The sequence below is a fragment of the Streptomyces sp. NPDC058985 genome (genome assembly GCF_042740985.1).
Taxonomy (GTDB): domain Bacteria; phylum Actinomycetota; class Actinomycetes; order Streptomycetales; family Streptomycetaceae; genus Streptomyces.
The window spans coordinates 1-56708 of sequence record NZ_JBHYJX010000049.1 but is presented as its reverse complement, the minus strand read 5'-3'; the positions used below and the strand labels follow the sequence as shown (position 1 = coordinate 56708).

The following is a 56708-nucleotide window of genomic DNA, read 5'->3' as shown; positions in this document are numbered from 1 at the left end:
CGGTGCGGCACCCGGTGGCGTCCTCTGCATGATGGCGGGTCAGTTGATCGATTCGCAGCCGCTGCGATCGCCGTTGATGTTTCGGTACCGCGGGAACTTCAGGTACCGGGAGCTCTGAGTGCCGTACTGGCCGTCGGCAGAAATGTTCTCCCGTCCCTGGGCGGTCGCGAGGGCATCACGCGTGGCCGGCCCGAAGTCGCCGTCGGTCGCGAGGTTGAATCCGTAGCAGGAATTGAGGGTGAACTGGAGCCAGCTGACGCCGGATCCTGTGCTGCCGTAGTCCATCCAGCAGTTGGCGGTTCTGCCGGTGCCGGTTTGATATGCCGGCCGGGTGATGGAGTACCCGGGGGTGACCCCTGATGATGTGACCTGGTTGCTGTTGCACTGCCCGGCGTATGCTGCCGTCGCGGAGGGTGCGACCGCCATGGCCCCGCTGAGTAAGCCAGCTGTGAGGGCACCGATCGCCACCACGCGTGGGGCTCGTGAAGTCGGACGTGTGATCATGAAAGCGTCTCCCGGAGTCTTGGCGGTGAGGAACTCGTCCCTGACCTGCTGAGCCACTCTAGGATCCTCGCGGCCTCAAGGCTTTGCCGTGTGTGCACGGAACCTGGTCAGTCGTGCACCGGTTCGAGGTGACGCCGCCGGGCTCGGTAAGGCTTCGATGCCTGATGGCGGTGCCTTCAGGATGCACACCGTTGCAGTACTGGCTAGCTCTGCGGCCTCTCGTCGCGCCGCGCTCGCTCCCGCGCGTGGTGGCCGAGGGCCGCGCTGCGGCTCGTCGACAGGTGGTGCAGGACCAGTTCCTGGACGCGCTCCACGTCGCGTTCCGCGATGGCCTGATAGAGAGCCTCGTGTTCCAGGGCGACGGCCATCAGGTCGTCGTGCTGGCCCATGAGCCAGCGCAGGCGGCTGCGCAGGACCCGTTCGAGTTCGTTGAGCAACTCGTTGGCGGCCAGCGAGATCACCGTCTGGTGGAAGTCGGCGGCGGCCCGGCGGGCTCCCACCGCGTCGTCGGCGCGGGCCGCGTCGAGTTCGGCGTCCACCGTCGCACGGAGCCGTTCGAGACCCTCGCGGGTGTGCCGACCGGCGGCGAGCCGGAAGGCCAGGGTCTCCAGACCCGAGCGGACCTCGTCGAGGTCGGCGATGTCGCTCGTGGTGAACTCCCGCACCACCGCCCAGGACCGCGGCCGCGGTGTCACCAGCCCTTCCGACACCAGCGTCCTCAGGGCCTCCCTGACGGGCAGCCGGCTCACGCCCAGCGCCTCGGCCAGCTCCCGCTCCACCAGGCGGCTCCCCGGTCGCCGCACGCCGTCCACGATCTCGTCGCGCAGCTGTCGCGTGACCCGCTCGGACTCGGGCGTGAAGCCCTCTGACGCAGCCATCGCCGTCCTTCGTCCCTCTTCCCGTTCCGAGCCGCACGAACGCGCCGTGCGGAGCGGCGGCCGGGCGGCCCGTCAGAATACCCCGGAGCCGGCCGCCGGCCGGGGCGCGGGAGGAGTCGGCGACGGGTCAGCCCACCCGCGGGGGCCAGTTGACGATCCGCTTGGCGCGCGGAGGCGCGTAGGTGCGCACCTTGGACGTGGACAGGCCGAGGCGGACCAGGGACTCGGCGACCGTCACGGCGGCCGTGACGCCGTCGACCACGGGGACCCCGGTCCGTTCCACCACGCGTTCGGCGAGCCCGGCCATGCCTCCGCAGCCCAGGCAGATCACCTCGGCCCGGTCGTCCTCGACCGCGCGGGCGGCCTGTTCGGTGATGGCGTCCACGGCGGCCTGTTCGTCCCGCTCCAGCTCGAGCACCTGCAGCCCGCTGGCGCGCACCGAGGCGCACCTCGCGCTCAGTCCCGCCACCTCCAGCCGCTCCTCGATCAGCGGGACCGTACGGTCCAGGGTGGTGACGACGGAGTAGCGGCGGCCCAGGAACTGGGCGGTGCTCGCCGCGGCCTCGGTGATGTCGACGACGGGTACGTCGAGCAGTTCCTGGAGCCCCTCGCGGCCGTGCTCCCCGTAGCCCGCCTGGATCACCGCGTCGAACGGCTCCGGGTGGGCCCGGACGGTCTCCATGACGGCGACGGCGGCGAGGTAGCTCTCGTAGTTGCCCTCGACGGACTCCGCGCCGAAGGCCGGGGTCAGCGGCACGATCTCGGTGCCCTCGGACGCCGCGGCGGCGGCCTGCTTGCCGATCGCGTCGGTGATGGACTGCGTGGTGTTGACGTTGACCACGAGGATGCGCATGGGTGGGGCCTTCTGCTCGGATGGACGGTTCCCGGCTGGCGGGAGGACGTGCGCGGCGGCGACGGAGTGTCCGTGCGGGGGTGGTGTGCGGTGGTGAGGGGGCCTGATCCGTCCCTTAGGCGGAGCTGTTGTCCGGGGCGGGGCCGGTGGGGAGGGCCGGGTGCGTCGTCGTCTCGGCGGAATGTCGGGTGCCTGCGGCGAACGTGCCCTGTGCCCGGGGCGGCGTCCGCGCGGTCGGAGGGCCTGATCCGTCGCGCGGCGGAGCAGGCCCGTCCTGCGGCGAGTTGCCCCGCCCGCTGGGGAACTCGCCCCGCCCCGCCCCGCAGTGCCCCGTGCCCGCGGTGGACGTGGTCCGCGACGGTCGGGGGCCCGGTCCGCGGCGGGGGAGGCAGGCCCGGTCCGTGGCGGGGGAGCAGGCCCGGTCCGCCACGCCGGCGACCGGACCCGCCACACCTGCGGAGCTACTCCGCCGCCACGGCGATGGCCTCGCCGTCCACGTCGCGGATCGGTGAGGCGCGGTCCGCGATGACCGCGTACAGCGCGGCGGCGACGATCGCTCCGACGAACCAGGAGAACCCGGCCGCGGCGTGGAAGAAGGGGACCAGGGCGACCACGACGGCGACGGCGGCGCTGGGAACGAACGCGGCGACGGCGCGCGGGTTGTAGCCGCGGCGGTAGTGGTACTCGGCGCCCGCCTCCTCCGTGTAGAGGGCCGGCACGTTCACCCGGGACTTCCGCAGCAGCCAGTAGTCCGCCATGATCACGCCGAACAGCGGGCCGAGCAGCGCGCCGAGCCCGCCGAGGAAGTAGTTGACGACGACCGGGCTGTTGTAGAGGTTCCAGGGCGTGATCACCAGGCCCAGTACCGCGCTGACCAGACCGGCGCGGCGGAAGTCGAGCCGGTGCGGGAAGAGGTCGACCAGCGCGTAGATCGGCGCGACGAAGTTGGCGAGCAGGTTGACCGCCACCGTGAGGGCGATCAGGCAGAGCGAGGCGACGGCCAGCAGGAACATGTTGGGGATGGTCCGCACGATGTCCGTCGGACTGGTGATGACGTGCCCGTCGAGGCTGAACTGGGCGCCGCTGAGCACCGCCACGATCACGGCGAAGAAGAGCATGTTCACCGGGATGCCGATCACGTTCCCGCGGACGATCGAGCCCCGGCTGCGCGCGGAGCGGGTGAAGTCGCAGAAGTTCAGCACGAACGTCCCGTAGATCACCACCCACAGCGCGGCGGCCTGCAGCACCTGGAGCCACATCGCGCCGCCGGTGAGCGGATCGTCGACGGACAGGGAGATCGAGCCGTCCGCCCGGACGAACATCCACACCGCGAGGGCGCACATGGTGAGCAGCGTGGTGGGCGCGGCGAAGGCCATGTACCGGCGGATCATCTGCATGCCGTAGCTCACGATGAGCACCTGGAGGGCCCACAGGACCAGGAAGGTGATCCAGCCGAGCGTCGACTGCCCGAGCAGGGAGTTCGTGTCCAGGCGGGCCAGCCCGGGGAACATGGCCACCAGGAGCGCGCTCAGCACCGCGGCCGCGAGGTAGGTCTGGATACCAAACCAGGCGATCGCCACGACACCCCGGACGGCCGCCGGAATCTTCGCCCCCTTGATGCCGAACGCGATCCGGCTCATCACCGGGAACGGTACGCCCGTCTTGTGCCCCATGAAGCCGGACAGGGTGAGCAGGAGGAAGAGCAGGACCGAGGCGAGCGCGAAGGCGGCGAGGATGCCCCACACGTTGAGCCCGAGGGCGAACAGTCCGATGGCGAAGGCGTAATTGCCCAGGCTGTGCACGTCGTTGGCCCAGAGGGTGAAGACGTTGTACGCGCCCCAGCGGCGCCCTTCACGCTTGGTCGGGGCCAGGTCGTACGTGTAGAGGCCGGAGCTGGTGGCGGTGTCACTGGACTCCGCGGACGAGCGGCGGTCTTCCAGGGCAGTCATACGGGACTCCTGGGATCAGGATGCGGGGAGTTGGAGAGTTCCACAAAGCGGAAGCGGCTTTCCGATGAACAGAACGTAGTTTTCGCCAAACCGCACCGTCAAGAGGTCCACGGCAAATGGAATACCATTTCTCGCCCTGTTGACAGCCCTGCGGCGCCTCCCTAACCTGACGCCCCGCCATTACATCGATGTAAAGCTGCGGAAAGGGACCCCACCGTGCCCCCCAGCCCCTCACGCCATCCCCGCACGCACAGCACGCACGCCGGCCTGCTCGTCGCCGTCCTCCTCGGGCTGCTCGTCGGCCTGCTCCCCGGGCTCACCGCCCAGGCCGGCGCCGCGCCGCCCGCGCCCGAACCCCGAGCCGGTGCCTTCCGCAACCCGCTCAACAGCGGGCCCGACCCCTTCATGACCAACTGGAAGGGCAACTACTACCTGACCACCACCCAGGGCGGCAGCATCAAGATGTGGCGCTCGCCGTCCCTGGGCACCCTGGCCGCGGCCGACCCCGTCACCGTCTGGACGGACACCGACCCCTCGCGCAACCGCAACATCTGGGCCCCGGAGTTCTACCGCTTCGGAGACCGCTGGTACCTGTACTACACCGCCGACGACGGCGTCGACGACCACCACCGGCTGTACGTCCTGGAGTCGGAGCGCGACGACCCGACCGGCCCGTACCACTTCAAGGCCAAGCTCGCCCCGCCCAACCACGCGAACGACTTCGCCATCGACGCCGGCATCCTCCAGCTCGGCGGGCGCCTCTACCTCGCCTACAGCGGCATCAACCAGTACCAGCACAACGGGCTGAACATCGCGCCCATGTCCAACCCGTACACCGTCTCCGGCGACGCCGTCGCGATCAACGCGGCCGGCGGCTGCCCCGAGGTGCGGGAGGGGCCGGAGTTCCTCTACCGCAACGGGCGGGTGTGGATGACGTACTCGGCCTGTGACACGGGCAAGCCGGACTACCAGGTCTGGATGATGTCGATGCCGCTGACCTCCGACCCGCTGGTGCCGGGCAACTGGCGGCAGCACCAGGGCGCGGTCTTCTCCCGGGCCGACGACCGGGGTGTGTTCGGGCCGGGCCACCACGCCTTCTTCCAGTCCCCGGACGGGACCGAGGACTGGATCGTCTACCACGCCAAGACGACGTCGGTGAACACCTACAGCAACCGCACCACCCGGGCCCAGAAGTTCACCTGGCGGGCCGACGGCAGCCCCGACTTCGGCCGTCCGCTCGCCATGGGCGCCACCCAGAACCTGCCCTCCGGCGACCCCGGCTCGGGCAACTACTGGATCAACGACGACGGCCGCTCCAGCGGTGCCGGGAGCGTCACCTACACCGGCGCCTGGAACTCCGGTTCGGGCTGCGCCACGCAGTGCTTCTGGAGCGACGACCACTGGAGCGACCGGGCCGGCGCCACGGCCACCTTCTCCTTCACCGGCACCCGCATCGCCCTGCTCTCGGTCAAGGACACCGGCAACGGCTACGCGGCCATCAGCATCGACGGCGGTCCCGAACAGCGGGTGGACTTCCACAACCCGATCCGCGTCGGTGAGGCGGTGCAGTACACCAGCCCACGGCTCGCGAACGGCAGGCACACCTTGCGCGTCCGGGTCACGGGGGAGCACAACTCCCAGTCCGGGGCGTCCTTCGTGAGCGTCGACCGCGCCGAGGTCTACACGGACTGACCCGCCGAGGGCCGGCCGCCCGTCAGCGCCGCTCGTGGCCCTCCGTGCTCTCCCTCAGGACGAGCCGGTGGGCCACGATGCGGTCCTGGGGCGACTGAACCCCCGACTCCGCGTCGGCCCGCACGCCGTCCGGGCCGGTCGCGTCCTCGATGCGGCGCTGCAGCAACTCCACGGCGACCTTCGCCACCGCCGCCTTGTCCGGCGCCACCGTGCTCAGCGTCGGCACGCTGAACCGCCCGCCCTCCACGTCGTCAAAACCGATGACGGCGACCTCCCCGGGCACGTCCACCCCGTGCTCGTGCAGCGCGCGCAACGCGCCCAGCGCCAACTGGTCGTTGAGGCAGAGCAGCGCGTCGGGCCGGATCCCGTCGTGCAGCAGCCGCGATACGGCCCGCGCCCCGGCGGGCATCCGGAAGGAGTCGACCGGGATCACCAGGGACGGGTCGTAGGCGATGCCCGCTTCCGCCAGGGCGGCGCGGTACCCGCGGGTGCGGGCCTCCGCCGTGCCCAGGCCCGGTGCGTCGACCCCGCCGACGGCCAGGACGGTGCGGCGGCCGAGGCCGATCAGATGGCGGGTCGCCTCGCGCGCGGCACTCTCGTTGTCGATGGCCACGTGGTCGGCGCCCTCCTCCAGCAGCTCCCCGAGCAGGACGGTCGGCGGGAAGCCCGAGCGGTCGCGCAGGTCGTCGGCGGTCAGGGCGAGCGGGCTGAGGATGATGCCGTCCACGAAGGTCGAGCCGAACCCGGCCAGCGCCGCCAGCTCGTGGGCGCGGTCCGCCCCGGACTGGTGGATCAGGACGGTCAGGGAGCGCTCCTCGGCCTCGCGGATCACATGCCGGGCCAGTTCGGCGAAGTATGGTATGTCCAGTTCCGGGACGACGAGCGCGATGATGCCGGTTCGGCCCTTGCGCAAGTGGCGGCCCGCCAGGTTCACCCGGTATCCGAGCTGTTCGATGGAGTCCCGCACGACCCGCCTCGTCCGGTCCGAGACGTGGGTGTAGTCGTTGATGACGTTGGACACCGTCTTCTCCGAAACGCCCGCGTGACGTGCGACGTCCTTGATCCTGGGCCGTGCCACCGAGACCTCCCTGCCTCTCGTGCGGTGCATGAGTCTATGTCCCGGCGGCCCGGACGGTTTCCGTGCGGGCCGCCGGGACGCCGATCTCACGGTCACGGTCGCCGCTCCCCGTCCTCAGCTCTTTACAGCCAATGTACATCGATGTAAAAACTAGCCACCGCATGAGCTCCGGCCGTCGAAAGGTCCGCGATGAGTTCTCGTTCGCCCCTCCAGGGGGTGCCGGCCGTGTCCGACCCGCTACGCCGCCTCAGCCGCCGACGGCTGTTACGCCATGCCATGGCCGGGACGGGAGCCCTGCTCGCCGCCGGGCCGCTGTCCGGCTGCGCCTCACCGGCCTCGGCCTCCGGCGCGTCCGCGCTGAGCGTCTGGGACCTGTTCCAGGGCGGCGACGGCATGCTCATGGACGAGATGATCGACGCGGTCTCCCAGGGCGACGACGGCTTCGACGTCGACCGGACCATCCTGGACTGGGGCCCGTCGTACTACACCAAGCTCGCCATGTCCGCCGCCGGCGGCCGCGCCTCCGACGTGGCCGCCATGCACCTGTCCCGGCTGGCGGGCTACGCGCCCGGCGGCCTGGTCGACCCCGTCGACCTGGATCTGCTCGCCGAGTTCGGCGTCACCGAGAAGGACTTCACCCCGGCGGTGTGGTCGCGGACGAAGCACGAGGGCACCGTCTACGCGATCCCGCTGGACGTCCACCCCTTCATCGTCTTCTACGACAGGAGGGCCGCGGAGAAGGCCGGGCTCCTGGACTCCGCCGGCGCCCTGGCCCCCATGGGCTCGCCCGAGGCCCTGCTGGAGGCGGGCAAGGCACTCGCCGAGGCCACCGGGCAGTCCGGCATCCTCTTCGGCCACGTCACCGACACCGCGCAGAACTGGCGCCTGTTCGCCGGCCTGTACGCGCAGACCGGAGCCGAGTTCGAGCTGCCGGACGGCGGGCCCGCCCGGATCGACGTCGACGCCGCCGTCCGCGTCGTGACCCTCATGACGCGACTCTTCGACGGGAAGACCAACCCCAACAACCTGGACTACAACGGCGCACTGGCCGCGTTCACCGGCGGTCGCGGCGGCATGGCCATGCTCGGCGAGTGGGAGCTGCCGACGCTGAAGGAGTCCGGCATCGACCTGGGTGCCGCGCCCTTCCCGCAGGTCTTCGACAAGCCGGCCGTCTACACCGACAGCCACAGCTTCGTCCTCCCGCACCAGGAGGACCCCGACCCGGCACGGCGCCGCGAGGCCCACCGGTACATCGCGGCGATCCTCAAGCGGAGCCTCACCTGGGCGAGCGCCGGTCACATCCCCGCCTACCAGCCCGTCCTCGCGGAGCCCGAGTACGCGGCCCTCGAACCGCAGTCGTCCTACGCCGACGCCGCGGAGGTGGCGGTGCTCGACCCGCCCAACTGGTTCGTCGGAGCCGGTTCGAACTTCCAGAACCGGATGTGCCAGCCGCTCCAGTCGGCGCTGCTGGGCAACACCTCCCCCGAGAAGGCGGTGCGGCAGATGGTCCGCGAGGCGGACACGCTGCTGCGGCAGCCCAATCCGGTGGCCTGACCCAGCAGAAGGAGTGACCGACGTGACCACCACCGCACCGCTCGGCGCCGAGGAGCGGACCGACCCCGCCACCGGCCCCGCGGACGGCCGCCGTGCCGTCCTGCGCCGGATACGCCCCGGCAACGGATTCGTCTTCGTCCTGCCCTTCCTGCTCGTCTTCGGCCTCTTCATGGTCTGGCCGATCGTGCAGGGGCTCTGGATGAGCTTCACCGACAGCTCGCTCGCCCTGCGCGACACCGGCTTCGTCGGCTTCGACAACTACACCGAGGCCTTCGGCGATCCCGACGTCTGGAGCAGCCTCGGCAACACCGTCTTCTTCACCGCCATCTCCAGCGTCCCGCTCGTGCTGGTCGCCCTGGCCATGGCGCTGCTCGTGCACAGCGGGCTCGCCGGACAGTGGGCGTGGCGGCTGGCGTTCTTCGCCCCCTACCTGCTGCCGGTCACCGTGGTGACCCTCATCTGGACCTGGCTCTACCAGCCGGAGCTGGGCCTGGGCAACCAACTCCTCGACAGCTTCGGCATCGCGCCCGTCGGCTGGCTGTCCGACGAGTCCGTCGCCATGTGGTCCATCGCCGGCCTCACCGTCTGGTGGACGGTCGGCTTCAACTTCCTGCTCTACCTCGCCGCGCTCCAGTCCCTGCCCACGACCTTCGACGAGGCGGCGGCACTCGACGGGGCCGGCGCGTGGCGGCGGCTGTGGTCCATCACCCTGCCGCAGCTGCGCAGGACCACCGGGCTGGTGGCCATGCTCCAGATCCTGGCCTCCCTCAAGGTGTTCGACCAGATCTACATCCTCACCAAGGGCGGCCCCAACGGCTCCACCCGCCCCGTCCTGGAGTACGTCTACGACGTCGGCTTCACCGGCTACCGCCTCGGCTACGCCTCCGCCATCTCGTACCTCTTCTTCGCCCTGATCATCGTCGTCTCGCTCGTGCAGTTCCGTCTCTTCCGCCGGGAGGACTGACCGTGTCCGCAACCGCCACCCCCGTCCGCGCACGGCGGCGTCCACCCCGCGAAGCGTCCGGCTCCCCCCTGCTCCTCGGCCACGGCCGGCTGCCCCGGGTCCTGGCCGGCACGGCGCTCGTCGTCCTCGCGGTCGTCTGGCTGGTGCCCTTCCTGTGGGCGATCGCCACCTCCGTGCAGAGCGAGAAGGACGTCGCCACCACCGGGCTGTCCCCGTTCAAGGGCGCCTTCACCCTGGACGCCTACCAGGAGATCCTGGAACGCGGGAACGTCTCCGTCTGGGCCTTCAACAGCTTCCTGATCGCCGGGCTGGTCACCCTGATCACCGTGGTGGTCTCCACGCTGGCGGCGTACGGCTTCTCGCGCGGCACGTTCCGCGGCCGGCGGGCGCTGCTCGCCGTCACCGTCGCCGCCATCATGATCCCGCCGCAACTGCTCGTCGTGCCGCTGTTCGACCAGATGCTGCTCTTCAACATGGTGGACACCTACGCGGCGGTCATCCTGCCCCAGGTCGTCGCGCCGATGATGGTCTTCATCCTCAAGCGGTTCTTCGACGGCATCCCCAAGGAGCTGGAGGAGGCGGCCCGGATCGACGGCGCCTCCGAGTTCCGGGTCTTCCGGTCGATCGTGCTGCCGCTGTCGCGGCCGATCGTGGCGGCGGTCGCGATCTTCGTCTTCATCGGGGCCTGGAACAACTTCATGTGGCCGTTCATCGTCACCAACGACCCCGACCTGATGACCCTCCCGGTGGGACTGGCCACCGTGAAGGACGCCTACGGCATCCAGTACGCGCAGTCCATGGCGTCCGCCCTGCTGGCGGCGGTGCCGCTGATCGTCGTCTTCCTCCTCTTCCAGCGCCGCATCGTCAACTCCGTGGCTACCACCGGCCTCGGCGGTTCCTGACCCCTCCTCTCTCATCCCCTCACGGCTGTACACCCGGGTCCGGCGTCCGAGCGCCGCCCACCGATCGACTGGAGCATGTGTGTCCCCTCACTCCGTACCGCGCCCGGAGTACCCGCGACCGCAGTTCGTGCGCCGCGACTGGCTCAACCTGAACGGCGCCTGGCAGTTCGAGACGGACCGGGGGGACAGCGGCCTCGACCGCGGGCTCCTCGACCGCGAGCTGCGCGACGAGATCCTCGTCCCCTTCCCGCCCGAGTCCGAGCTGTCCGGCGTCGGCGACACCGACTTCCTGGAGGCCGTCTGGTACCGGAAGGCCGTCACCCTCCCCGCCGCCTGGGCGGGACGCCGGGTGCTGCTGCACTTCGGCGCCGTCGACCACGACACCACCGTGTGGACCGACGGCAAGGAGGTCGTCCGGCACCGCGGCGGCTTCACCCCCTTCACCGCCGACCTCGGCGACATCGCCGGGGCGGGCGAGGAGGTCGTGATCACCGTCCGGGCCCGCGACCCCAAGTCCGGTCCGCAGGCCCGGGGCAAGCAGGCCGTCAAGTACGCCAACCACGACTGCAACTACACCCGGGTGACCGGCATCTGGCAGACCGTCTGGCTGGAGCCCGTACCCGACGTCCACCTGCGCCGCCCCCGGATCACCCCGGACCTGGCCGGCTCCGCCTTCCACCTGGAACTGCCCCTGTCCGGCAACCGGCCCGGCCACAGGGTGCGCGCCGTGCTCAGCGACGCCGCCGGCGAGGTGAGCCGCGCCGAGGCACGCGCCGACCTGGACCTCGCCCCGCGCCTGCACCTGCCGGTGCCGGACGACCGGCGCCGCGAGTGGGGTCCCGAAGACCCGCACCTGTACGACCTGCGCCTCGAACTCCTCGACGCGGCGGGCGAGGTGGTCGACAGCGCCGAGAGCTACGCCGGTCTGCGCGCCGTCGGTCTGCGCGGCAAGGCCGTCCTCATCAACGGGCGTCCGCTCTTCCAGCGTCTCGTCCTCGACCAGGGCTGGTACCCGGACGGGCTGATGACCGCCCCGACCGACGAGGCGCTGGTCAAGGACATCGAGCTGGGCATGGCCGCCGGGTTCAACGGGGCCCGGCTGCACCAGAAGGTGTTCGAGGAGCGCTTCCTCTACCACGCCGACCGCCTCGGCTACCTGGTCTGGGGCGAGTTCGGCGACTGGGGCTGCGAGACGGGCGGCTCCTCGGGCGACAACCAGAAGCCCGACGCCTCCTACGTCGCCCAGTGGCTGGAGGCGCTGGAGCGCGACTACTCGCACCCCTCGATCATCGGCTGGTGCCCGCTCAACGAGACCTACCAGAAGCTGCACGACCGGATGACCCAGCTCGACGACGTGACCCGGGCGATGTTCCTGGCGACCAAGGCCATGGACACCACCCGGCCGGTCGTGGACGCGTCCGGCTACGCCCACCGGGTCGCCGAGACCGACGTCTACGACTCCCACAACTACGAGCAGGACCCGGCCGCCTTCCGGGAGCTGATGTCCGGCCTCGCCAAGGACGCGCCCTTCGTCAACGCCTACGAGAACGGCGCGCCCTACTCCCAGCCCTACCGGGGACAGCCGTACTTCGTCAGCGAGTTCGGCGGCATCTGGTGGGACCCCGAGGCCGCCGCCGACCTCTCCGGCGAGGACCGCACGGTCTCCTGGGGCTACGGGGAACGCGTCCGCAACGAGGACGAGTTCCACGAGCGGTTCACCGGACTCACCGGGGTGCTGCTGGAGGACCGCGACATGTTCGGCTACTGCTACACGCAGCTGACCGACGTCTTCCAGGAGCAGAACGGCATCTACCGGTTCGACCGCGAGGAGAAGCTCGACGTCTCCCGCGTACGGGCGGCGCAGCTCCGCCCGGCCGCGATCGAGGAGCAGGACCAGGCGTGACGCGACCCGACGGAGGGCGGAAGCGGACATCGCTTCCGCCCCCCTTCCCCTCTTCTCAGAACGGTCGGTCACCCGCGATGGCGACGCGTTCGGCGACCCGGCGCTCCGAGCCGTAGTCGCCCACCGCGTAGTGCTGGGTGGCCCGGTTGTCCCAGAAGGCGACGTCGCCTGCCTGCCAGCGGAAGCGCACCTGGTACTCGGGCACGTGCGCCTGCTGGAAGAGGAGACGCAGCAGCCGGTCGCTCTCGGCCCGGTCCATGCCGAGGATGCGGGTGGTGAACGACGTGTTCACGAACAGCATGCGCCGCCCCGTCTCGGGGTGGGTGCGCACCACGGGGTGCTCCACGGGCGGGAAGAGGTCCTGGTGCGGCGCCAGCCGCTCGGGCCCGTAGAACCTGGCGAACCCGGGGATGAAGTCGTGCACGGCGCGGGCGCCGTCGACGCGCTCCTTCACCTCCGGCGGCAGGTTGTCGTAGGCCGCCGCCATGTCCGCCCACATCGTGTCCCCGCCGAACGGCGGGACCTCGCGCAGCTGGAGCACGGCACCGAGCGCGGGCCGCTCACGGAAGGTGACGTCGGTGTGCCAGACGTTCTCGTACGTCGGCGCACTCCCGGAGCCCTTGTCGAACCGGACGACGTCCGCACTGGCACCGGCGCTGAGCAGGGGATTGGTCTCCAGCTCGCCCCAGTGTCCCGCGAAGTCCCGCTGCTGGCCGGAGGTGAGGTGCTGGGCGCGGAAGAAGAGCACCTTCCACTCCAGCAGGGCGCGGTTCAACTCCTCGCGCAGGGTGGCGCCGAGCGGGCGCGAGAGGTCGACGCCCCGGATCTCGGCGCCGATGGTGCGCGCCTGCGGAACGACCTCGAAGTGCTCGTAGGGCCGCTCCCGCCACCCCTCGGGCAGCCGGCGCAGGACGCGCCGGCCCTCGTACATTCCGTCCTCCGGGATGCGCGCTTCGCGCAGGACGGTGCTCGGGTCTGCGGCCGTGACGGTCATGGGAGTCCTCCCCTGGTGCGTGGTCTGGGCGGTACCCGGCCATGGCGGTACGACGTCGTCGCCCGACGGCCGGGAAAATGTGCGGGTTCCGGAGCGTTTCAGCGTTTCGCCGGAGGACGCTTCGCCGGAAGAGGAACCGACAGGGCCCCGACGCGTCGCGCGTCGAGCCTGCGGTGCGGGGGACGGCCGTTATCGGCCGGAGCGCTCACAACCGGTCCGCTCGGGCACGCGGGGACACTCCGCCGTGGTGCCGAACCGGTATGTGGTCATGGCACCGATTGTGTGATCTCCGCTCGTCCCTGTCAACGGCGCCGGACCGGCCGGGGGACGAACGGGAGCATGTCGTCGCCCTCGGGCCGGACCACGCCGTAGCTGCCCTCGGGCACCTTGTTCCAGACGCCGGGCAGGTCGCCCAGGGGCTCCGAGACGATCAGGCGGGTCTCGTCGGACGCCTCCCGCAGGTAGGGCAGGTCGGGATGGAGCGCGCGCACGCTCTCGACGCGCGAGCTGTAGTACAGCGACCGGGTCTGGGCCTGCGTGGAGTAGCGGAAGGCCCACAGGCTCCGCCCGTCGGTCACCGCGACGGTCATCTGCAGCGGGTACTCCACCCCGTGCTCGTGACCGACCTCCTCCACCAGCCCCGCCATCCGCGCCACCGCCCCCGGCGGGTCCTCCTCCAGACCGAAGGTGAGGGCCAGGAAGAACATCATCTCCGAGTCCGTCGACCCCTCGATGTCCGGGTAGAGACGCGGGTCGACGGCCAGCGCCAGGTCCCGGCGCAGCTTGTGGAAGTCGGCGATGGCGCCGTTGTGCATCCACATCCAGCGCCCGTGGCGGAACGGATGGCAGTTGGTCTGCTGCACCGCGCTGCCGGTGGACGCCCGGATGTGCGCGAAGAACAGCGGCGAGCGGACATGCCCGGCGATCTCCCGCAGATTGCGGTTGCTCCACGCGGGACCGATCTCCCGGACGATCGCGGGTGTCTCCATCTCGGGTCCGAACCAGCCGACCCCGAACCCGTCCCCGTTCGTCGTCTCCACCCCCATCCGGGAGTGCAGGCTCTGGTCGATCAGCGAGTGCTCCGGCCGGTAGAGGATCGTCTCCAGCAGCACGGGGGTTCCCGAGTAGGCCAGCCATCGGCACATCGTCCGCCGCCTCCCTGGCGTCGTCAGTCGACCGGCCAGGTGTGGACCGGGGCGTTGAGATGCATGTAGTCCATGTACTGCTGCGTCATGCGGCGCAGCGCCTCGTGGCGGCTCGGCCGGGCGGAGGCGTCGATGTGGTGGAGCATTTCCTTCTGCCAGACCGCGCCGTTGCGGCCGGTGACGCACCGCTGCTCGATGATGCCGAGCAGCGGCTCCCGCCAGGCCGAGTCCATGCCGGACAGCTCAAGGCCCCGGTGCGCCAGCGGCAGCAGCCGGCGCAGCACCAGCTCGGGCACGGTGATCTCGCCCATGCCGGGCCAGTAGAGGTGGGCCTCGATGCCCTGCCGGGCGGCGGTGTGCAGGTTGTCCTCGGCCACCGAGAAGGACATCCGCGACCACACCGGCCTCTCCTCCTCCACCAGGGCACGGGTCAGGCCGTAGTAGAACGCCCCGTTGGCGAGGGTGTCGGCCACGGTGGGACCGGCGGGCAGGACGCGGTTCTCCACCCGGACGTGCGGTTTGTCGTGGGCGACGGCGTAGACGGGCCGGTTCCAGCGGTAGATGGTGCCGTTGTGCAGGGTCAGCTCGCCCAGGTCGGGGACGTCGCCGCGGTCCAGTGTGTCGGCGGGGTTCTGCTCGTCGCAGAGTGGCAGCAGGGCCGGGAAGTAGCGGAGGTTCTCCTCGAAGAGGTCGAAGACGCTGTTGATCCACCGCTCCCCGAACCACACCCGGGGCCGCACCCCCTGTGCCTTGATCTCCTGCGGCCGGGTGTCGGTGGCCTGCTCGAACAGGGGGATACGGCTCTCGTGCCAGAGTTCCTTGCCGAGCAGGAAGGGCGAGTTCGCCGCGAGGGCGACCTGGACCCCGGCGATCGCCTGGGCGGCGTTCCAGTAGTCCGCGAACTCCTCGGGCGCCACCTGGAGGTGGAACTGCGTGCTGGTGCAGGCTGCCTCGGGCGTGATGGTGTCCGCGTAGGTGCGCAGCCGGTCCACGCCGTCCACCTCGATGTGCAGGTCCTCGCCCCGGGCGGCGAACACCTGGTCGTTGAGCAGCCGGTAGCGCGGGTTCTCCGACAGGGCCGCCTCGCCCACGTCCGACTGGCGCAGCGTGGGCAGGATGCCGATCATGATCAGGTGGGCGCCGACCGACGTGGCACGGTCCTCGGCGTGGTTCAGGGCGGCCCGGATCTCGGTCTCCCAGGCGTCGGGGCCGCCCGCCGTCAGCCTGCGGGGCGGGATGTTGATCTCCAGGTTGAAGCGGCCCAGCTCGGTGGCCCAGGCGGGATCGGCGATCGCCTCGAGCGCGTCGCTGTTGCGCATAGCCGGCTCGCCCCGGTCGTCGACCAGGTTCAGCTCGATCTCCAGGCCCACCTGGGGACGCTCGGTCTCGAACCGGGACTCGCGCAGCATCTGCGCGAAGGCCTCCAGGCACTCCTGCATCTTGATCCGGTACCGGCGGCGGTCCTCGCGGGTGAAGACCACCGCCGGGACGTCCCGTCCCATCGGCCCTCCCGGGTTGCCGTCCGCGGACACCTCTCCACCCCAGCGTCGCACCACCCGGCCCGCCCCACCAGACGGGGACGGGGCCCACCGCGCCGAGCGCGATGGGCCCCGTTGCCGCGGGTCTGCCGCGGACGATCGGTGCTAGACGCGGCCCGAGGCCCGCACCGTGATCTTCTTGGAGGTGCGGCCCGTCGGGGACGACCCGTAGCCCTCGATCTTGTCGACCACGTCCGTGCCCTCCACGACCTTGCCGAAGACGACGTGCTTGCCGTCCAGCCACGGGGTGGGCACGGTGGTCACGAAGAACTGCGAGCCGTTGGTGTTCGGGCCCGCGTTCGCCATGGAGAGCAGGTAGGGGTCGGTGTGCTTCAGCTGGAAGTTCTCGTCCGCGAACTTCTCGCCGTAGATGCTCTTGCCGCCCGTGCCGTCGCCCCGGGTGAAGTCACCGCCCTGCAGCATGAACTGCGGGATCACGCGGTGGAACGGCGAACCCGCGTAGCCGAAGCCGTGCTCGCCGGTGGCCAGCTCGATGAAGTTCTTGGCGGTCTTGGGGGTGACGTCCTCGAAGAGCTCGAAGACGATGCGGCCCGCATCCTGGCCGTCGATGTCGATGTCGAAGTAAACCTTGGAATTGCTCATCGCACCATTGTGACGTGCGACCCCCCGTGTTGCCGAACCGGCTACCGGTTCAGTGTGTGGCGAGCAGTTCCAGCGTGTCGATCACGCGGTTCGAGAAGCCCCACTCGTTGTCGTACCAGGCGACGACCTTGACGTGCCGGCCGTCGACGCGGGTCAGCGCGGAGTCGAAGATCGAGGAGGCCGGGTTGCCGGTGATGTCGGAGGAGACCAGCGGGTCCTCCGAGTACTCCAGCACGCCCGCGAGCGGTCCCTCGGCCGCGGTGCGGTAGGCCGCCAGCACGTCCTCGCGGGTCACGTCGCGGGCGACGGTCGTGTTCAGCTCGACGATCGAACCCACCGGGACCGGCACGCGGATCGAGTCGCCCGACAGCCTGCCGTCCAGGTTCGGCAGCACCAGGCCGATCGCCTTGGCGGCGCCGGTGGTGGTCGGCACGATGTTGACCCCGGCGGCGCGGGCGCGGCGCGGGTCGCGGTGCGGGCCGTCCTGGAGGTTCTGCTCCTGCGTGTAGGCGTGCACCGTCGTCATGAAGCCGTGCTCGATGCCGGCCAGGTCGTCGAGCACCGCGGCCAGCGGCGCGAGGGCGTTGGTGGTGCAGGACGCGTTCGAGACGACCGTGTGGGCGGCCGGGTCGTACGCGTCGGTGTTCACGCCGTACGCGAGCGTCACGTCGGCACCGTCCGACGGCGCGCTGACCAGGACCTTCCGCGCGCCCGCCGTGAGGTGGCCGCCCGCGGCGGCGGCCGAGGTGAAGCGGCCGGTGGCCTCCAGCACGATGTCGACGTCCAGTTCGGCCCACGGCAGCCGGGCGGGTTCGCGCTCGGCCAGCACCTTGATCCGGCGGCCGTCGACGACGAGGGTGTCCCCGTCCACGCTCACGGGGCGCCCGAGCCGGCCGGACGTCGAGTCGAACGCGAGCAGCCGGGCCAGGGCGGCCGGTTCCGTGAGGTCGTTGACGGCGACGACCTCGATCTTGGAGTCGCGTTCGAGCAGTGCGCGCAGCACGTTCCGTCCGATGCGGCCGAATCCGTTGATGCCGATGCGCGTCATGAGCGCTGTCCCTTCGTTGCGCGGCCAGGTCCTTCGCCACCAGGCTCGCGCGCCGCGTCCGCCGACGGCAGCGGCGTGAGTGCCACGGTTCGAAAGGATCGCGCCAGGGTCTCTGGGAGGGGGCGGTCAGTCGCCGCGGGCGAAGGTGCGCCGGTACTCGCTGGGGGTGGTGCCGAGGATGTGCTGGAAGTGCAGGCGCAGATTGGCGCCGGTCCCGAGGCCGACGTCCACGGCGATCTGCTCCACCCCGCGCTCCGAGCGTTCCAGCAGCTCACGGGCCATGTCGATGCGGGCCCGCAGCACCCACTGCATCGGCGTGTAGCCCGTGTCCTCGACGAAGCGCCGGGAGAGGGTGCGCGCCGACACCGCGGCGTGCCGGGCCAGGGCCTCCAGGGTGAGCGGCTCGCCGAGGCGGCGCAGCGCCCACTCGCGGGTCGCCGCGAACCGCTCGCCCAGCGGCTCGGGCACGCTGCGCGGCACGTACTGCGCCTGGCCGCCGCTGCGGTAGGGGGCCGCGACGAGGCGCCGGGCGACGTGGTTCGACGCGGCCACCCCGAGGTCGCCGCGCAGGATGTGCAGGCACAGGTCGATGCCGGAGGCGGCGCCGGCCGAGGTGAGCACGCTGCCCTCGTCCACGAAGAGCACGTTCTCGTCGACCCGCACCCGGGGATGCTTGCGGGCGAGTGCCCGTGTGTAGTGCCAGTGCGTCGTGGCACGCCGGCCGTCGAGCAGTCCCGTGGCGGCCAGCGCGAAGGCGCCGGTGGAGATGGCGGCCAGCCGCGCGCCCCGCTCGTGGGCCTCGGTCAGCGCCTCGACGACGGCCGGCGGTGGGTCGTCGCGGTCGGGGGACCGGTAGCCGGGGATGAAGACCACGTCGGCCCACGCCGGCGCGTCCAGGCCGTGGGCCACGTGGTACGACAGGCCGTCACCGCCGGTGACGAGGCCGGGCGCCGCGCCGCACACCCGGACCTCGTACGGCATGCTCGCGCGCGTCGTGAACACCTGCGCCGGAATGCCGACGTCGAGCGGCTTCGCCCCTTCGAGCACGAGGACGGCGACGCGGCGCAGGCGGGAGGACGGCACGCGCCCAGCGTACGCGGGGCGCGGGGGGAATCAGCCCAGGCCGAGGGCGTCCATGGTGTGCTCGGCCATCCGCCGCTCACCGAGCGCGTTGGGATGCACGGGGACGAGGCTGTGGCCGAAGAGGAGCGGCTCGATCCACCGGGTGCCGGGGGCTTGGCACGCGTCGTGGCCCTCGGAGACGGCGGCGAAGTCGACGAAGGTCGCGCCGGTCTCCTCCGCGGCGCGTTCGACCACGTCGTTGAGGTGGGCCTGGATGCCCCGCAGGTAGGGCACGTCCCCGGCGGCGATCGGCAGCTTCACGAAGCAGGACGGGTCGGCTGCGGCCGGGGTGATCCAGGGGTAACCCAGGGCGGCCACCCGGGCGTTGGGAGCCGCCGCCATGACCTCGCGCAGCGCCGCCTTGAGTGCGGGGTAGGTGTTGTTCTCGATCTGGTCGTCGAAGGACGTGCCGTTCTTGTCCTTGCAGGGGCTGCCCTTGCCGCCGCTGAGGACGCCCGCGGAGCCGCAGGCCGTGATGGCGTTGATGAACGTGCTGTTGTCGTTGCCGCCGATGGTCAGGGTGACCAGGTCCGTGCCGGCGCTCAGCGCGTTCACCTGGGGGGCGACACCGGGGTACTGGGCCTGGGTGAAGTGGGAGGTCTGCGCGGCGCCGCAGGTGACGTCCTTGAGGCGGGCGCCGGTCGCGTCGGCGATGACGTGGGGGTAGTTCGCCGTCGAGCGCAGGCAGAGCAGGTTGGCGGGGTCGATGGGCAGGACCCCGGAGCCGGCGCTGTAACTGTCGCCGAGGGCCACGTAGTCGAGGGTGGGGGTGGTGGCGTGCGCGGTGGCGTCGGCGAGGCCGAGGGCCAGCACACCGACCGCAGCGGTTGTCGCAGTCATGACACGGCGCAGAGCATGCTTCGGCATGTGCTCCCTCTTCTGGAGTGCGGAGTGCGGAGTGCGGCCGGTGGTTACTGGGCGGTTCTACTTTTAAGTAATGTGCAGTGGTGTTGACTCCAAGTCAACGCTGCTGACAGAACTTCTTGCAGTGGAACCGCCGCGCCGTCCGACGCCGCCTCAGCCGGGCACGGCGTCCCGCTTCCGGTCCGGCGCCGCGAGCCGGGCCCGCCGTGTCCGGGGTCCGAAGACGCTCAGCGCCACGGCGCCGACCAGCCAGGTGCCGGCGATGAAGTAGAAGACGCTCCGGTAGCCGTGGGCGTTGTAGAGCGCCGCCACGATCAGCGGCCCCGCCGCGTTCGACAGCCGGCCCAGGCCGTAGGAGACGCTCGTCCCGAGCGACCGGCCGCGTGTGTCGAACAGCTCGGGCGAGTAGGCGTACCCGAGGGCGGTGTAACCGCGTTCGAAGAGGTTCACCAGGAAGCCGAACACGATGATGAGCACCGGGTTGAACGTCAGGCCGTACAGCAGCCCGCACAGCGCGATCAGCGTGCCGAAGGCGGCCAGGCACCACTTGCGCTCGAACCGGTCGGTCACCAGCGCCGCCAGATAGGAGCCGAGCGGGGCACCGACGGTGGTCAGCGCCACGTAGAAGACGGACTTCTCGACACTGAAGCCCTCCTTGGCCAGCAGGGTCGGCGCCCAGCTCGAATAGCCGAAGAAGCCGATGGTCTGGGTGACCCACAGGACCGTGAGCAGCAGCGTCGGGTACAGGTACTTGCGCTGGAGCAGCAGCCGCAGCGGTGCCCTGGTCACGGGCTCCTCCTCGACCGGGGGCGCGGGCTCGGGCAGCGGACCGTGCTCGGCGGCCACCCGGGACTCGATGTCGCGCAGCACCGCCTCCGCGCTCTCGTGGTCGCCCCGGCTCTCGTGCCAGCGGGGCGACTCGGCCAGGTGCCGGGTGAACAGGACGAGCAGGATGCCGAGGGAACCCCACAGGTAGACCAGGCGCCAGGTCCAGTCGCCGAGCGGCACCACCGCGCTGGCGACGAGATTGGTGACCGGGGTGCCGCAGATGCCGATGACGATGGCGTACGCCTGGTACTTGCCGCGGACGGCCGACGGGTACATCTCGTTGACGTAGATGACGGCGACCACGGTCATCGCCGCCAGGCCGGCCGAGGTCAGCACCCGGAAGACGGTCAGCGACACCAGGTCCCAGGCGAACGCCGAGGCGAAGGAGAAGACACCGAAGAACAGCGTCGTCAGCAGCAGGGTCCGTTTCCGGCCCAGGCGGTCGGCGACGGCCCCAGCGACGACCGAGCCGAGGAACATGCCGACGAACGACAGCGAGGTGACGTAGGCGATCTGGTCGACCGTGATGCCCCACAGGTCGACGAGTTTCGGGGCGGTGGTGGCGAAGGTGTTGATGTCCGCGAACTCGAAGAAGTACGCGAACGACACGGCGAGCAGGGTGACTTTGTGGAACCGGGAGACCGGCAGCCGGTCCAGGCGGTTCAGGGCGTTGGCATGTGGCATGGCGGGGTCCTTGTCGAGAAGGTCGGGGAGGGCACCGGGCGGTTCACCGCTCGCCGGGCCAGTACAGGCGGGCCGGGTTGTCGACCAGCAGCCGGTGCCGCTGCTCCTCGGTGACGGCCACCCGCCGCACGTGGTCGACGAGGAGCCCGTCGTCGGGCATGTGGCCGGCGAGGTTCGGGTGCGGCCAGTCGGTGCCCCACAGCACGCGGTCGCCGAACTCCTCGACGACGCGCCGGGCGTGGGGCACGACATCGGCGTACGGCTCCCGCTCACCGTCGAGGGCGGGAGGCCCGGTCACGCTCAGCCGCTCCGGGCAGGACACCTTGACCCATACGTCGTTGCGCTCGGTGAAGCGCAGGAAGCGCGTGAACCCGGGCCCGTCAACCGGCCGCGTCACGTCCGGGCGTCCCATGTGGTCCACCACGAGCGGCGTGGGCAGCGACGCGAAGAAGCCCTCCAGCTCGGGCAGGTCGGCGGCCTCGAAGTAGAGGACGACGTGCCAGCCCAGCGGGGCGATCCGCCGTGCGATCGCGCGCAGTTCGTCCTTCGGCGAGGTGTCGACCAGGCGGCGCACGAAGTTGAACCGCACCCCGCGCACGCCGGCCGCGTGCAGCGCCCGCAGCTCGGCGTCGCCGATGTCCGGCCGCACGGTCGCGACCCCGCGGGCCCGTCCGCCGCTCGACCGCACGGCGTCCAGCATGGCGCTGTTGTCGGCGCCGTGGCAGGTGGCCTGCACGATCACCGTACGGTCGATGCCCAGGTGGTCGCGGAGCGCGAAGAGCTGGTCCTTGCCGGCGTCGCAGGGGGTGTACTTGCGGCCCGGGGCGAAGGGGAACTCGGCCTGCGGGCCGAAGACATGGCAGTGCGCGTCGACCGTGCCGGGCGGCAGCCGGAAGGCGGGCGGGGACGGGTCGGGGTGCCAGTCCAGCCAGCCTGGGGTCTTCGGGGCGAGGTCGGCCATGTCAGCGCCCCTGCCGCTTCAGCAGCGCGTCGAGGCGTGGGTACACGGCGCGCGCGTTGTGCTCTTGGACGGCGGCGACCTGCTCCGCGGGCAGCGCGGACGATTCGACGTAGCGGCGGGTGTCGTCGAAGTGGTGGCCGGTGCGCGGGTCGACGTCCCGCACCGCGCCGATCATCTCGGAGGCGAACAGCACGTTGCGGGCGGGGACCACGTCCAGCAGCAGGTCGATGCCCGCCTGGTGGTAGACGCAGGTGTCGAAGAAGACGTTGCCGAGGAGGTGCTCCTCCAGCGGCGGCTTCCCGAGCGCCACGGCCAGGCCCCGGAACCGGCCCCAGTGGTAGGGCACGGACCCGCCGCCGTGCGGGATGACCAGCTTCAGGGTCGGGAAGTCCGCGAACAGGTCACCCTGCACCAGCTGCATGAACGCCGTGGTGTCCGCGTTGAGATAGTGCGCGCCGGTGGTGTGGAAGGCCGGGTTCACGCTGGTGCTGACGTGGATCATCGCCGGTACGTCGTACTCGGCCAGCTTCTCGTAGAGCGGGTACCAGGAGCGGTCGGTGAGCGGGGGAGCGGACCAGTGGCCGCCGGAGGGGTCGGGGTTGAGGTTCACCGCGACCGCGCCGTACTCCTCCACGCAGCGTGTCAGCTCGGGGACGCAGGTGGCCGGGTCGACGCCGGGCGACTGCGGCAGCATGGCGGCGGGCGCGAGGCGCCCGGGGTAGAGCCCGGCGACGCGGTGGCACAGCTCGTTGCAGAGCGCCGCCCACGCGGCGGACGTGCGGAAGTCACCCACGTGGTGCGCCATGAACGACGCCCTGGGGGAGAAGACGGTCACGTCGATGCCGCGCTCGTCCATCGTCCGCAACTGGTTCGGCTCGACGCTCTCGCGCAGTGCGTCGTCGCCGATCTCCGGGGCCGGGGGCGAGAGCGCCGCCGGGCCGGCGAGACCGGCGATCTGCCGCTCCCGCCACGCGGCCAGCGCGGGCGGAGCCGTGGTGTAGTGACCGTGACAGTCGATGATCATGGGCTGGGTCCTCCGGGTCGGGTCGTCGTCGACCGCGGCAGCCTCTCCCCGGCCATGCGAGGGCCGGGAGACGACCGGACACAGAACTAACCTCGCCTTAACAGAGCGGGACGCCATCGCCGTCCACCCTGCGGACCAGGCGAAACGCACCGCCGGGCGTGGTCTACATTCGGACCGGGATATTCCGACACCAGTTCCCGGACGCGGGCGGCATCGGCGCCGACGCCGCCGGAGGGAGACGGCAGGATGCACATACTGCTGGCCGAGGACGACGACGGGGTCGCGGGCGCGCTCGTGGAGGTCCTGTACGACCACGGCCACATCACCCGGCGGGTCACCCGCGGCCAGGACGTGCTGACCTACCACCGCAGCTCCGACCTGCTCCTCCTCGACCTCGGCCTGCCCGACGTCGACGGCCTGGAGGTGCTGCGTCGGCTGCGGGCTGTCAGTGACCTGTCCGTGGTGGTGCTGACCGCGCGCGGCGACGAGCGCTCGGTGGTGCGCGGGCTGCGGCTCGGCGCCGACGACTACCTCGTCAAACCGGTGCGCCTCACCGAGCTGCTCGCCCGTATCGAGGCCGTCACCCGGCGCGCCGCCGCACAGGCGCCGCCCGCCGCCAGGACGGTGCGCGTCGGGGACCTGGAGGTGGCTCTCGACGCCCGGCAGGTCCGGGTCGGCGGCGAGGAGGTCGAACTGACCGCCAAGGAGTTCGACATCCTCGCCGTACTGGCCCGCCGGGCCGGGACCGCGGTCAGCCGCGAGCAGGTCCTGGACGAGGTGTGGGGCGACGCCTACCACGCCGTCTCCCGGTCCCTGGACGTCCACCTCACCCAGCTGCGCGCCAAGCTCGGCCGACCGCGGCTGCTCAGCACGATCCGGGGCTTCGGCTTCCGGCTCGGCGACTGACGGGGCCGGCCCGTGCGGACCCGCGTGCAGACGGTGCTGCTGCTGTTCGGCGTGCTCGCGGTGGCCGCGTTCGCCGTGCCGCTGCTGCTGTTCACCGCCTCCGACCGCACCCAGCAGCTGGTCCTCGCCCGCAGCTCCGACCTGGACCGCTTCGCCTCGCTCATGGACCGGGCGGCGGGCACCGGCGACACCTCGGCCATCACCGCCGAGGCCGTGCGCTACACCCGGCTCTACGGCGAGCCCCTCGTCGTCACCGACACCCGCGGGCACCCCGTCGTGCAGACCGGCGGCATGCGCGCCGCCGATCCCGCCGTGGCCCGGATGGTCGACGCCGCCCTGCGCAACCAGACCGCGCACCCGGGCAGCGCCCTGCGCCCCTGGTCCCGGGGGCCCCGGATGTTCGCGGAACCGGCGGGGACCGGGACCCAGGTCTCCGGCGCCGTGGTGCTGCGCGCCGACGTCACCACGGCCGCTCAGGACGTCACCCGGCGCTGGGCCGCCGTGCTGGCCGGCACGGCGCTGGTCGCCCTCGGCTGCACGGTCCTGGCCCGCGCCGCGACCCGGTGGGTGGTCAGTCCGCTGCGCCGCCTCGACCGCGCCGTCGGCGAGCTGGCCGCGGGACTCCCGCCCGAGCACACCCCGCCCGTGGCCCCGCCGGGCCGGCGCGGCTCCGCCTCCGTCGGCGGGCCGCCCGAGCTGCGCCAGCTGGCGACCGGGTTCAACCGCATGGCCCGCACCGTCACCGCGGCCCTGGAACAGCAGCGGCGGCTGGTCGCCGACACCTCGCACCAGATGCGCAACCCCATGGCCGCGCTCCGGCTGCGGGTCGACGCCCTCCACACCCACCTGCGGCCCTCGGGCGAGCGCACCTACACCGGCGTCGACACCGAACTGGACCGGCTGCAGACCCTCCTCGACGACATGCTGGCCCTCGCCACCGCCGAGCACCGGGCCGGGGAACTGACCGTGACCGACGGCTCGGGCGCCCGGTGCGACGCGGCCGAGGTCACACTGACCCAGTACCGGCTGTGGGAGCCGGTCGCACGGCGCGCCGGGGTCCGGCTGACCGCCGAGGCCCCCGAACCCGTGCCGGCGGCCTGCACGGACCGGGAGCTGGCCCAGGTGACGGACATCCTGCTGGACAACGCGATCAAATACGCGGGCGACGGCGCCCGGGTCCGGGTGCGCTGCGCCGTTCAGGGCCCGTACGCGGCCGTCACCGTCACGGACGACGGCCCCGGCCTGCGGGCCGAGGAGATCGCCCGCGCCACCACCCGCTTCTGGCGCTCGTCCCGGCAGACCGGGACATCCGGCACGGGCCTCGGACTCCCCATCGCCGAACAGCTCCTCACGGGCCGCACCGGCCGCCTGGAACTGACCCCGGCCCAGCCCCGTGGCCTGCGGGCACGTGCGGTCGTACCCCGGGCGGACATCGAAGGAGGCCCGCAGTGAACCGGGATCCGCTGGTGGACGGCCGCCCGGGGGCGGCGGTCGTGCGGCCCAGGAACCTGCGGGCGTGTGCCGCCGTGCCGCCCGCTCAGTCCGAAGGAGGTCCCCGATGAACCGGCGTGCCGCTCTGCGTGCCGCCCTGGGCACGGTCGCCGGCGCAGCGCTCGGCGGGCTGGTCGCGGCGGACGGTGCGGTCGGCGGGTCCGGTCCGAGGGGGGTGCTGCGGCTGGCCACGGGTGAGCCGAACGCCTTCTACGCCGCGTTCGGGCGGCTCCTCGCCGCCCAGTTGGATGCGGCCGGCTCCGGTCTGCGCTGCCGCGTGCGCACCACCGCCGGGAGCATCACCAACATCGAACTGCTCCGGGACGGCCATGCCGACCTCGGCCTCGTCCTGACCGACACCGCGCGGGCCGCCCAGGGCACCGGTCTCTTCCCGCGCCCCGTGCCCCTGAGAGCGATCGGCCGGGTCTACGAGACCTACCTCCAGCTGGCCGTGCGCGCCGACGCCCCGGTGCGCGCGGTGGCCGACCTCGCCGGGCACCCGGTCTCGCTCGGCGCCGTCGGCTCCGGCGCGGCCCTGCTCGGCGACCGTCTGCTGCGCGCCGCCGGTCTGGCACCCGGCACCGACGTCCCGGTACGGCACCTGCGGCTGGCCGACGCGGCCGAGGCGCTGCGGACCGGCTCCGTCGTCGGCCTGCTCGTGGCCGGCGGCGTGCCGCTGCCCACCCTCTCCGACCTCGACCGCGACCCCGGCCTGCGCTTCCTCCCGCTCGCCGGCCTGCTGCCCGGCCTCGGCGGGCGGGACGGCATGGCCGCCTCGGGTCTGGATGAGGTGACCCTGCCGCAGAGCGCGTACCGCTCCTCGGCCGGCGTCGCCACCGTCGGCGTCTCCAACCTGCTGGTGTGCCGCCCGGACCTGGACCCCGCCGTGGCCGGCGCCCTCACCCGCCTCCTGGTCCGGCGCGCCCCCGAGTTCGTGCCCGACCACGCGGTCGGCGCCCAGTTCCTGGACGTGCGCAGCCTGATCGGCACGGGGAGCGTGCCGCTGCACGAGGGGGCGGTGGCCGCGTACCGGTCGTTGCACGGCTGACGGCGCAGCTCCGTTGTCGGTGCCGGTCGTTACGCTCCCCGAAGCCACGCCCGCACCGCCGCCCGCACCCTCCGAACCGGGAGCCGCACCATGCCGCCCACCGAGGCCGAACTCGCCGACGCCGTACACCGCGCGGCCCGCGCCGCTCTCCTCGGCCTCTTCCGGGAACACCCGACGACCGGTTCTGCTACTGCTGCTACTGCACGCTGGTGACCTCCGGCGAGGCCAGGCCGAAGTGCTCGCCACGGGCCTCGGAGAGGGGGCGTACGGGCTCCAGGTGCCGTTCGCCCCAGCAACAGAACGGGGAGGCACCGCAGGACCACTTGAGGTCGAGCGGAGCACAGCCCTGCCGTGCGCCTCCGCCGCCAGAGCCTCCACGGGCCATGGGGACGGCGCCGGGCCGTAGCACCGACCCAAGCGGGCAAGGCCGAGCGGGTGCTGCGGCTGAACCCGCCCCGGGCCCTGAGGGACCGGCTCACGGAGGCCGTCGTACCGGAGGACGTGTGACCGGCCCGGACACGGCCCCCGCGCTGTTCTAGAGTGACTTCCGCCAGTGGCACGACGGACCTGTGAGGTACTCACCAGCCATGACGACCGAAACGTTTGAGTTCCAGGTAGAGGCACGTCAGCTCCTCCAGCTGATGATTCACTCCGTCTACTCGAACAAGGATGTCTTCCTGCGCGAGCTCGTCTCCAACGCCTCGGACGCGCTGGACAAGCTGCGCCTCGCCGCGCTGCGCGACGACGCCCCCGGCGCCGACGTGAGCGACCTGCACGTCGAGTTGGAGATCGACAAGGACGCCCGCACGCTGACCGTGCGGGACAACGGCATCGGCATGTCGTACGACGAGGTCACCCAGCTGATCGGGACCATCGCCAACTCGGGCACCGCCAAGTTCCTCCAGGAGCTGCGCGACGCTCAGGACGCCGCCGGGGCCGACGGACTGATCGGCCAGTTCGGCGTCGGCTTCTACTCGGGCTTCATGGTCGCGGACGAGGTCACCCTGGTCACCCGGCACGCCGGCGAGACCCAGGGCACCCGCTGGACCTCGCGCGGCGAGGGCACGTACACCCTGGAGCGGCTCGACGAGGCCCCGCAGGGCACCGCCGTCACCCTGCACCTCAAGCCGGCCGACTCCGACGACCAGCTCCACGACTACACCTCCGCCTGGAAGATCAGGGAGATCGTCAAGCGGTACTCCGACTTCATCACCTGGCCGGTCCGCCTGCTTCCGGAGCCGGGCGAGGACACCGCCGAGGACCGGGAGCCCGAGACGCTCAACTCGATGAAGGCCCTGTGGGCGCGCCCGCGCGACGAGGTCTCCGACGAGGAGTACCACGAGCTGTACAAGCACATCGGCCACGACTGGCGGGACCCGCTGGAGACGATCCGGCTCCAGGCCGAGGGCACCTTCGAGTACCAGGCCCTCCTCTTCATCCCCTCGCACGCCCCGCACGACCTGTCCACCCGGGGCTACCAGCGCGGCGTCCAGCTCTATGTGAAGCGCGTCTTCATCATGGAGGACTGCGAGGAACTGCTGCCGCCCTACCTCCGCTTCGTCAAGGGCGTCGTCGACGCCCAGGACCTCTCGCTCAACGTCTCGCGCGAGATCCTCCAGCAGGACCGCCACATCCGCATGATCCAGCGGCGGCTGACCAAGAAGGTCCTCGCCACCGTCAAGGACCTCGGGACGTCCGCGCCGGACCGCTACGCCACGTTCTGGCGGGAGTTCGGGGCGGTGCTGAAGGAGGGGCTGGTCACCGACTCCGAGAACAGGGACGCGATCCTCGCCGCCTGCTCGTTCGCGACCACGCACGACGCCGAAGCGCCGACCACGCTCAAGAGCTACGTGGAGCGGATGAAGGACGGCCAGGACGACATCTACTTCATGACGGGCGAGTCCCGGCGGGCCATCGAGAACTCCCCGCACATGGAGGCGTTCCGGGCCAAGGGCGTCGAGGTCCTGCTGCTCACCGACCCCGTCGACGAGGTCTGGGTCGACGCGGTGGGGGAGTACGAGGGCAAGGCGCTGCGCTCGGTCGCCAAGGGCGACATCGACCTGTCCGGCACCGAGGAGGAGAAGAGCGGGGCCGAGAAGGAGAAGCAGGGCGAGGAGTACGCCGGGCTGCTCGGCTGGATGACGGAGCACCTGGGCGAGGACGTCAAGGAGGTCCGCCTCTCCTCCCGGCTGACGGTCTCGCCGGCCTGCGTCGTCTCCGACTCGGGCGAACTCACGCCCGCCCTGGAGAACATGTACCGGGCGATGGGCCAGGAGGTCCCCGAGGCCAAGCGGATCCTGGAGCTCAACCCCGAGCACCAGCTGGTGAAGACCCTCAACCGGGCCTACGCCGACCGGCAGGACCGTACGGAACTCACCGAGACCGCGGAACTGCTGCACACCCTCGCGGTGCTGGCCGAGGGCGGCCGGCCGAAGGAACCCGCCCGCTTCGTGCAGCTGATGGCGGACCGCCTGGAGCGCACCGTCTAGCGGCGCACGCGGCCCGGGGCGTTCCGGCACGCCTGCCGCCCGCCATCCGCATGGCGAGACGGCATGGCATCCGGAGCGCCCCGGTCCGTATATTCGCACGCATGTCTGCCTCGGCTCCGCTGCTGTGCCTCGCGCTCTTCGCGTGCTCGGCGTGGTGCGTCGACGACGGCCTCTGTCGCCGCTGATCCCGGACCGGCCGGACGATCCGCGCCGCCTCCGCCAGCCCGCCCGCCGTCCCCGTGCACCACCCCGGAGATCTTCCGTGACCACCGCACCCCCAGCCGGGTCGCCCCCGGCGGCGCCGCCGCGCGCGTCCACCTCCCTCTTCGCCCCCGCTCCCACCTCCTCCGCCCGGCCCGCGGCGCCGCCCCTGCCGCCGGTGCGGCGCACGCCCCTCGTGGTGTCCGGGCTGCTCGCCACCGCCCTGACGGCCTACGTGTGGTCCGCGCACGGAGCCAAGCCCGGCGTGCTGCTCCTGCTGGGCCTCGGTCTGGGGGTGGCCCTCTTCCACTCCCGGTTCGGCTTCACCTCGGCCTGGCGGCAGCTGATCGCCGTCGGCAACGGCGCCGGGCTGCGCGCCCACGCCCTGCTGCTCGGCACCACGGCCACCCTGTTCGCGCTGGTCATCGGCGCTGGAACCGGGCTGTTCGGCTCCCAGCCGGCCCCGTCCGCCGGACCGATCGGCGTCGGTCTGTTCGCCGGCTCGGCGCTCTTCGCGATCGGCATGCAGCTCGGCGGCGCCTGTGCCTCGGGCACCCTCTTCGCCGTCGGCTCGGGACAGACGTCGATCGTGCTGACCCTCGGCGGCTTCGTCGCGGGCGCCACGCTGGCCGCCTGGCAGTTCGACCTGTGGAAGGACCTCCCGGCCTGGGAACCCGTCGTGCTCTCCGACCACATCGGCTGGTCCGGCTCCTGGGCCGTGACCATCGGGGCGCTGCTCCTCGTGGTGCTGGTCACCCGGCGCGTCCAGGCCCGCCGGAACCCGCCGCCCCTGGGCACCGTGCCCTCGGCGCGCGGCGCCGCCCTGCGGGCCGTCCGGGGCTCCTGGCCGCTGGCCGCCGGTGCTCTCGTCCTGGCGGTGCTGGGCGCGGGTGTCCTGCTGGTCTCCGGCGGCGCCTGGGGCGTCACCAGCGCGTTCAGCCTGTGGGGGTCGGAACTGGTGGGCGCGCTCGGCGGGCACCCGGAGAACTGGACCTGGTGGCGGCAGCCCGGCAACGCCGAGATGCTCGCGGGCCCGGTCCTCGCCGACAAGACCAGCCTCACCGACATCGGCATCATGATCGGCGCGGCCGTCGCCGCCGCGGTCGGCGGCACCTGGGCGCTGCACCGGGGCATCCCCTGGCGCACGGCGGTAGCCGCGGTGCTCGGCGGCGTGCTGATGGGCATCGGCGCCCGGCTGGCCGGCGGCTGCAACATCGGCGCCTACCTGGCGGGCATCGCCTCGGGCAGCCTCAGCGGATGGCTGTGGGGCGCCTTCGCCCTGGCGGGCACCTGGGTCGGTCTGAAGCTGCGCCCCCTGTTCGGCCTGGGCAACCCCAAGCCGGGCGACGGCGTCTGCTGAACGGGGAAGCCCGTGCGGCACAGGGGTCAGGCCCGTGCCGCACGGGCGGCTAAGAGGCGCGCCGGTCCGTGCTGGTGACGCGGGCCACGGCCTCCAGGGTGAGGGCGCGGCCGTGCGGCTCGCGGGCCAGGGCGCGGTGCAGTGTCAGGCCCTCGATCAGCGCGTCGAGCTGGCGGGCCGTGTCCGGGTCGAAGTGCTTCTCCAGGTGCACCCGGCTGCGCCGCATCCACTCGTGGGTCAGCTCGCGGTAGGCAGGCTGCCGTGCGGCGAGCGTGTACAGCTCCTGGGTGAGGATCAGGTCCCGCTGGCTGCCCTCCGACAGCTCGTGCACCAGGTCGGCCACCGCCGCGCGGGCCTCGTCGCGGTCGGCCGCGGCGCCGAGATGCGCGTCGAAGACGGCGACGATGTGGTCCGTGAAACGGCCGAACGCCTCCCGCAGCAGCTCCTCGATGCCGCTGAAGTGGTACGTCATCGAGCCCAGGGGGACCCCCGCGCGCGCCGCGATCTTCCGGTGGGAGACGTGTGCGATGCCCTCCTCGGCGATCAGGTCGAGGGTGGCGGCGATGATGCGCTCGCGGCGCTGCGGGTCCGTGTGTCCGGTTGCCATGGGAGCAGGCTTACACGTTCCGCACCGGCCGGGCGGGGTTGCCGACGGCGACGACGTTCGCGGGCACGTCCTTGGTGACGATCGCGCCCGCGCCGATGACGGCGTTGTCCCCGATGGTCACGCCGGGCAGCACGACGGCACCGCCGCCCAGCCAGACGTTGTCCCCGATGGTGATGGGCAGCGCCGCCTCCAGCTTGTCCCGCCGGGGGCCCGGCTCCAGCGGGTGGGTGGGGGTCAGCAACTGCACGTTCGGGCCGATCTGGCAGTCCTCCCCGATGGTGATCGCCGCGACGTCCAGCGCGGTCAGGTTGTAGTTGACGAAGGTGCGCGCGCCGATCGTGATGTTGCTGCCGTAGTCGACGTACAGCGGCGGCCGTACGTGCGCCTCGGCGCCCAGCGAGCCGAGCAGCTCCGCGAGGACCGGCCGCGCCGCCGCGGCGTCCTCCGTGTACGCCGCCTGGTAGCGGGCGGCCAGCCGTACGGCCTCCTGCTGCCTGCGGGCGATCTCCGGGTCGTCGGCGATGTAGAGGTCGCCCGCCTGCATGCGTTCGAGGTTCGTGCGGGAGTCGCCCGCGAAGTGGTCCGTCGGCATGCGCACGATCGTACCCCCTGAAGCGTACGAACGTACACTCCCATGCCTGCCGAGCCCGGAGACCGACCCGTACGGCGGTACCGCTCAGCGGCGCCGGGGCTGGAGCACTCCGGCGAGCAGCAGCACCAGGAGACCGGCGAGCGGCACGACCAGCAGCCCCACCCGCAGACTCGTCGCGTCGGCGACCAGGCCCACGACCGGCGGGGAGAGCAGGAAGCCCAGGCGCATCAGCCAGGAGACGATCGTGAGCCCCGAACCGGGCTTCAGGCCGGGCAGTTCGTCGGCCTCGTGCATCGCCGCCGGGACCAGGGTCGCCACCCCGAAACCGGCCGCGGCGAACCCCAGCACGGTCCCGGGCACCGTGGGCACGGCCAGCGCCAGACCCATGCCTGCCGCGGCGATCAGCGCGCCGGAGCGGGCCACGGCACGCTGGCCGAACCGGTCCACGAGCCGGTCCCCGATGAGCCGGCCGACGAACTGCGCCCCGACCAGGGCGACATAGCCGGAGGCGGCCAGCGCCACCGACGCGTGCAGCGAGTCGGAGAGGTAGAGGGTGGCCCACGAACTGCCCGCGTCCTCGACCAGTGTGCCGGCCGTGGCGATGAGGACGAGCGCCGCCAGCACGTAGCGGATCCGCGCGCCCGTCGCCGGGGCCGGCGCCGTCCGCGGCGCGCCGTCGGCGGCGTCCTCCTCCTCGGCTGCCTCTGTCGCCTCGGTCTCCGGACCCGGCAGACAGAACCGCAGCGCCACACAGGCCGCCACCGCGAACACCACGCCGGAGAAGAACAGATGCTGGCCCCGGGGCACGCCGAGCGCGATCGCACCGGCGGCCATGGAACCGCCGGTGACGGCGCCGATGGACCAGATGGCGTGGAAGGAGTTGATGATGGAGCGTCCGTAGCGCCGCTGCACCCGCAGGCCGTGCGCGTTCTGCGCGACGTCGGTGAACGCGTCCATCGCGCCCGCCAGGAACAGCGCCCCGGCGAACACCACGACTGACTCCGCCAGTGCGGCGGCCAGGATCCCCACGCCGGTCAGCAGCGTGCCGCCGACCGCCACCTGCGCCGAGCCGAACCGGCGGACGAGTATCCCGGCCGCGAGTCCGGCAGCGATCGCGCCCGCCGGGAACGCGGCCACGGCCAGCCCGTAGGCGGCGTTGCCGATCCCGAGGTCCGCCTTGATCTGCGGATAGCGCGGCAGCAGGTTGGCGAAGAGCGCCCCGTTGGTGAAGAAGAGCACGGCGACGGCCACCCGGGCCCGCCGGTCGGCCGGCGCGGCCCGGCGCAGTACGTCGACAGTCATGCGCGGAGCCTACAGTCGCGAGCGTACGAACGTACACTCCTCGCCCGCTCCGTTTGCGGAGCCACCGGCCTCGGGTTTCCGTGGAGTGGTCGCGTCGCCCGCCCCGGGAGCTGTCATGTCGATGTCGTCGTTCGGTTTCGGCTCGTCCGATCCGTTCAGTGATCTGCTGAACCGCTTCTTCGGCATGTCCCCCGCCTCGTCGCCGCCGGCGGTGCAGCGGGTGCCGATCGGCCGGCTGCTGACCGAGTCCTCCCGGGAACTGCTCAACCTGGCCGGGCGGCGGGCCCTGGAGGACGGGACGTCCGACCTGGACACCGAGCACCTGTTGTGGGCGGCCACGCAGGTCGAGCCGGCCCGCGGCCTGCTCGCCCGGGCCGGCGCCGACCCCGACGCCCTCGGATCCCAGATCGCCGAGGTGCTGCCCCGCGAGGCGGTCGAGCCGTCCGCGGAACCGGGCCTCACCCCGGCCGCGAAACGCACCCTCGCCACCGCCTACGCCCGCTCCCAGACGGCCGGCGTCTCCTACATCGGCCCCGAGCACATCCTCGGCGCGCTGCTCGACGGCGGCGACAGCGGCGCGGCCCGGCTGCTGAGCGCGGAGGGGCGGGACGTCACGAAACTGGCGGGGCTGACGGAGCAGGCGGGCCGCGCCGAGGCCGCGCCCGGCGAGAACGGCACCCGGCAGCCGGCCACGACGCTCGACGAGTTCGGGCGGGACCTGACGGAGGAGGCGAAGGCCGGGAAGCTCGACCCGGTCGTCGGACGGGCCGAGGAGATCGAGGAGACCGTCGAGATCCTCTCCCGGCGCTCCAAGAACAACCCCGTGCTGATCGGGGAGCCCGGGGTCGGCAAGACCGCGATCGTCGAGGGACTCGCCCAGCGCATCGTCGCCGGAGAGGTCCCCGACACCCTCAAGGACAAGCGGGTCGTCGCGCTCGACCTGTCCGCCATGGTGGCGGGCGCCCAGTACCGCGGACAGTTCGAGGAGCGCCTGAAGAAGGTCATCGAGGACGTCCAGCAGGCCCGCGGCGAGATCATCCTGTTCATCGACGAACTGCACACCGTGGTCGGAGCCGGCGCGACCGGCGAGGGCTCGATGGACGCCGGCAACATGCTCAAGCCCGCCCTCGCGCGCGGCGAGCTGCATGTGGTGGGCGCGACCACCATCGACGAGTACCGCAAGTACGTCGAGAAGGACGCGGCCCTCGAACGGCGCTTCCAGCCCGTGATGGTGCCGGAGCCCGGCGTCGAGGAGACGGTGCAGATCCTGGAGGGTCTGCGGGACGCTTACGAGGCGCACCACCAGGTCCGCTTCGCCGACGGCGCCCTGGCGGCCGCCGCGGAACTCTCCGACCGCTACGTCAGCGACCGCTTCCTGCCCGACAAGGCCATCGACGTCATGGACCAGGCGGGCGCCCGGGTACGGCTGCGCAGCGCCGCCCGCTCCACCGAGGTCGTCGGCCGCGAGGACCGCATCGCCGAACTGCGCCGGGAACAGGAACAGGCCGTCGCCGCCGAGGACTACGACCGGGCGGGCACCCTCAAGCGGGAGATCGCCGAGGCGCAGGGCGAACTCGCCGGCATCGAGGAGCGGCGCGAGGGCGTCGTCTCGGTCACCGCCGACGACATCGCCGACGTCATCTCCCGGCGCACCGGCATCCCCGTCTCCCAGCTGACGGCCGGCGAGAAGGAGCGGCTGCTCAAGCTGGAGGAGGAGATGCACGCCCGGATCGTCGGCCAGGACGAGGCCGTCGGCGCCGTCTCCCGGGCCGTGCGCCGCAACCGCGCGGGTATGGGCGACCCGAACCGTCCCGTGGGCTCCTTCCTCTTCCTCGGCCCCACCGGCGTGGGCAAGACGGAGCTGGCCAAGACCCTCGCCGAGCTGCTGTTCGGCGAGGAGAGCCGCATGGTCCGCTTCGACATGAGCGAGTTCCAGGAGAAGCACACCGTGGCCCGCCTCGTCGGCGCGCCCCCCGGATACGTCGGCTACGAGGAGGCGGGCCAGCTCACCGAGAAGGTCCGCCGGCAGCCCTACAGCGTGGTCCTGTTCGACGAGGTCGAGAAGGCCCACCCCGACGTCTTCAACACGCTGCTCCAGATCCTCGACGACGGGCGCCTCACCGACGCCCAGGGCCGCACCGTCGACTTCCGGCACTGCGTCGTCATCATGACCTCCAACATCGGCGCCCACCGCATCCTCGACCACAAGGGCGACGTCTCCGACCTCAAGGACGAGCTGATGGAGGAGCTGCGGACCAGGTTCCTCCCGGAGTTCCTCAACCGCATCGACGACATCATCGTCTTCCACGGCCTCACCGAGCAGGACCTCTCCCGGATCGTCGACCACCTGCTCGCCCAGAGCGAGCGGCGGGTGCACGCGCAGGGCATGACCCTGAAGGTCACCGAGGCCGCCAAGAAGCTGCTGATCGCCCACGGTCACCAGCCGGAGTTCGGCGCCCGCCCGCTGCGCCGCACCATCCAGACCGAACTCGACAACCGCATCGCCGACCTGCTGCTGGGCGGCGAGGCCGACCCCGGCGACACCATCGTCGCCGACGTGGTCCAGGACTCCCTCCACTGCACGGTCACCAAGGGCGACGCCGCCGGGGCCGGGAAGGCGGACGAGGCATGACCGCCGTCGACGAGACGATCGAGGTGGCGGTGCCGGTGCGGGCCGCCTACGACCAGTGGACCCAGTTCAAGAGCTTCCCGAGGTTCACGGCCACCGTCCTCCGGGTCGAGCAGGTCAGGCCCGCCCTGATCCTGTGGGTCGTCGGCCGCGGGCCGGTGCGCCACGAGTTCGCCACCGAGATCGTCGAGCAGGTGCCCGACTCGCACCTCGTCTGGCGCGGACTCGGGCGCCGGCCCCGCCACCGGGGCGAGGTGCGCTTCCGGGCCGCCGGTGACGGGCGTACGGCCATCACGGTGCGCCTGTGGATCGAGCCGCGCGGTCCCCTCGGCCTGCTCGCCGCCGTGCCCGGGGCGACGCGCCGGGTGGTGCGCCGGGAGCTGGCGAACTTCGGGACGTTCATCGAAGGCCACGGACAGGCCGGCGGGGGCTGGCGGGGAACCATCCGGGGCGGCCAGGTCCGGCCGCAGGAGCCGGAACCGCCCAGGAGCCGGGTCGCGGGCTGGCCGGTGGGCTGAACGTCGCAGGACACAGGACGGACAGGGAACGAGAGGCGATCCTCGGATGAAGAAGCCCCCCAGGGAAGACCCCAGGGACGACCTGAAGGTCACACCCCCCAAGACGTGGGCCGCGGGCGTCCCCGCCGTGGTGCACGCGCTGGAGTACTCCCTGGAGCAGGCCGGCCCGCGGGAGACCGCGGTGGACCTGCTGACGATGAACCAGGTCGGCGGCATCGACTGCCCGGGCTGCGCCTGGGCGGATCCCGCCCCGGGCCACCGGCACCGCAACGAGTACTGCGAGAACGGCGCCAAGCACATCAACGACGAGGCGACGACCCGGCGGATCACCGCCGATTTCTTCCGCGAGCACCCGGTCTCCGACCTGGCCGACCGCTCCGACCTGTGGCTCAACCAGCAGGGACGGCTCACCGAACCGATGGTCAAGCGGCCCGGCTCCGACCACTACGAGCCGATCAGCTGGTTCGACGCCCTCGGCCTGCTGGCCGACGAGCTGAAGACGCTCGGCACCCCCGACGAGGCGGTCTTCTACACCTCGGGACGGGTCAGCAACGAAGCCGCCTTCGTCCTCCAGTTGTTCGCCCGCGCCTTCGGCACCAACAACCTGCCCGACTGCTCCAACATGTGCCACGAGTCCAGCGGCTTCGCCCTGCACGAGACCCTCGGCACCGGCAAGGGCACGGTCAGCCTCCAGGACCTCCACCACGCCGACCTGATCTTCCTGGTGGGGCAGAACCCCGGAACCAACCACCCGCGGCAGCTGTCCGCGCTGGAGGAGGCGAAGCGCAACGGAGCCCGCGTCGTCGCCGTGAACCCGCTGCCCGAGGCCGGCCTGATGCGGTTCAAGAACCCGCAGAAGGCGAGCGGGGTGATCGGACGCGGCGTCGAGATCGCCGACCGCTTCCTCCACATCCGCGCCGGCGGCGACCTGGCCCTCTTCCAGGCCCTGAACCGGCTGCTCCTGGAGGCCGAGGACGCCCGCCCGGGCGAAATCCTCGACCACGACTTCATCCGCGACAGCACCAGCGGCTTCGAGGAGTTCGCCGAGCACGCGCGCGGCGTCTCCTGGGCGGACGTGCTCACCGCGACCGGGCTGACCCGCGGCGAGATCGAGGACGTCCGCGACGACGTCCTGCGCAGCGAACGGGTCGTCGTCTGCTGGGCCATGGGCGTCACCCAGCACAAGCACGGCGTTCCCACCATCCGGGAGATCGTCAACTTCCTGCTCCTGCGCGGCAACCTCGGTCGGGCCGGAGCCGGCGCCTGCCCGGTGCGCGGCCACAGCAACGTCCAGGGCGACCGCACCATGGGCGTCTGGGAGCAGATGCCCGACTCCTTCCTCGACGCCCTGCGCGACGAGTTCGGCTTCGACCCGCCGCGCGCCCACGGCCTGGACTCGGTGAACACCATCAGGGCGATGCGCGAGGGCCGCGTCAAGGTCTTCCTGGGCGTCGCCGGCAACTTCGTCCGCGCCGCACCGGACAGCGCGGTCACCGAGGACGCGATGCGGCGCTGCCGCCTGACCGCCCACATCTCCACCAAGCTCAACCGGTCCCACGCGGTCTGCGGCGACACCGCGCTCATCCTGCCGACCCTTGGCCGGACCGAACGCGACCACCAGGCCGGCGGCGAGCAGTTCGTCACCGTGGAGAACTCGATGAGCGAGGTGCACACCTCCCGGGGACGGCTGAAGCCCGCGTCCCCGCTGCTGCTCAGCGAGGTCGCCATCCTGTGCCGGCTCGCCCGCCGCACCCTCGGCGACGGCCGCGCCGGCCTGCCGTGGGAGGAGTTCGAGGCCGACTACGGCGCCGTCCGCGACCGGATCTCCCGGATCGTGCCGGGCCTGCACGACTTCAACCGGCGCGTGGCACGCCCCGGCGGCATCAGGCTGCCGAATCCGGTCAACGAGGGCGTGTTCCGCACCGACACCGGCAAGGCACGCTTCACCGTCAACGCCTGCCAGATGCCGTACGTGCCCGAGGGCCACCTGCTGCTGCAGACCCTGCGCTCCCACGACCAGTGGAACACCGTCCCCTACACGACCGACGACCGCTACCGGGGCATCCACGGCAGCCGCCGCGTGGTGCTCGTCAACCCGGCGGACCTGACCGCCCTCGGTCTGGCCGGGAAGGACCGGGTCGACCTGGTGAGCGTCTGGCACGACGACGCCGAGCGCCGCGCCGAGGGGTTCGAGGTGGTCCCGTACCCGACGGCACGCGGCTCCGCAGCCGCCTACTACCCGGAGACCCAGGTCCTCGTCCCGCTGGACAGCGTGGCCGACATCAGCAACCAGCCCACCTCCAAGGCGGTCCTGGTCAGACTGGAACGGGCGGCGCCCACGGGGACCTGACCGCCGCATGCTGAGACGGCCGCCCGTACGGGAATGACATGATCGACCGCTTCGTTGGCACCTGTCATGCCCGTATCTTCCGCACGGACCGCGGCCGCCCGCATGCCGCTCGCCGTCTACATCCTCGGCCTCTCCGTCTTCGCGCTCGGCACCAGCGAGTTCATGCTCTCCGGGCTGCTGCCGCCCATCGCCGACGACATGGACGTGTCGATCCCGCAGGCCGGTCTGCTGATATCGGCGTTCGCGATCGGCATGGTGGTCGGCGCGCCCCTGCTCGCGGTCGCGACCCTGCGGCTGCCCCGGAAGACCACGCTGGTCGCGCTGATCTCGGTGTTCGGCCTCGGCCAGGTCGCGGGCGCGCTCGCGACGTCGTACGAGATCCTCTTCGTCTCCCGGGTGGTGAGCGCGCTCGCCTGCGCCGGCTTCTGGGCCGTGGGCGCCGCCGTCGCCATCGCGATGGTGCCGGTCACCAGCCGGGCCCGCGCGATGGCCGTGATGATCGGCGGACTGTCGATCGCCAACGTCCTCGGCGTCCCCGCGGGTGCCTTCCTCGGCGAGCACCTCGGATGGCGGTCCGCGTTCTGGGCGGTCGGCGCCGCCTCCGCCGTCGCCCTCGTCGGCGTGGTGACCCTCATCCCGCGCATCCCGCTGCCCGAGCGCCGCCCCCGGCTCAAGGGCGAGCTGGCGATCTACCGGGACCGCCAGGTCTGGCTGTCGATCGTGGTGACCGCGCTCGCCGCCGGCGGCGTGTTCTGCGCCTTCTCCTACCTGTCGCCGCTGCTCACCGACGTGGCCGGGCTCGCGGAAGGGTGGGTGCCCACCGTGCTGGCGCTGTTCGGGGTCGGCGCGCTGATCGGCACCACGATCGGCGGCCGGGTCGCCGACGCGCACCTGTTCGGCGTCCTGCTCTCCGGCATCACCGCCTCGACCGTCCTGCTGGCCGCGCTGGCCCTGTTCGCGTCCGGCCCTGCCGTCGTGATCGTCCTGTCGCTGCTGCTCGGCGTCTCCGCGTTCTACACGGCGCCGGCCCTCAACGCGCGCATGTTCAACGTCGCCGGCGCCGCGCCCACCCTCGCGGGCGCGACCACCACCGCCGCGTTCAACCTCGGCAACACCGGCGGCCCCTGGCTCGGCGGCACCGTGATCGACGCCGGCTTCGGATACGCCGCCACCGCCTGGGCGGGCGCCGCCATGACCGTCCTCGCGATCGGCTTCGTCGCCGTCTCGCTGCGCCTGCACAGCAGGTCGCGCATCGTGGCGGGTTCCCCTGCCGCCGAGCCCGCGGGCGCGGAGCTGAGCCGGCAGCGGGCGTGACCCGCCCCGCCCGCCGCGCGGACTAGGGACGCTCGTCCCGTGGGGCCGCCGCGTCGTCCGCGGCCCGTGCGCAGCGGTCGGCGAGGCGGGCGAAGGCCGCCCGGAGCGCAGAAGGCCCGACGGCCTCGATGTCCACGTCGAAGGAGCCGAACATGGCGGCGAGAGCGGGCCACGACCAGGACCCCAGGCTGACCCGGCAGCGGTCCGGGCCGAGTTCCTCCACGGTGCCGTCGGCGACGTGCGGGACCACGGCGGAGGCGGGCAGACGGAGGACGGCCTCCCCTCGGCAGGGCCACTCAGGGGAGCTCTCCGAGCCCCGGAACCTGCCCGTCAGGAACGCGGCCACGTCGTCGCCGGGCAGCCGCCTCGGTGCGAAGCGGGGACCGGTGGGCGTCCGCGGGGTGATGCGGTCGGCACGGAAGACGCGCCAGTCCTCCCGGTCGAGGTCCCACGCGACCAGGTACCAGCGGCCACCGCGGGTGACGAGGTGGTGGGGCTCCACCCGGCGCGGCGGCACCGGAGCGTCGCCGGTGTCCGCCGGGTACGCCGGGGTGTGGTCGAAGCGCAGCACCTCTCGCGCCCGCACGGCGGCGCTGAGCGCGAGGAGGACCGCGGTGCCCGCCCGGGGATCTGGCCCGGTCGCGGACCGGTCGACGGCCGTGACGTGGAAGCCGTCGATCCGGTGCCGCAGCCGCGCGGGCATGACCTGACGCAGGGTGGTCAGGGCGCGTGCCGCACCGTCCTCGATGCCGGCCACCGTGACGGCGGCGGTGCGCAGGGCGACGGCGAGCGCGACCGCCTGTTCGTCGTCGAACAGCAGCGGAGGCAGATGTGTGCCGGCGTCCAGCCGGTAGCCGCCGTCGGGGCCCTTGACCGCCTTGACGGGGTAGCCCAGCTCGCGGAGCCGGTCCACGTCGCGGCGCAGGGTGCGCGCGCTGATGTCCAGTCGCTCCGCCAGCAGCGCGCCGGGCCAGTCCCGGCGCGCCTGGAGCAGCGAGAGCAGCGAGAGCAGCCGGGCCGAGGTCTTCTGCATGCCCTCCATGCTGCCGCGGGTAGCGGCCACAACCTGACCGCTACCTGCTCCAGAGTGGGAACCACGGGGTCCGAACGGTCCTCGGGGGCGGCCCACCGACGTGGGGCGTCCGACCGTGTCGGCGACAGGCGAGGAGCCCATCGTGTCCGTCAGAGCAGTGACCCACCTGAACTTCCGGGGCGACGCCCGCGCCGCCCTCACCTTCTACGCGTCCGCGTTCGGCGGCGACGTGGCCGTGGTGACGTACAAGGACGCCGGAAGCGTCCAGGACCCCGCCGAGGCGGACCAGGTGATGTGGGGCCAGGTGTCCACCGCCGACGGCCCGTGTGTGATGGCCTACGACGTGCCCTCCGGCCTGCCGTGGAACCAGGGCGAGAACGCCTTCTTCGTCTCGCTCCGGGGCGACGGTGCCGACGGTGCCGACGAGATCGGCGCGTACTGGGAGAAGCTGGCCGAGGGCGCGACCGTGCTGCGGCCCCTGGCACCCGCCGAGTGGGCACCGCTCTACGGCATGCTGCGCGACCGCTTCGGCGTCACCTGGGTCCTGGACGTCGTGGGCGGATACCAGGCGTGAGCGTGCTCGACGCCCGGGCACTGGGCCGCGCGACCCTCGCCAGGCAACTGCTGCTCGACCGTGCGGACGCCCCGGTCCTGGACACCGTCGCGCACCTCGGCGGCCTCCAGGCGCAGGAGCCGCAGGAACCGTTCGTGGGGCTCTGGTCCCGGCTGCGAGGCTTCCAGCCCGTGGCGCTCTGCGACCTGCTGACCGGGCGTCGGGTGGTGCGCACCCATCTCATGCGGCGCACCGTCCACCTCGTCACCGCCGAGGACGCCCTTGCCTGGCGGCCCCGCCACGACGCCATGCTGCGCGGCCGCGTCCTCGGCACCTACCGCCGCGAACTCGAAGGGGTCGACCTGGCCGAGCTGGCGGCGGCGGGGCGGGCCGTGATGTCCGACGGCGAGCCCCGCTCGATGGGTGACCTGGCGCGGGCGCTCGCCGATCGCTGGCCGGAACCGGGACCCCGGGCCCTGGGGGAGATGCTGGTCGCCGCGCTGATCCCGATGGTGCAGCTGCCCCCGCGGGGACTGTGGCGCACCCGGGCGGGCGTGCGCAACGCCCCGTTCACCGCCTGGCTGGGCCGCGACGCCGACCCGCCGGCCCCGCCGGGCACCGACCCGGTCGGGGAGACGCTGGTACGGCGCTACCTCGCCGCGTTCGGCCCCGCCGCCTCGGCGGACCTGCGCGCCTGGTGCGGCCTCGCCGGACTGCCGGCCGCGGTCGCCGCCGTACGCGGGGAGCTGGTCGCCTTCCGGGACGAACGGGGCCGGGAACTGCTGGACCTCCCCGAGGCCCCGCGCCCCGACCCCGGCACCCCCGCCCCGGTGCGGTTCCTGCCGGCGTTCGACAACGTGATCCTCGGCTACCAGGACCGGAGCCGGATCATCGACGACGAGCACCGGGGCCTGTCCGTCACCGGAGCCCGCGTCGTCCTGGTCGACGGCCGGGTCTCCGCGACCTGGGCCGTCGAGGACGGCGCGGTGAGCGTCGCCCCGCTGCGCCGTCTCTCCCGGGCGGACCGCGCGGAGGTCGCCGAGGAGGGGCGGGCCCTGGCGGCCTTCCTCTCCGACGGGGACGGTGACCGGTTCCGGGTCGGCGCGGCACCGCCCTGAGCGGCCGGCTGCCGGTGCCGCGCCCTGTCGTGAGGCGGCGGCGTCAGTCCGTCACGACGTGGGCCACCACGCAGCTGACGTTGTCGGGGCCGCCGGCGCCGTTGGCGAGCGCGACGAGTTCACGCACGGCCTGCCCGGGTTCCTCCGCGCCGGCCAGGACCCGGCGGATCTCCTCGGCCGGGACCACGGTCGACAGGCCGTCGGAGCAGAGCAGATAGCGGTCCCCGGGCCGGACGTCGTGCAGCCGCATCTCGGCGGTGGCGTCGGCGCCCCGGCCCAGGGCGCGTATCAGCATCGACCGCTGGGGGTGGGACGCGGCCTCCTCCGGACTGATGCGGCCCTCGTCCACCATCGACTGCACCACGGTGTGGTCGTGCGTGATCTGGAACAGCTCCCCGTCGCGCAGCAGATGGACACGGGAGTCGCCGACGTGCACGAGGGCCAGTCGCGACCCGGTCCACAGCATCGCGGTGAGCGTCGTGCCGCCCTCCTCGGCGCCGGAGCCGGCGCCGGAGCCCGAGCCGATGCCGGTCCGCACCGCGTCGTGCACGGCCCGCTCCGCGCGGTCGAGGGCGTCCGCGAGGACGTCGAGGAGCCCGCCCGTCGGCACCTCGTCGCTCTCCAGCTGCTTGAGCGCCTCGACGGCGGCGGCGCTCGCCGGAGCGCCGTCGGCGCCATAGCCGTCGGCGACGGCCAGCAGGCGCGAACCGGCGTAGGCGGTGTCCTGGTTGGTCTCGCGCACCAGACCGGTGTCGGAGGCGGCGGCGTAACGGATGCTCAGGGCGGGTGCGGTCGAAGTCATGGCGGTGTCCCTTCGGTCCAGGTGGTCGACGAGGAAGACGGTCAGGTCCCGCCGCGCGGCGGTGTCGGCCTCGACCCGCGCCCAGAAGGCACGGACCTCCTGTGCCGCCGCGCCCGCCTCCAGCGAGCAGACGTGCCGGATGCGGGCCAGCGGCATCCCCAGCCGCCGGAGCCAGGCCACGAGCCGGGCCCGCTCCACCTGCTCCGGCGCGTAGAGGCGATAGCCCGTGACGGGGTCCACGCGGGCCGGAGGCAGCAGGCCCAACTCGTCGTAGAGACGCAGTGCCTTCGGCGACAGCCGGGTCGCCCTCGCGAACGCCCCGATGGTCAGCAGACCCATACCCGTTCCTCCTCGTACCGGGCCCCTCGCCCGGCTCCACCGATGCTGTGGCCTCCCCCGAGGTGAAGGTCAACTGCCGTCGCCACCTCGATGGTCACGGACTTCGGCTGCCCGCGGCAACGGAATGCGGCGTACACGGATCACCGTGATCTACACCCGGGGGAGAGGAGAAAGGGGGAGCACTACACCCGTCGCAGTACGCCGGTCCAGCCCCAGGGTCGGATCAATTTCGAGAATTCCCGGGCGAGCATGAATGAGTACCCCGGTCAGCGCCTCGGCCTTCCCCCCATGTGCCGGGTCTTCGTCCTGCTCGTAACCCGACGGATTGGTCTCAGGTGGCTACGTTTCTCTATCGACTCGGCCGAAGGGCGTTCCGGCGCCGCGGCCTCGTCGCCCTGCTGTGGGTGGCCATACTCGTGGGCGCCGGTGTCGCGGCCTCCACCGCGCCCGCCCCGCCCGAAGACTCCTTCTCCATGCCCGGCACCGAGTCGCAGAAGGCGTTCGACCTGCTCGACGAGCAGTTCCCGGCCGCCAGCGCCGAGGGAGCCACCGCGCGGGTCGTGATCCGCGCCCCCGACGGCGAGAAGATATCCGGCCCGGCCGGCAAGGCCCAGGTCGAGGAACTGGTCGCCGCTCTCGGGGACGGCCCGCAGGTCGCCTCGGTGGACGACCCGTTCAAGGCGAACGCCGTCAGCGAGGACGGCACCACGGCGTACGCCTCCGTGACCTACAAGGTCAACGCCATGGAGCTGACCGACGAGGCCCGGGACGCGCTCACCGACGCCACCGACGGCGCGCGCGAGGGCGGGTTCACCGTCGAGACCGGCGGTGACGCGGTCATGGCCGAGCAGGAGATGGGCGGCACCGCCGAACTGATCGGCATCGGCGTCGCCGCGATCGTGCTCCTGCTGACCTTCGGCTCACTGGTCGCGGCCGGTATGCCGCTGCTCTCGGCGATCATCGGGGTCGGGATCGGCATCTCCGCCATCGGGGCGCTCGGCAGCACGCTGGAGCTGTCCGCCACCACCTCCACCCTGGCCATGATGATCGGCCTCGCGGTCGCCATCGACTACGCCCTGTTCATCGTCTCCCGCTACCGCGCGGAGATCGCCGAGGGACGCACCCCCGAGGACGCCGCGGGACGCGCCGTCGGCACCGCGGGTTCCGCCGTGGTCTTCGCCGGACTCACCGTCGTCGTGGCCCTGGCCGGCCTCGCGGTCGTCAACATCCCGATCCTCACCAAGATGGGCCTGGCCGCCGCCGGCACCGTCGGCATCGCCGTACTGATCGCGCTCACCCTCACCCCGGCGCTGCTCGGCTTCGCCGGCCGCAAGGCGCTCAGCCGCAAGGACCGCAAGGCGGCCGCCACGGAGCGGACCGCCCTCGCCAAGCCCAAGCTCGGCACCCGCTGGGCCCGGTTCGTCCTGCGGCGCCCGGTGACCGTGCTGCTGACCGCGGTCCTCGGCCTCGGCGTGATCGCCGTGCCGGCCGCCGGCATGGAGCTGGGCCTGCCCGACGAGGGCAGCTCGGCACCGGACACCACGCAGCGCAAGGCCTACGACATGCTGTCCGACTCCTTCGGCGCCGGGTTCAACGGTCCGCTGATGGTGACCTACGACGGCCGGGACGCCGACGACCCGAAGGCCGGTGCCGACAGCGTCGTTGACAGGATCACCGGTCTCGGCGAGGCCGCTGCCGTCACCCCGGCCAGGTTCAACGAGCAGGGCGACACCGCCGTCCTCACCGTGGTGCCCAAGACCGGCCCGAGCGACGCCGCCACCGAGTCGCTGGTCCGGGACATCCGCTCGCTCTCCGGGGACATCAAGGCGGACACGGGCGGGACCATGCTCGTCACCGGCGCGACCGCGATGACGATCGACTTCTCGCAGACCCTGGACGACGCGCTCATCCCGTACCTGGCGCTGGTCGTCGGACTCGCCTTCCTGCTGCTGATGCTGGTGTTCCGCTCGATCCTCGTCCCGCTCAAGGCCGCCCTGGGCTTCCTGCTGTCGGTCGCCGCGGCGCTCGGCGCGGTGGTCGCCGTCTTCCAGTGGGGCTGGCTCGCGGACGTCTTCGGGGTGGACCAGCCGGGCCCGATCATGTCGATGATGCCCATCTTCATGATCGGCGTGGTCTTCGGCCTCGCCATGGACTACGAGGTCTTCCTCGTGACCCGCATGCGGGAGGCGTACGTCCACGGATCGTCCGCCGCCGACTCCGTCACGACCGGCTTCACCCACGGTGGCCGGGTGGTCGCGGCGGCCGCGATCATCATGATCAGTGTCTTCTCCGGCTTCATCATGGAGGACGACGACATGATCAAGATGATGGGCTTCGGTCTCGCCATCGCCGTGCTCTTCGACGCCTTCGTGGTCCGCATGGCCATCGTGCCCGCCGTGCTCGCCCTGCTCGGCACCAAGGCGTGGTGGCTGCCCAAGTGGCTGGACCGCCTCCTGCCGAACGTCGACGTGGAGGGCGAGAAGCTGCACAAGGAACTGGGCGACACACCGCCGCCCGCGGAGCCCGCGCGCGAGCCGGAGACGGCTGGGGTCTGACCCCGCGCGCCCCGCGCATCACGCGTGCGGCCCCGGTGCCCGGAGGTTCGGGCACCGGGGCCTTCGCGTCGCCTCAGAGGTCCCGGGCGGCGTCGGTGAGCGCCTCGTCGAGGACGGCCACGCCGCGGGCGATCTCCTCGTCGCTCGCGGTCAACGGCGGCGCGATACGGAAGATGCCGCCCATTCCCGGGAGCTGCACGATGTTCATGTGCAGCCCCAGCTCGTAGCAGCGCCGGGTGACGGCGGCGCCCAGCCGGTCGGCTCCGCCGTCACCGAGCACGTCGTCCCCGACCAGCTCCATGCCGAGCAGCAGCCCCCGGCCGCGGACGTCGCCGACCACCTTGTGCCGCTCGGCGAGCCGGTCGAGGCCGTCCCGCAGTACGCCGCCGAGCCGCCGCGCACGCTCGTCGAGCCGGTCGCGCACCAGGATGTCGAGGACGGTGTTGCCGACGGCGGCCGGCAGCGGGTCGTTGACGTGGGTGGTGAAGAACAGGAACCCGCGTTCGTGGGCCCGCCGCTCGATCTCCGCGCCGGTCAGCACGGCGGCCAGCGGCAGGCCCGCGCCGAGCGTCTTGGACAGGGTCAGGATGTCCGGCACCACGCCGTCGTGCTGGAAGGCGTACCAGTCGCCGGTGCGGCACAGCCCGGTCTGCGCCTCGTCCAGGATCAGCAGCATGCCGCGCTCCCGGCACTTTTGCGCCAGCGCGGCGAGATAGCCCGGCGGGAGTTCGACGACACCGCCCGAGGAGAGGATCGGCTCGACCAGGCACGCCGCGAGACTCCCGACCGACTGGGCGTCGATCATCTCGAAGCCCAGGTCGAGCTGGCGGCGCCAGTCCAGCTCGCCGTCCGCGCCGACGACGGAGGGGCGGTGGCGGTCAGGCACCGGCAGCGCGAAGTTGCCGGGTGCCGCGGGGCCGTAACCCTTGCGCCCGGCGCTGTAGGTGGCGTTCGCGGCGGCCTGGGTCATGCCGTGCCAGGACCGGGCGAAGGAGACGATCTCGTGGCGCCCGGTGACGAGCTTCGCCATCCGCACGGCGGCCTCGTTCGCCTCCGCCCCGGTGGTCAGGAGCAGCGCCTTGTCCAACGGCTCCGGCAGCGTGCCCGCCAGCCGCCGGGCCAGTTCGACGACCGGGCGGCTGAGCATGCCGCTGTGCAGGTGGTCGAGGTGGGCGACCTGCTCGCGCACGGTCGAGACGATCGCCGGGTGGGAGTGGCCGAGGATGGCACTCATCTGACCCGAGGTGAAGTCGAGCAGTTCACGACCGCTCTCGGTGAAGACGGAGGTGCCCGCGGCCCGGACGACGACCTCCGGCGAGAACGGTGCGTGGCCGGAGTAGCGGATGAGGTGGCGTCCCGGGTCGGTGCCGGGAGTCTCGGTAGGCATGCGACCGACGGTAGGGACGCACCGCTGCGCGCGTCCATCGCACAGTTCCGACGCTGCTGTACGTCATCGCCGTACAATCTCGGGGTGCTCAACTCGGGACGGCTGCACCTCCTCGGCCTGCTGGACACCCTCGGTACCGTCCGCGCCGTCGCCGACACACTGCATCTGAGCGCGTCGACGGTCTCCCAGCAGCTGGCGGTGCTGGAGACGGAGACCCGGTGCCGGCTGATCGAGCGGACCGGGCGCCGGGTGCGGCTCACACCGGCCGGACTCCTGCTGGCCCGCCGGGGCCGGGAGATCCTCGACCGGATGGCCGAGGCCGAGGCGGAACTGCGCGCCCTGAACGACGAGCCGATCGGCACCGTCCGGCTCGGCGTGTTCCAGAGCGCGATCTACAGCCTCGCGGTCCCGACGGCGACCCGCCTGGCCACCACCCACCCGCACCTGCACGTCGAACTGGTCGAGATGGAGCCGCACGAGAGCGGACCCGCCCTGCGCTCGGGCGACGCCGACGTCATCGTCACCACCACCGACTACACCGGCCTCTCCTGGGGCGCGGACCTCGACATCGTCTCGCTGGGCAGCGACTCGGTCGTGCTGGTCCTGCCCGTGGGCCACCCGCTGGCCTCCCGCGCCGCGGTGAACCTCGCGGCCTGCGAGGAGGAGACCTGGGCGTGCGACCGTCCCCAGTCGTACATGGCGGACCTGACCCTGCGGCTGTGCCGCGAGGCGGGGTTCGAACCCCGGGTGGCCTGCCGCTTCAGCAACTACCTGATGCTGCTGCGGCACGTCGAGACGACGGGATCGATCGCCCTGCTGCCCGCCCTGGCCGTCACACCGGAACACGCCGTCCTCACCCGGCGGCTCAGCCCGGCGGTGCACCGCAACGTCGTCGTCGTGGTACGCCGGGGCACCCCCCGGCGCGCGGCGGTCGGCGCGGTCATCGCCGCGCTCCGCGACCACCCCGAGATCCCCGCCCTCGCCGCCCCGCAACCCGTCCCCGAGCGGCGCGAGGACCGCCCCTGAAGCCGCGCGCACGCGGTCACGCGGCGGGTATCCGCCGGTGGATGTCCTCGATCATCATCCGCACCGAGGACTCGAAGACCTCGGCCTGATGCTCGCCGAGGAAGCCGGTGTGCCCGAACACCTCCAGGACGACCAGGCCGTGCAGGTGGCCCCACGCGCTCAGGAAGAGCGACATCGCGGCGGGCGGCAGGCTCCCCTGGGCGTCCGCGGGGAGGAGGGCCAGCCGCTCCCGGAACGGGTCCGAGAGCGGCGGGACCTCGGCCGCGGCCAGCTGCGCCGTGGTGAAGCCGTCGAACAGCTCGCGCTGGAAGATCGCGCCCATGCGGCGGACGGCCTGGGTGGTCGGTCCTTCGGCCGGTGCCGCGTAGTACCTGAGCGGCGTCCCGTAGAGAAGCTGGAAGCGCTCGGGATGGGCGATGCCCCAGTCGCGGTACCTCCCGGTCACCAGCAGCAGGCGCCGGGTGGACGGGTCCTCGGCCTCGCTGTCGGCGGCTGCCTGCAACGCGTCGGCCAGATCGTCGTAGGCCTTGGCCACGAGGGCCGTCACGAGGGCGTCCCGGTTCGGGAAGTAGTGGTAGAGCGCCTGCACCGTCATCCCGAGACTGCGGGCGATCGCCCGCAGGGACAGGGCCGCGGGGCCGTGCAGGCCGATGTGTTCCTCGGCGGCGTCCAGGATCTCCCGGGCCGCCGCGGCCCGGCGCCGCTCGCGCAGTGTGGGGGAGGGCTGTGTGGGTCGCTCTGTGGGCATGGGGCGACCCTACGGCGCCGGTATCTGATGGCACATCAAGAATTCGAACACTGTCAGGGAGGCCGCAGGCCGCCAGGTCCCGGACGTCCGCTCAGGAGCCCGCGGAGGCGGCCTCCTCGGCACCGGCCTCCCCGGCCGGCCGGAACTCCACGGCGACGACGCCGTCGACGCTCCTGCAGTGGTCCAACAGCGCCGGCGCGGACACATGGCCCGGCAGCCGGCCGCTGAGCACGACATGCCCGTGGGCCACGTCCACCTGCACCGACGACGGGGCCAGGCCGAGCGTCTTGACCAGGGCCTCCTCGATGATCTCGGTGCGGATGGCCCGGTCCGCGCGCAGGAAGACCCGCAGCAGGTCACTCCTGCTGACCACGCCGATCAGCCGCCCGTCGGCATCGACGACCAGCAGCCGCTTGATGCCGTGCCGTGCCATCAGCCGGGCGGCGTCGACGACGCTCCAGTCCTCCTGCGCGCACAGCGGGGGAGAGGTCATCAGCCCCGCCGCGTCGGTGGCGGACGCCTTGCGCCCCGCGGACCGGGACCACTCCTCGTACCCGGCGGAGCCGTCGGGTTCCGCGCCCCACATCTTCTGGAGGAGGTCCGCCTCCGACACCACCCCCACGGGACGGTTCTCCTCGTCGACCACCGGGACGGCCGTGATGTCGTACTCCAGCAGCAGGTGGGCGATCTCCTTGAACGGTGTGCCGTGCTGGACGCGGATCACGGCGTCGCTCATCAGGTCGCGCACCTTCTGGTGTCTCATGAAGGTCTTCTCCTCCGCTGCCGGCCCGAGTCGACCGGCGTCCGTCCTTCTTACCTGTGCGAACGTGCCGCCCGCCCCCGGAGTGCCCTCCTCTCAGACACGGGGACTGATCAGGAGCAGCGCGATGTCGTCCTCGGGGGCCGGCGCGTGCCGTATGAGGGTGTCGGCCATCTCGTCGAGGTCGGCCGGGTCGCCGGCCTCGAGGAGCCCGGCGAGGGCGGCTATCGCGTCGTCGAGGTCGACCCCGGGAGCCTCGACGAGCCCGTCCGTGTAGAGCGCGAGCACGCTTCCCGGCGGGAGCGGGAACTCCAGCGACGAGTAGCGGGTGTCCGGCTCGATGCCGAGCAGCAGACCGGGAGGCGCCCGCAGGGGTTCCATGCGCCCGTCGGCGTGGCGTATCAGGGGCGGCGGATGACCGGCCAGGGCCACGCAGGCGCGGTGCGTGGCGAGGTCGAGGTGGACGTAGGCGCAGCTGGTGAACAGGTCGGGGTCCAGGTCGGTGAGGAGCCGGTTGGTGCGGGCCAGTACGTCGTCGGGGGGGACCCCGGCGGTGGCGTGGGCGTGCACGGCCGTGCGGACCTGTCCCATGAGCGCGGCGGCGTCCACGTTGTGCCCTTGCACGTCGCCGATGGTGGCGGCCGCCGTGTGCTCGTCGAGGCGGATCAGGTCGTAGAAGTCGCCGCCGACGCCCAGGCCACTGGCGGCCGGAAGGTAGCGGGCGGCGATGTTCAGCCGGGGCACGCGGGGCAGGGTGTGCGGCAGCAGGGCGGACTGGAGGCGGTGGGCGAGGTGGTGCTTGGCGTCGTAGAGACGGGCGCGCTCCAGGGCCTGGCCGACCAGTCCCGCCAGCGAGGTGAGCGCGGCCCGCTCACCGGGCGGGAAGACGTGCGGCCGCGCGTAGGCGAGGAGCAGGGACCCGATGGGGCGGCCGGACGCGATCAGCGGCAGTACCGCCCACGCGGCCATGCCGTCCTCGTGCAGGGTGGCCGGGTAGGCCTCGCGCAGTTCGTCGAAGGTGGTCCAGAATCCCGGGACACCGGTCGACATGACGTCGACGCCGGGAATGGCCGGGTCGAGGGGGGCCGTGTCGTACTGCTCCAGCAGGTCGGCGCCATAGCCGCGCTGGCCGACGATCCTCAGGCGGCCGTCCTCCGGAGCCATCACCACCATGGCCTGGGCGCCGAGCGCCGGCAGCAACTGGTCCGCGGTCTGCTCGACCACGTCCTGCACGGCCACGGCCTCGGTCAGCGTGGAGGCCAGGTGCATCAGGTGGTAGAGCACGGAGGAGCGGCTGGGCCCGGCGCTGGGCACCGACCGGGCCGTGAAGCCCTCCGTGCCCGGGCCGCCCGGGGCGCCGCGGCCGACGCGGACACTGAGCCCGCCGGCGTCCGGGTACAGCTCGAAGGCCAGCCAGGTGTCCGGCGGCCGCAGCACGGTGAAGGCCTGCGGAAGGCGGCTGACCAGCGCGGCCCGGTAGCGGTCCTCGACGTGGGGGACGTCCATCCAGGGCAGCGCCTCCCATGGCAGGGCGCCCACCAGGCCGGCCCGGTCGGTGCCGAGCAGCGCGGCCGCGCCCGCGGTGACGAAGGTGACGCGCCCCTCCAGGTCCAGCGCGCAGGACCCGCCCGGCAGGCGGTCCACGAACGCGGACCGTGCCGCCGCCTCGAACGGGGCCGGGGTGCGGAGGGTGGGCGGCCGGAGCACCCGGGGCCGGTCCGCGGTCACCAGCGGCCCGTCCCGGTCCACCACCTCCTGGACGATGCCGCCCAGACGGCGGCAGCCCTTCTCGACGACCTCGCGTTCGCCCGCGGTCAGCCGCGCCCCGTGGTCCCCGGGCCACAGCAGCACCAGCCCGCCCCGGACGGCGGTCTCCGAGACGAGCGGGGCGGCCGCCAGCGCGAAGTCGTACGGCAGGACGAGGGCGACCCGCGGGTACTGGCGGGCCATGTCCTCCCGCCCGCTGCCCCACACCAGACGGCGCTCGCGGACGGCGTCCGCCACGGGCGTCGGGTCGGCCAGTCCCACCCGCCGCCACGGAGCGGCCATCTCCCGGGGCACCCCCGCCACCAGGACCTGCCACAAGGCGTCGTCACCCGGGAGCAGTACGTACAGCAGTCCCCCGTAGGCGCCGCTGTCCCGCACCACGGCGGCCATCGCGGAATCCATCAGCCGTCCGCCCGGACCCACCACCGCGGGACCGTCCGACGCCGACCGGACCGCACATCACGCATACGAGGACACTACGCCCGTACCGCCGTGACGGCATGCGAGAGGGTCAGTGCCCGTGCCCGTCCCCGTGCTCCTGGGACCGGCGCTTCACGTACAGGCGGCCGTCCCTCGGGCCGGTCCACTCCAGGCGCACCACCCCGGGCACGGCGGCCTCGTCGACGCGCGCCGGGTCAGCCCAGTACCCGAAGTTGGGATTGCGGAAGAACGTCGCCCACAGGTCTCCGCGGCGGTCGGTGAAGAAGTTGTTGTGCCCCGCGCCCACCCCCGCGGTCCACCGCTCGGAGTACGGCCCCTCGAAGCGGTTCACCACGGCCCCGGTCAGGTCGTACCGGCCAACGCCTTCTGGCTGTGGAACACCGTGGGCAACGTCTGGGAGTGGTGCGCCGACTGGTTCTCGCCGACCTACTACGCCCGCTCACCCGAGTCGGACCCGCACGGCCCGGAGACCGGGACCGCACGGGTTCTGCGCGGCGGCTCCTACCTGTGCCACGACTCCTACTGCAACCGCTACCGGGTCGCCGCACGGTCCTCCAACACCCCGGAGTCCTCGTCCGGCAACCTCGGCTTCCGCTGCGCCAACGACGGCGCCCCGCCACCCTCCTAGGGCCTGTTTGGAATGTTGATTTTGGAAGTGCGGGCCGCCCGGGCACCGGAAGTCCTTCCCCGGTGCCCGGGCGGCCTGAGTGGCTCTCGGTCAGCGCACGGCGTCATTGTTGCGGGCGGTCCAGATCACCAGGGCTGCGAGCAGAGCGCAGGCGCCACCGAGCCAGAGCACGCTTTGGAGCGCGAGCGTGTCAACGATGACGCCGCCGGCCAGCGCGCCGAAACCGATGGACAGGTTGAACACCGCCACCCATAGCGAGGAGGCGGCTTCCACGGCCTGTGGAGCGGCCTTGATCATCCAGGTCTGGAGGCCCACGGACACACCGCCAAAGGTCAGACCCCAGACGATCAGCAGGATGGCGCCGCTGATCGCGGTCTGGCCCAGTAGCAGGAAGAGTGGCATCGCGGCCGTCATGGCTATGGCGATGGTCAGCACGCTGCGGTGCACGCGGCGGGAGAGCGCCGCACCGGCGACGAAGTTGCCGATCATGCCGGCCGCACCGAACCCGAACAGCAGCGGACCGACATAGCGCTCGTCGATCCCCGACAGTTTCTGCAGCGCCGGGCTCACGAACGTGTAAGCGGCGAAGTGTCCGAACACGAGGAGCACCGTCGCGATGATGCCGACGCGCACACCCGGGTTCTGGAACTGCTCCATCAGCAGCTTGGGCCGGATGGTCTGGGAGGCGACCAGCCCCGGCAGTACCGCCAGCAGGGCGATCAGGGTCGCGAGCGCCAAGGCGCTGAGCGCGCAGAAGGCGATGCGCCAGCCGGTCAGGTCACCGACCAGGGTGCCGAGCGGGACACCGAACACGTTCGCGGCTCCGACGCCGCCGAAAATGACCGCGGTGGCGCGAGGCACGTCCGCAGGCGCAACGAGCCGGACCGCCAGGCCGGCGGCGACCGCCCAGAAGCCGCCCACCGCGATGCCGACCAGCACTCGGGAGCCCACCAGCGCCGTGAAGTTCGGCGTCAGGGCGGAGCCCAGGTTCGCGACGGTCATCAGGGCCATCAGCCCGAGCAGCAGGACGCGACGGTCCAGTGACCCGACGAGCATCGGGACCAGCGGTGCCGCGAACCCGGCGACGATGCTGGGCACCGTCACCATCAGTCCTGCCGTCCCCTCGGAGACCGACAGCGCGGACCCCACCGAGGTCAGCAGACCGATCGGCAGTTGCTCGGCGGTCACCAGCAGGAAGGTGCCCAGCGTCACCACGGCCACCGCCATCCAGCGGCTCTGATCCGGCGTCCCTGGTTCCTGTGTCCGGGTGGGGGTCTGTTCTGCGGTCGTCAACGGATCCTCCTCCAGCAGTTCGGGAGCGATCGCTCCCGAACTGGGACCCTAGTATGGGAGCGAACGCTCCACAAGTCGGGTAAGGTGAACTCATGGCACGCCCTCGACAGTTCGACGAGCAGAACGCGGTCACTGCGGCGACCGAGCTGTTCTGGCGGCGCGGTTACCACGCCACTTCGGTCCGCGACCTGGGTGACGAGCTGAAGCTCACGCCCAGCAGCCTGTATCGGACGTTCACGGACAAGCACACGCTCTTTCTGCGCGCGCTCGACCACTACCGAGCCACCGAATCGACGCAGGCCCGCCGGCGCCTGGATGCGAGTGACCGCCCGGTTCGTGAGGTGTTGCGGGAATGGATGCTGTGGCTGGTGGCCTGCCCGGCCGACGGCGAGTCTGGTCGCGGCTGCTTCGTGGTCAACACCGCCACCGAACTCGGCACCACTGATGACCAGGTCCATGAGCGGACCGAGGCTGCGTTCTCGGTCACTCGGCAGGCCCTGCATGCGGTGCTGGCCGAGGGGCGGGAGCGAGGCGAGCTGTCCACCGATCTCGACATCGACGGAGCCGTGGAATTGCTGTTCACCACAGTGCTCGGCCTGCGGGTGCGGGAGCGCGCCGGCCACGACCTGGAGCGCCTGACCACCGCGATTGAACTCGCGATCCGAGCCCTGGGGGCCGCACCCGCGCAACCCGCCTGACGGCAGCGGGAAATGCGTGGGACAGTTCGGAGCGTTGATCGCCTCTGGTGCATCATCTCCCGGTGAGACGTGGAGACCTGACAGACCAGCAGTGGGGGCGACTGAAGCCGCTGCTGCCGCCGATACCGTCGATGGGACGCCCGCCCAGGGACCGCCGCCAGGTGTTCAACGCGATCTGGTGGCGGTCCAGGACCGGCTCGCCGTGGCGGGACATCCCCGAGCGGTACGGACCGTGGGCGACGGCGTACGCAGTCTTTCGCCGCTGGCAGCGAGATGGCGCCTGGGCCAGGATCCTGGCAGCGTTGAACGCTACTGCGGATGCCGATGGGATCCTGGACTGGGAAGTGTCGATCGACTCCACCGTCTGCCGGGCGCACCAGCACGCTGCCGGAGCCCGCAAAAGGGGGCAGCCAGCGCGCCCGCAGTACCGGAATCGCTGGTGAGCGTCGAGCCCGACGACCACGGTCTCGGCCGCTCCCGCGGCGGCCTGACCAGCAAGGTCCACCTGGCGGTCACCGCCTCGATGCATGTACTGGCCGTTATCGTCACCGCCGGACAGCGCGGAGACGCCCCACAGTTCCTACCTCTAATGCAACGCATTCGTGTGGGCCGCCCGGCCGGTGGACGCCCACGCACCCGACCTGACCACGTATTGGCCGACCGGGCGTATTCCTCACGCGCGATCCGCTCTGACCTGCGCCGCCGCGGCATCGCGCACACGATCCCGGAGAAGCAGGACCAGGCCGGACACTGCCTCCGACGCGGTTCGGCCGGCGGGCGACCTCCCAGCTTCGACGCGGAGCGATACCAAGCCCGACACACGGTCGAGTGCCGGATTGGGCTGCTGAAGCAGGCCCGAGGCGTAGCGCGCACGCTACGACAAGCTCGCCTGCCGATACGAGGCCACCATCCAGATCACCTTGATATGCCAGTACCTGTGAGCCGACCGAACACATCTCAGACAGGCCCTAGGCGACGGCGGCCCGTGCCCCGGCGGGGAGAGCCGCCGGCTCCTCGCTCTGCTCGGGGGTGAGCGGGGGCAGCGGCGGACGGACCGGACCGGCCTTGAGCCCGGCCGGCGTCACCCACGGCACTCGCGGTCGCGGGTGCCGTGGTCCTCGTCCTCCAGCAGTTCGTCTGACCGTCGGGCCGTTGCGCTACGTGCGGAGCAGTCGCTGGGTGATCTCCCTGTACTGCCTCAGCGCGACCCGGAGTTCTTCGGGCCCCGTCCCGGGATCCCGGTCCTGCCAGCCCTCGTGCAGGACCCGGCGTCGCTCCGTCAGCGCCTCCACGAGGTGGGCGACGGCCTCGTCGTAGGCACCCTCCGCCTCCTCCAGCGCTTCGCGCGGAGCGTCGGCGAAGCTGTTGATCGCCATGCGGAGGCGGGCCAGGACCGCGTCCCGCTCGGCCGAGGGCACCAGCGCGTCCGGTGCCGTGGAGTGGTGTTCGGGGCGGCGCGGGGGCTGGTCCGACGGCTGCTGTGCGCGTGTCTGGTCGTACATCATCATGTGCCGCTTTCCTGGGTTGCTCGGTTCACCGGATCCCCGGAGCGGCATGGCTCTGCGCCGTGCGGCCCTGACTCAGCGCTGGGTGAGGGTCTGGGGGTAGTCGGTGATGATGCCGTCGACGCCGAGGCCGGTCATTTTGCGGATGGCGCCGGGTTCG

At 72.1% G+C, this 56708-nt stretch carries 48 protein-coding genes and 2 pseudogenes; 22 read left to right on the top strand and 28 right to left on the bottom strand.

The annotated features are described in order from the left end of the window. Window positions 1-39: 39 nt before the first annotated feature. From ACFW01_RS31840 to ACFW01_RS31825, 4 genes are all read right to left on the bottom strand, one after another. Window positions 40-561 (bottom strand): peptidoglycan-binding domain-containing protein, encoded by a 522-nt coding sequence (locus tag ACFW01_RS31840; RefSeq protein ID WP_234959902.1) that lies wholly within the window; start codon window positions 559-561, stop codon window positions 40-42. Window positions 562-707: 146 nt separating this feature from the next. Then, on the bottom strand, window positions 708-1382 hold the full coding sequence (locus tag ACFW01_RS31835; RefSeq protein ID WP_234959903.1) for a GntR family transcriptional regulator: 675 nt from the start codon (window positions 1380-1382) through the stop codon (window positions 708-710). A 127-nt stretch (window positions 1383-1509) separates the two neighbouring features. Beyond that, the gene (locus ACFW01_RS31830) at window positions 1510-2235 is read right to left on the bottom strand and encodes an aspartate/glutamate racemase family protein (protein WP_234959904.1); all 726 of its coding nucleotides are present in this window, start codon (window positions 2233-2235) and stop codon (window positions 1510-1512) included. Window positions 2236-2696: 461 nt separating this feature from the next. Beyond that, entirely contained in the window at window positions 2697-4184 is a 1488-nt protein-coding gene (locus ACFW01_RS31825) for an NCS1 family nucleobase:cation symporter-1 (RefSeq protein ID WP_234959905.1), read from the bottom strand. A gap of 216 nt (window positions 4185-4400) precedes the next feature. Here ACFW01_RS31825 and ACFW01_RS31820 point away from each other — a divergent pair, with 216 nt between their 5' ends. Next, window positions 4401-5876: a family 43 glycosylhydrolase gene (locus ACFW01_RS31820; protein ID WP_384509434.1), complete on the top strand. Its 1476-nt coding sequence runs from the start codon at window positions 4401-4403 to the stop codon at window positions 5874-5876. A 22-nt stretch (window positions 5877-5898) separates the two neighbouring features. Here ACFW01_RS31820 and ACFW01_RS31815 read toward each other — a convergent pair whose 3' ends face one another. Further along, window positions 5899-6954, bottom strand: a complete 1056-nt coding sequence (locus ACFW01_RS31815) for a LacI family DNA-binding transcriptional regulator (RefSeq protein ID WP_384509431.1) — start codon at window positions 6952-6954, stop codon at window positions 5899-5901. 189 nt (window positions 6955-7143) lie between these two features. Here ACFW01_RS31815 and ACFW01_RS31810 point away from each other — a divergent pair, with 189 nt between their 5' ends. From ACFW01_RS31810 to ACFW01_RS31795, 4 genes are all read left to right on the top strand, one after another. Then, the gene (locus tag ACFW01_RS31810) at window positions 7144-8508 is read left to right on the top strand and encodes an extracellular solute-binding protein (protein ID WP_384509428.1); all 1365 of its coding nucleotides are present in this window, start codon (window positions 7144-7146) and stop codon (window positions 8506-8508) included. 22 nt (window positions 8509-8530) lie between these two features. Then, on the top strand, window positions 8531-9472 hold the full coding sequence (locus ACFW01_RS31805; protein WP_384509425.1) for a carbohydrate ABC transporter permease: 942 nt from the start codon (window positions 8531-8533) through the stop codon (window positions 9470-9472). A gap of 2 nt (window positions 9473-9474) precedes the next feature. Continuing rightward, window positions 9475-10374 (top strand): carbohydrate ABC transporter permease, encoded by a 900-nt coding sequence (locus tag ACFW01_RS31800; protein WP_384509422.1) that lies wholly within the window; start codon window positions 9475-9477, stop codon window positions 10372-10374. A gap of 79 nt (window positions 10375-10453) precedes the next feature. Continuing rightward, window positions 10454-12277 carry a glycoside hydrolase family 2 protein gene (locus ACFW01_RS31795; protein WP_384509420.1) on the top strand — a complete coding sequence of 608 codons (1824 nt, stop codon included), beginning with the start codon at window positions 10454-10456 and terminating at the stop codon, window positions 12275-12277. Between the two features lie 55 nt (window positions 12278-12332). Here the strand turns inward: ACFW01_RS31795 and ACFW01_RS31790 are convergent, their stop codons facing one another. The 10 genes from ACFW01_RS31790 to ACFW01_RS31745 all read right to left on the bottom strand — a co-directional run bounded on the left by ACFW01_RS31790 (window position 12333) and on the right by ACFW01_RS31745 (window position 23088). Beyond that, window positions 12333-13271, bottom strand: a complete 939-nt coding sequence (locus tag ACFW01_RS31790) for a TauD/TfdA family dioxygenase (protein ID WP_234959911.1) — start codon at window positions 13269-13271, stop codon at window positions 12333-12335. 302 nt (window positions 13272-13573) lie between these two features. Continuing rightward, window positions 13574-14416, bottom strand: coding sequence for a class II glutamine amidotransferase (locus ACFW01_RS31785; RefSeq protein WP_234959913.1), 843 nt, complete (start codon window positions 14414-14416; stop codon window positions 13574-13576). A 23-nt stretch (window positions 14417-14439) separates the two neighbouring features. Continuing rightward, window positions 14440-15918, bottom strand: coding sequence for a glutamate-cysteine ligase family protein (locus tag ACFW01_RS31780; protein ID WP_384509415.1), 1479 nt, complete (start codon window positions 15916-15918; stop codon window positions 14440-14442). 141 nt (window positions 15919-16059) lie between these two features. After that, window positions 16060-16557, bottom strand: coding sequence for a peptidylprolyl isomerase (locus tag ACFW01_RS31775; protein WP_234959915.1), 498 nt, complete (start codon window positions 16555-16557; stop codon window positions 16060-16062). A 49-nt stretch (window positions 16558-16606) separates the two neighbouring features. Further along, complete coding sequence (gene gap, locus ACFW01_RS31770) at window positions 16607-17605, bottom strand: type I glyceraldehyde-3-phosphate dehydrogenase (RefSeq protein ID WP_384509411.1); 999 nt, start codon at window positions 17603-17605, stop codon at window positions 16607-16609. A gap of 126 nt (window positions 17606-17731) precedes the next feature. Next, entirely contained in the window at window positions 17732-18688 is a 957-nt protein-coding gene (locus ACFW01_RS31765; RefSeq protein ID WP_234959918.1) for a DJ-1/PfpI family protein, read from the bottom strand. 30 nt (window positions 18689-18718) lie between these two features. Beyond that, window positions 18719-19594 carry an SGNH/GDSL hydrolase family protein gene (locus ACFW01_RS31760; RefSeq protein ID WP_384509408.1) on the bottom strand — a complete coding sequence of 292 codons (876 nt, stop codon included), beginning with the start codon at window positions 19592-19594 and terminating at the stop codon, window positions 18719-18721. A gap of 150 nt (window positions 19595-19744) precedes the next feature. Then, the gene (locus tag ACFW01_RS31755) at window positions 19745-21103 is read right to left on the bottom strand and encodes an MFS transporter (RefSeq protein WP_384509405.1); all 1359 of its coding nucleotides are present in this window, start codon (window positions 21101-21103) and stop codon (window positions 19745-19747) included. A gap of 43 nt (window positions 21104-21146) precedes the next feature. Beyond that, a complete protein-coding gene (locus tag ACFW01_RS31750) occupies window positions 21147-22064 on the bottom strand; it encodes an amidohydrolase family protein (RefSeq protein ID WP_384509402.1) in 918 nt (305 codons plus the stop codon). A gap of 1 nt (window position 22065) precedes the next feature. Continuing rightward, window positions 22066-23088, bottom strand: coding sequence for an amidohydrolase family protein (locus tag ACFW01_RS31745; protein WP_384509398.1), 1023 nt, complete (start codon window positions 23086-23088; stop codon window positions 22066-22068). Between the two features lie 246 nt (window positions 23089-23334). On the opposite strand from ACFW01_RS31745, the gene ACFW01_RS31740 reads away from it, so the two are divergent. The 6 genes from ACFW01_RS31740 to ACFW01_RS31715 all read left to right on the top strand — a co-directional run bounded on the left by ACFW01_RS31740 (window position 23335) and on the right by ACFW01_RS31715 (window position 30583). Continuing rightward, window positions 23335-23994: a response regulator transcription factor gene (locus ACFW01_RS31740; protein WP_122617815.1), complete on the top strand. Its 660-nt coding sequence runs from the start codon at window positions 23335-23337 to the stop codon at window positions 23992-23994. Window positions 23995-24006: 12 nt separating this feature from the next. Further along, complete coding sequence (locus tag ACFW01_RS31735; RefSeq protein WP_384509395.1) at window positions 24007-25446, top strand: sensor histidine kinase; 1440 nt, start codon at window positions 24007-24009, stop codon at window positions 25444-25446. Window positions 25447-25552: 106 nt separating this feature from the next. Further along, entirely contained in the window at window positions 25553-26533 is a 981-nt protein-coding gene (locus ACFW01_RS31730) for a TAXI family TRAP transporter solute-binding subunit (RefSeq protein WP_384509392.1), read from the top strand. Between the two features lie 90 nt (window positions 26534-26623). Then, window positions 26624-26746, top strand: coding sequence for a hypothetical protein (locus ACFW01_RS31725; RefSeq protein WP_384509389.1), 123 nt, complete (start codon window positions 26624-26626; stop codon window positions 26744-26746). A 374-nt stretch (window positions 26747-27120) separates the two neighbouring features. After that, on the top strand, window positions 27121-29022 hold the full coding sequence (gene htpG / locus ACFW01_RS31720; protein WP_234959926.1) for a molecular chaperone HtpG: 1902 nt from the start codon (window positions 27121-27123) through the stop codon (window positions 29020-29022). Between the two features lie 262 nt (window positions 29023-29284). Continuing rightward, window positions 29285-30583 (top strand): YeeE/YedE family protein, encoded by a 1299-nt coding sequence (locus tag ACFW01_RS31715; RefSeq protein WP_234959927.1) that lies wholly within the window; start codon window positions 29285-29287, stop codon window positions 30581-30583. Between the two features lie 49 nt (window positions 30584-30632). Here the strand turns inward: ACFW01_RS31715 and ACFW01_RS31710 are convergent, their stop codons facing one another. The 3 genes from ACFW01_RS31710 to ACFW01_RS31700 form a co-directional block, all read right to left on the bottom strand. Further along, window positions 30633-31190, bottom strand: coding sequence for a TetR/AcrR family transcriptional regulator (locus tag ACFW01_RS31710; protein ID WP_384509385.1), 558 nt, complete (start codon window positions 31188-31190; stop codon window positions 30633-30635). A gap of 10 nt (window positions 31191-31200) precedes the next feature. Next, window positions 31201-31782, bottom strand: coding sequence for a sugar O-acetyltransferase (locus tag ACFW01_RS31705; protein WP_234959929.1), 582 nt, complete (start codon window positions 31780-31782; stop codon window positions 31201-31203). An 84-nt stretch (window positions 31783-31866) separates the two neighbouring features. Beyond that, window positions 31867-33084 (bottom strand): MFS transporter, encoded by a 1218-nt coding sequence (locus ACFW01_RS31700; RefSeq protein ID WP_234959930.1) that lies wholly within the window; start codon window positions 33082-33084, stop codon window positions 31867-31869. Window positions 33085-33199: 115 nt separating this feature from the next. Between ACFW01_RS31700 and ACFW01_RS31695 the strand changes: the two genes are divergently transcribed. The 4 genes from ACFW01_RS31695 (at window position 33200) to ACFW01_RS31680 (ending at window position 39895) form a co-directional block, all read left to right on the top strand. After that, window positions 33200-35716, top strand: coding sequence for an ATP-dependent Clp protease ATP-binding subunit (locus tag ACFW01_RS31695; protein ID WP_234959931.1), 2517 nt, complete (start codon window positions 33200-33202; stop codon window positions 35714-35716). Continuing rightward, on the top strand, window positions 35713-36231 hold the full coding sequence (locus ACFW01_RS31690; RefSeq protein ID WP_234959932.1) for an SRPBCC family protein: 519 nt from the start codon (window positions 35713-35715) through the stop codon (window positions 36229-36231). Before ACFW01_RS31695 ends, ACFW01_RS31690 begins: the two co-directional genes overlap by 4 nt. A 46-nt stretch (window positions 36232-36277) precedes the next feature. Next, window positions 36278-38581: an FdhF/YdeP family oxidoreductase gene (locus ACFW01_RS31685; protein WP_234959933.1), complete on the top strand. Its 2304-nt coding sequence runs from the start codon at window positions 36278-36280 to the stop codon at window positions 38579-38581. Window positions 38582-38683: 102 nt separating this feature from the next. Continuing rightward, on the top strand, window positions 38684-39895 hold the full coding sequence (locus ACFW01_RS31680; protein ID WP_234959957.1) for a Cmx/CmrA family chloramphenicol efflux MFS transporter: 1212 nt from the start codon (window positions 38684-38686) through the stop codon (window positions 39893-39895). Window positions 39896-39917: 22 nt separating this feature from the next. On the opposite strand, the gene ACFW01_RS31675 is transcribed toward ACFW01_RS31680, so the two are convergent. Then, window positions 39918-40928 carry a WYL domain-containing protein gene (locus ACFW01_RS31675; RefSeq protein WP_234959934.1) on the bottom strand — a complete coding sequence of 337 codons (1011 nt, stop codon included), beginning with the start codon at window positions 40926-40928 and terminating at the stop codon, window positions 39918-39920. A gap of 142 nt (window positions 40929-41070) precedes the next feature. Here ACFW01_RS31675 and ACFW01_RS31670 point away from each other — a divergent pair, with 142 nt between their 5' ends. Both ACFW01_RS31670 and ACFW01_RS31665 read left to right on the top strand, forming a co-directional pair. Beyond that, window positions 41071-41502 (top strand): VOC family protein, encoded by a 432-nt coding sequence (locus ACFW01_RS31670; protein ID WP_234959935.1) that lies wholly within the window; start codon window positions 41071-41073, stop codon window positions 41500-41502. Then, window positions 41499-42599: a DNA glycosylase AlkZ-like family protein gene (locus tag ACFW01_RS31665; protein ID WP_234959936.1), complete on the top strand. Its 1101-nt coding sequence runs from the start codon at window positions 41499-41501 to the stop codon at window positions 42597-42599. Before ACFW01_RS31670 ends, ACFW01_RS31665 begins: the two co-directional genes overlap by 4 nt. 43 nt (window positions 42600-42642) lie before the next feature. Here ACFW01_RS31665 and ACFW01_RS31660 read toward each other — a convergent pair whose 3' ends face one another. Continuing rightward, entirely contained in the window at window positions 42643-43740 is a 1098-nt protein-coding gene (locus ACFW01_RS31660) for a MerR family transcriptional regulator (protein WP_234959937.1), read from the bottom strand. 335 nt (window positions 43741-44075) lie between these two features. Here ACFW01_RS31660 and ACFW01_RS31655 point away from each other — a divergent pair, with 335 nt between their 5' ends. Continuing rightward, complete coding sequence (locus tag ACFW01_RS31655) at window positions 44076-46295, top strand: MMPL family transporter (protein ID WP_234959938.1); 2220 nt, start codon at window positions 44076-44078, stop codon at window positions 46293-46295. Window positions 46296-46368: 73 nt separating this feature from the next. Here ACFW01_RS31655 and ACFW01_RS31650 read toward each other — a convergent pair whose 3' ends face one another. Continuing rightward, window positions 46369-47682, bottom strand: a complete 1314-nt coding sequence (locus ACFW01_RS31650) for an aspartate aminotransferase family protein (protein WP_234959939.1) — start codon at window positions 47680-47682, stop codon at window positions 46369-46371. 84 nt (window positions 47683-47766) lie between these two features. Between ACFW01_RS31650 and ACFW01_RS31645 the strand changes: the two genes are divergently transcribed. After that, complete coding sequence (locus ACFW01_RS31645; protein ID WP_384509375.1) at window positions 47767-48708, top strand: LysR substrate-binding domain-containing protein; 942 nt, start codon at window positions 47767-47769, stop codon at window positions 48706-48708. A gap of 16 nt (window positions 48709-48724) precedes the next feature. Here the strand turns inward: ACFW01_RS31645 and ACFW01_RS31640 are convergent, their stop codons facing one another. From ACFW01_RS31640 to ACFW01_RS31625, 4 genes and pseudogenes are all read right to left on the bottom strand, one after another. After that, the gene (locus ACFW01_RS31640) at window positions 48725-49456 is read right to left on the bottom strand and encodes a TetR/AcrR family transcriptional regulator (RefSeq protein WP_234959941.1); all 732 of its coding nucleotides are present in this window, start codon (window positions 49454-49456) and stop codon (window positions 48725-48727) included. A 91-nt stretch (window positions 49457-49547) separates the two neighbouring features. Continuing rightward, on the bottom strand, window positions 49548-50219 hold the full coding sequence (locus ACFW01_RS31635; protein WP_234959942.1) for a CBS domain-containing protein: 672 nt from the start codon (window positions 50217-50219) through the stop codon (window positions 49548-49550). 93 nt (window positions 50220-50312) lie between these two features. After that, complete coding sequence (locus ACFW01_RS31630) at window positions 50313-52385, bottom strand: SpoIIE family protein phosphatase (protein ID WP_384509371.1); 2073 nt, start codon at window positions 52383-52385, stop codon at window positions 50313-50315. Window positions 52386-52494: 109 nt separating this feature from the next. Beyond that, a pseudogene (locus tag ACFW01_RS31625) lies at window positions 52495-52794 on the bottom strand (hypothetical protein); the annotation flags it as partial. Window positions 52795-52806: 12 nt separating this feature from the next. On the opposite strand from ACFW01_RS31625, the gene ACFW01_RS31620 reads away from it, so the two are divergent. Then, window positions 52807-53052, top strand: a complete 246-nt coding sequence (locus ACFW01_RS31620; RefSeq protein ID WP_384509368.1) for a formylglycine-generating enzyme family protein — start codon at window positions 52807-52809, stop codon at window positions 53050-53052. Window positions 53053-53142: 90 nt separating this feature from the next. Here ACFW01_RS31620 and ACFW01_RS31615 read toward each other — a convergent pair whose 3' ends face one another. After that, on the bottom strand, window positions 53143-54279 hold the full coding sequence (locus ACFW01_RS31615) for an MFS transporter (RefSeq protein WP_384509365.1): 1137 nt from the start codon (window positions 54277-54279) through the stop codon (window positions 53143-53145). Between the two features lie 158 nt (window positions 54280-54437). Here ACFW01_RS31615 and ACFW01_RS31610 point away from each other — a divergent pair, with 158 nt between their 5' ends. Both ACFW01_RS31610 and ACFW01_RS31605 read left to right on the top strand, forming a co-directional pair. Next, the gene (locus ACFW01_RS31610; RefSeq protein WP_234959945.1) at window positions 54438-55043 is read left to right on the top strand and encodes a TetR/AcrR family transcriptional regulator; all 606 of its coding nucleotides are present in this window, start codon (window positions 54438-54440) and stop codon (window positions 55041-55043) included. 62 nt (window positions 55044-55105) lie between these two features. Further along, window positions 55106-56015, top strand: a pseudogene (locus ACFW01_RS31605) (IS5 family transposase). A 185-nt stretch (window positions 56016-56200) separates the two neighbouring features. Here the strand turns inward: ACFW01_RS31605 and ACFW01_RS31600 are convergent. Beyond that, a complete protein-coding gene (locus tag ACFW01_RS31600) occupies window positions 56201-56545 on the bottom strand; it encodes a hypothetical protein (RefSeq protein ID WP_234959958.1) in 345 nt (114 codons plus the stop codon). A gap of 78 nt (window positions 56546-56623) precedes the next feature. Further along, on the bottom strand, window positions 56624-56708 hold an 85-nt coding region (locus tag ACFW01_RS31595), incomplete at its 5' end, for a hypothetical protein (RefSeq protein ID WP_384509447.1).

Bases quoted from the DNA above. Each gene is read 5' to 3' on its own strand.
- ACFW01_RS31835 (WP_234959903.1), bottom strand. From the start codon at position 1,382: ATGGCTGCGTCAGAGGGCTTCACGCCCGAGTCCGAGCGGGTCACGCGA.
- ACFW01_RS31830 (WP_234959904.1), bottom strand. From the start codon at position 2,235: ATGCGCATCCTCGTGGTCAACGTCAACACCACGCAGTCCATCACCGAC.
- ACFW01_RS31825 (WP_234959905.1), bottom strand. From the start codon at position 4,184: ATGACTGCCCTGGAAGACCGCCGCTCGTCCGCGGAGTCCAGTGACACC.
- ACFW01_RS31810 (WP_384509428.1), top strand. From the start codon at position 7,144: ATGAGTTCTCGTTCGCCCCTCCAGGGGGTGCCGGCCGTGTCCGACCCG.
- ACFW01_RS31790 (WP_234959911.1), bottom strand. From the start codon at position 13,271: ATGACCGTCACGGCCGCAGACCCGAGCACCGTCCTGCGCGAAGCGCGC.
- ACFW01_RS31785 (WP_234959913.1), bottom strand. From the start codon at position 14,416: ATGTGCCGATGGCTGGCCTACTCGGGAACCCCCGTGCTGCTGGAGACG.
- ACFW01_RS31780 (WP_384509415.1), bottom strand. From the start codon at position 15,918: ATGGGACGGGACGTCCCGGCGGTGGTCTTCACCCGCGAGGACCGCCGC.
- ACFW01_RS31775 (WP_234959915.1), bottom strand. From the start codon at position 16,557: ATGAGCAATTCCAAGGTTTACTTCGACATCGACATCGACGGCCAGGAT.
- gap (WP_384509411.1), bottom strand. From the start codon at position 17,605: ATGACGCGCATCGGCATCAACGGATTCGGCCGCATCGGACGGAACGTG.
- ACFW01_RS31760 (WP_384509408.1), bottom strand. From the start codon at position 19,594: ATGCCGAAGCATGCTCTGCGCCGTGTCATGACTGCGACAACCGCTGCG.
- ACFW01_RS31755 (WP_384509405.1), bottom strand. From the start codon at position 21,103: ATGCCACATGCCAACGCCCTGAACCGCCTGGACCGGCTGCCGGTCTCC.
- ACFW01_RS31750 (WP_384509402.1), bottom strand. From the start codon at position 22,064: ATGGCCGACCTCGCCCCGAAGACCCCAGGCTGGCTGGACTGGCACCCC.
- ACFW01_RS31745 (WP_384509398.1), bottom strand. From the start codon at position 23,088: ATGATCATCGACTGTCACGGTCACTACACCACGGCTCCGCCCGCGCTG.
- ACFW01_RS31740 (WP_122617815.1), top strand. From the start codon at position 23,335: ATGCACATACTGCTGGCCGAGGACGACGACGGGGTCGCGGGCGCGCTC.
- ACFW01_RS31730 (WP_384509392.1), top strand. From the start codon at position 25,553: ATGAACCGGCGTGCCGCTCTGCGTGCCGCCCTGGGCACGGTCGCCGGC.
- ACFW01_RS31725 (WP_384509389.1), top strand. From the start codon at position 26,624: ATGCCGCCCACCGAGGCCGAACTCGCCGACGCCGTACACCGCGCGGCC.
- htpG (WP_234959926.1), top strand. From the start codon at position 27,121: ATGACGACCGAAACGTTTGAGTTCCAGGTAGAGGCACGTCAGCTCCTC.
- ACFW01_RS31710 (WP_384509385.1), bottom strand. From the start codon at position 31,190: ATGGCAACCGGACACACGGACCCGCAGCGCCGCGAGCGCATCATCGCC.
- ACFW01_RS31705 (WP_234959929.1), bottom strand. From the start codon at position 31,782: ATGCCGACGGACCACTTCGCGGGCGACTCCCGCACGAACCTCGAACGC.
- ACFW01_RS31700 (WP_234959930.1), bottom strand. From the start codon at position 33,084: ATGACTGTCGACGTACTGCGCCGGGCCGCGCCGGCCGACCGGCGGGCC.
- ACFW01_RS31695 (WP_234959931.1), top strand. From the start codon at position 33,200: ATGTCGATGTCGTCGTTCGGTTTCGGCTCGTCCGATCCGTTCAGTGAT.
- ACFW01_RS31690 (WP_234959932.1), top strand. From the start codon at position 35,713: ATGACCGCCGTCGACGAGACGATCGAGGTGGCGGTGCCGGTGCGGGCC.
- ACFW01_RS31685 (WP_234959933.1), top strand. From the start codon at position 36,278: ATGAAGAAGCCCCCCAGGGAAGACCCCAGGGACGACCTGAAGGTCACA.
- ACFW01_RS31680 (WP_234959957.1), top strand. From the start codon at position 38,684: ATGCCGCTCGCCGTCTACATCCTCGGCCTCTCCGTCTTCGCGCTCGGC.
- ACFW01_RS31675 (WP_234959934.1), bottom strand. From the start codon at position 40,928: ATGCAGAAGACCTCGGCCCGGCTGCTCTCGCTGCTCTCGCTGCTCCAG.
- ACFW01_RS31660 (WP_234959937.1), bottom strand. From the start codon at position 43,740: ATGGGTCTGCTGACCATCGGGGCGTTCGCGAGGGCGACCCGGCTGTCG.
- ACFW01_RS31650 (WP_234959939.1), bottom strand. From the start codon at position 47,682: ATGCCTACCGAGACTCCCGGCACCGACCCGGGACGCCACCTCATCCGC.
- ACFW01_RS31640 (WP_234959941.1), bottom strand. From the start codon at position 49,456: ATGCCCACAGAGCGACCCACACAGCCCTCCCCCACACTGCGCGAGCGG.
- ACFW01_RS31635 (WP_234959942.1), bottom strand. From the start codon at position 50,219: ATGAGACACCAGAAGGTGCGCGACCTGATGAGCGACGCCGTGATCCGC.
- ACFW01_RS31630 (WP_384509371.1), bottom strand. From the start codon at position 52,385: ATGGATTCCGCGATGGCCGCCGTGGTGCGGGACAGCGGCGCCTACGGG.
- ACFW01_RS31615 (WP_384509365.1), bottom strand. From the start codon at position 54,279: ATGGCGGTGGCCGTGGTGACGCTGGGCACCTTCCTGCTGGTGACCGCC.
- ACFW01_RS31610 (WP_234959945.1), top strand. From the start codon at position 54,438: ATGGCACGCCCTCGACAGTTCGACGAGCAGAACGCGGTCACTGCGGCG.
- ACFW01_RS31600 (WP_234959958.1), bottom strand. From the start codon at position 56,545: ATGTACGACCAGACACGCGCACAGCAGCCGTCGGACCAGCCCCCGCGC.